The sequence below is a fragment of the Falsiroseomonas oleicola genome, from assembly GCF_019029495.1.
GTDB lineage: Bacteria > Pseudomonadota > Alphaproteobacteria > Acetobacterales > Acetobacteraceae > Falsiroseomonas > Falsiroseomonas oleicola.
The window spans coordinates 757,957-812,296 of record NZ_JAERQM010000002.1 but is presented as its reverse complement, the minus strand read 5'-3'; the positions used below and the strand labels follow the sequence as shown (position 1 = coordinate 812,296).

Below are 54,340 nucleotides of genomic sequence, written 5' to 3'. Positions count from 1 at the left end.
ACGCTGGCCTTCGCCAAATCCCTCGCCGATGCGCCGGCGGCGGACAAGCCGAACCTGATCGGCCAGTTCGGCGTCGGCTTCTATTCGGCCTTCATGGTGGCGGAGCGGGTGGAGGTCACCTCCCGCCGCGTCGGCACGGAGGAAGCCTGGCTCTGGGCCAGCGAGGGCCGCGGCGACTACACCCTGGCGCCCGCCGAGCGCGCCGAGGCCGGCACCGACATCGTGCTGCACATGAAGGCGGATGCGGAGGAGTTCCTGGAGCCGATGCGGCTGCAGACCATCATCCGCAAATGGGCCGACCACATCACCATCCCCATCACCGTCACCCAGGATGGGGTGGAGCATCCGGCGAATGAGGGTACGGCGCTGTGGCGCAAATCCAAGTCCGAGGTGACAGAGGAAGCCAGCCTCGAATTCTACCGCCACCTCGGCAATATCTTCGACAAGCCCTGGTCCACCCTGCATTGGCGGGCGGAGGGCGCGCTGGAATTCAGCGCCCTGCTGTTCATCCCGGGCGCCAAGCCCTTCCAGGCGGTGGAGGGAGACCGGGAGAGCAAGGTGCGGCTGCATGTCCGCCGCATGTTCATCACCGAGGAGGCCGCGCTGCTGCCGCCCTGGCTGCGCTTCGTGCAGGGCGTGGTGGACACCGAGGACCTGCCGCTCAACGTCTCCCGCGAAATGCTCCAGGCAACGCCGGTGCTGGCGCGCATTCGCCGCGCGGTGACCGGCAAGGTGATGTCGGAGTTGAAGTTCCGCGCCAAGGATGCCGAGGACTACACCAAGTTCTGGTCGGTCTTCGGCCCGGTGCTGAAGGAAGGCGTCTGGGAGGATGCCGAGCACCGGCAGGAACTGGCCGGGCTGCTGCGCTTCCGGTCCTCCGCCGTGGAGGGCTGGACCTCGCTCGCCGAATACGTGGCGCGGATGAAGCCGGGCCAGGAGGCGATCCATATCCTGCTCGGCGACAATGCCGCCACCCTGGCGACGTCGCCGCAAATGGAGGGTTTTCGCGCCAAGGGCGTGGAGGTGCTGCTGCTGACCGACCAGATCGACGCCTTCTGGCCGGAACAGCTTGAACGGTTTGACGACAAGCCGATCCGCAGCATCACCCAGGGCAGCGTGGACCTCTCCGCGGTGGAAGGCACGGCGCCGGAGGGCGAGGCCGCCGACCTCGCCCGGCTGCTGCCGCTGCTGAAGGAGGCCCTGGCGAAGGAGGTGTCGGAGGTGCGCGCCACCGACCGTCTGGTGGACAGCGCCGTGGTGCTGGCCGCGACGGAAAGCGGCCCGGACCTTCAGATGCAGCGCCTGATGCGCCGCGCCGGCCGTGGCTTTGGCGGCGGGCTGCCGGTGCTGGAGGTGAATCCGCGCCATGCCCTGATCCGCCGCCTGGCGGAGAAGGCGGCGGCGGAAGGCGCGGAGCTGGCCGAGGATGCCGGCCTGCTGCTGGACCTGGCGCGGCTGCAGGATGGCGACACGCCGCGTGATCCGGTGGCCTTCGCGCGGAAGGTGGCAGAGGCGCTGGCGATCGGCGGGGCGTGAAGGGCTGCGAGGCCCCCCTCACCCGCTCCGGCTAGGCGCTACGCGCCAAGCCTGCGCAGCGTTGGACGCATGCGTCCAACCCCCCCGACGGGGGGAGAGGGTTTGGGTGAGGGGGGCTTCGCAAGTCAGGCACCGCCGCCCCGCCCTCACACCCCCACCAGAAGCGCCAATATCCGCGGTAGCGCCGCCGGATGCAGCGGCACGCCCGGCCGATCATACAGCGCGAGATTCCCCGCCCGATCTGCCGGCGAGTCCCGCAGCACATGGTTCATCCCCGGCACCAGGGCCAGCGCCACCCCCTCCCGCGCCGCCGCCAGCCGCCGCGCATCCTCGGCCGAGACCTGGAGGTCCGCCTCCCCCTGCATGACCAGCGTCGGCAACGGCAGCCGCCGCAGCAACGCGGCCGGGTCCAGCGCGAACCAGGCGCGCAGATAGGGCTGCACGCTGGGCCGGAACAGCGGCATCAGCGGCGGCGGGACATCCGCCACCGCCTCCCCGGCTTCCAGCCGTGCCAGGATGCCCAGCGCGGCAGCGCGCAGATCCTCCGGCATCGGCGCCGCGCCCAGTTGCCGGCGCAGCAGATCGGCGGCGGGAAAGCCGGGCGTGGCCAGCAGCACCAGCGCCGCCACGGGCCGCAGCCGCGCGGCCAGCAGGGCCACCACCCCGCCCTCGCTATGGCCGAGCAGCGCCAGCCGATCGGTGCCCGGCTGGGCCGCCAGATGGTCCAGCGCCCGCGCCGCATCCTCGGCATGGCTGTGCAGTGTCAGATCCTCCTCCCGGCCGATCGCGGCGCGGCTGGCGGCGACGCCGCGCTTGTCCATGCGCAGGGTGAGGATGCCGGCATCGGCCAGCCCCTCGGCCAGCAGGCGCAGCGCGTCGTTGCGCAGGCCGGGCTGGTTGCCGTCCCGGTCGGTGGGGCCGGAGCCCGGCAGCAGCAGGCAGCCGAGGCCACGACCGGGGCCTGATGGCCGCAACAGCGTGCCGCGCAGCCGGCCGGGCAGCACCACCGCCTCGGCGGCCTGGGCCGCGCCTGGCAGGGCCAGGGCGGAATGGGCGATCAGCGTGCGGCGGGTCGGTCGGGCCATCATGGCTTCTCTGTGCCTCCCCCTTGCCCATCCCGCCAGCCTCGCCATTCTGGCGCGCCATTCAGGACGGACCACAGCATGACCAGCAGCGCGATCCAGCAGGTGCCCGGCGTATTCCACCGGCGAGTCGGCGACATCCTCGTCACCGCGCTGAGCGACGGCCACCAGGACGCGCCGCTGTCGACCCTCGGCGATATCGCGCAGGAGGACGCCGCCGCGCTGCTGCACAGCGCCTTCCGCCCGGTGCCGCGCCGCACGGCGGTGAACGGCTTTCTGGTCCGCCATGGCGACCGCGTGGCGCTGATCGACACCGGCTGCGGCCCCTCCAAGCCCACGGTCGGGCGGCTGGCGGGCAATCTGGCGGCGGCAGGCGTCGCGGCGGAGTCGGTGGACACGCTGCTGATGACGCATCTGCATCCCGACCATTTCGGCGGGCTGACCGGACCGGATGGCGCGCCGCTCTATCCGCGGGCCGAGTTCCGCCTGCATGTCGCCGAACACGCCTATTGGCGGGATGACGCCGCCATGGCCGCCTGCGATGCCGCCCGCCGCGCCGCCTTCTTCGGCGGCGCCCGTGCCCGGCTGGACGCCTATGCCGACTGCACCAGCCTGTTCAGCGCCGGTGAGGTCTTTCCCGGCGTCACCGCCATCCCGCTGCCCGGCCACACCCCCGGCCATACCGGCTTCCTCATCGCCTCCGGCAGCAAATCCCTGCTGATCTGGGGCGATATCGTGCATGTGCCGGAGGTGCAGGTGCCGCGGCCGGAGGCGACGATGGCGGTGGATGTGGACCCCGCCCAGGCCGCCGCTACGCGCCGCCACATTTTTGACCGCGTGGCGACGGACCGGCAGGCGATCGCCGGCATGCATCTGCATTTCCCGGCCCTGGCGCATCTGGCCCGGGAGGGTGACGGCTATAGGCTGGTGGCCGATGCCTGGACCCTCGACCTCGACGGAGACATCTGATCCGGAACCCGGCGAAGTGCTGACGCACTTCACCCTCAGGCGCCGGCGCTTCGCTTGGCTCGCCACATCCGTGGCGGGCCGCATTCGCGGCCTCAGCCTGCTTCGCAGGCTGCAGGTCAGGACTGGAGGACATATCTGATGCCCTGGATCGACACCGCCGGCATCGCCCTGCGCTACGAGGTCACCGGCACCAGCCCCGAAACCCTGCTGCTGCTGCTGCATGAAATGGGCGGCAGCCTGGAAAGCTGGGACCCGCTGCTGCCGCTGCTGGCGCCGCGCTTCCGCATCATCCGCCACGACCAGCGCAATGCGGGCCTTTCGGAAAAGCCGCTCGGCCCGATGACCATCGACCAGTCGGGGCGGGACGCGATAGCGCTGCTGGATGCGCTGGGCGTCACCGAGCCCGTGGTGGTGATCGGCACCGCCGTCGGCGGCGCGCTGGCGCTGCACCTGGCCGCGACCTTTCCGGACCGGGTGCGGGCGGCCATCGTCACCTCCCCCGCCACCGGCGTCCCGGCCTCCGCCCGCCAGGGCGTGCTCGACCGCGCCGCGCGGCTGGAGCGGGATGGGCTGCGCGCCGTGGTGGATGACGGCCTGGCGCTGAGCTACCCGCCTGTGCTGCGCGGCGATGCGGCGCGATTCGCGGCGGTGCGGGCGCATCGCATGGGCATCGACCCCGCCGGCTTCGCCGCCACCCTGCGCATGCTGGCCGACCTGGACATGACGGCGGAACTGCCGCGCATCGCCTGCCCCGTGCTGGTCATCGCCGGCCAGCACGACCTGACCCGCCCGCCGGAACGCGTGGCCCCGGTGGCGGAGGCGATTCCCGGCGCGGTGTTCCGGGTGCTGGAGAGCGGCCATTTCATGGCGCTCCAGACCCCCGAATTGCTGGCGGAGGCGATCCTGACCTTCCTCGAAGGTCAATAAGCCGGCGAGGATTCCGTCACCGAGACATGGGCGGCAACGACCTTCCAGCCCACATCCGGAAACCTCACAAAAGTCTGGCTCTGCCGCCCCGGCATGTCGCGCCCGCGCATGTCGAATTCCAGGTTCACGGTCGCGAAATCGCGCCCCAGCGTGGTGATGACCAGCCGGCGGTGGTGCAGCTTGATGCCCGGCCCCGGCGGCCGGCGCACGCGATGCGCGTGGATCTCGTCAAAACCATAGCCATTCTCATGGATGGCGTAGCGGATGGTATGCGGCGAATTCCAGAAGGTGGCATCCAGCACATCCACATCCTTGTCGATCAGCGCCTGTTCGTAGCGTTCGAACAGCGCGCGGATTTCCGCCACCACCTCCGGGATATTCACCTCCATCAAGCCATCTCCTCCATCGCCAGCGCCATGCGCAGCAGCAGGGTGTCCGCACCGCGCGCCGCGAGCAAGGACAGGCCCACGGGCCGGCCCTGCGCCATGGCGCCCGGCAGGCTGATCTGCGGATGCCCGGCCAGCCCGCCCTGGGCGCAGAGGCACAGGATCTGGTCGCGGATCGGCGTCAGCGCCGACAGCGGCAGCCCGGCCTTGGGCGCCGGGAAGGGCGTGGTGGGCATGGCGAGCACCGTGCCCGGCGGCAGCAGATGGCGCAGCCGGCCCCGCGCCTCCTGCCGCATCAGCGCCGCCCAGCCCCGCTCCGCCTCCGCCGTCGCCGCGCCCAGCACCAGGCCGCGGGCGACGGAGAAGGCGAAGCGCGGATTGTCGCGCTCGATCCATTCCCGGAATGTCTCCCAGGCCTCGATGGGCTGCAAGGTCCGCTGGGCACGGCCCCAGGCGGTCAGGCCAGGCGGCGCCATCACCTCCTCCCGCCAATCCGGGACGATCTTTTTCAGCCGGTCGAGCATGGGGGCCAGGGCGGCGGCCGTCTCGGCCTCGGCGAAGCCGAAGGCTTCGGTGGCGATGATGAGCTTCGCGGGCAGCGCCTCGGCCACCTTTTCCCCCAGCAGCACTTCGGAGACGTGGGCAAAGGTCGCGGCGTCGCGGGCGAACCAGCCGGTGGTGTCGGAACTCGGCGCCTGCGGCAGCATGCCGGTCAGGTCCAGCCGCCCATGCGTCGGGCGGATGCCATGAAGCCCGCAGAAGCTGGCCGGCACGCGGACAGAACCGCCCGTATCCGTCCCCAGTGCCGTCTCACACAGCCCTTGCGCCACGGCGCTGGCGGAGCCGGAGGAGGATCCGCCCGGCACGTATCCCGGCGCGGCGGGGTTCAACGGCGTGCCCTCGAAGGCGTTCTCCCCCAGGATTCCCAGCGAGACCTCGTCGGTGATGGTTTTCCCCACAAGCGTCGCGCCGGCGTCGAGCAGGGTCTGCACCGCCCAGGCATGGCGCACCGGCACCGGATTCTGCCGCGCCCAGTCGGGATTGCCGCCGCCGGTCGGGTGGCCGGCGATGTCGAACAGGTCCTTGGCGGCAAAGCGCAGGCCGGAGAGCGGGCCGCCGGGGCGGCCCTCGATGCAAATCGCGGTTCCGGGCACGAAGGGGGACATCGACGGCTCCTGCGACGTTTCAACGGAGTATGGCGCAGCCCCCCGCGACCGTGGAATGCTACGGTCAAAATGGGGGGATGGCCATGTCACAGGACCCGGCACGGGTCGCGCTCATCACCGGCGCCGGGCGCGGCATCGGCCTCGCCACCGCGCGGCGTTTTCGGGCTGAAGGCTGGCGGGTGGCGCTGCTGGATATCGAGGCGGCGGCGCTGGCGGATGCGATGGCGAAACTGGCGCAGCCAGACGTCACCCTGGCATTGCAATGCGACGTGGCCGATGCCGTCGCCATCACGGCTGCGATACGCGCGGTCCATGCGCATTTCGGCCGGCTGGACGCGCTGGTGAACAATGCCGGCACCGCCGTCTTCAAGCCGATGCTGGAGACGACGCCGGAGGAATGGGCGCGGGTGCTGGCGGTGAACCTCACCGGGCCGTTCCTGACGGTGCAGGCGGCGGCGCCGCTGATGGCGGAAGGCGGCGGTGGGGCGGTGGTGAACATCACCTCCATCTCCGGCCTGCGTGCCTCCACCCTGCGGGTGGCCTATGGCACCAGCAAGGCGGGCCTCGCGCATCTGACGAAGCAGCAGGCGGTGGAACTGGCATCCCTCGGCATTCGCGTGAATGCGGTGGCGCCGGGGCCGGTGGACACCGCCATGGCCAAGGCAGTGCACACGCCGGAAATCCGCCGCGACTACCACGACACCATCCCGCTCGACCGCTACGGGCTGGAGAGTGAGTTGGCCGAGGCGATCTTCTTCCTGTGCAGCGACCGCGCCAGCTACATCACCGGCCAGGTCATCGCCGTGGATGGCGGGTTCGAGGCGACGGGTATCGGATTGCCGACGCTGCGGGCGGCGCGGCGGAACATGTAGCCATCAGTCCACCACCGCCTGATAGCTCAGCACGCGCAATTCGCGCCGCAGCGGCCAGGTGGAGGAGGGCATGAGCTGGGTCAGCAGGATCACCGCCATGTCCTCCGCCGGGTCGACCCAGAAGGCAGTGCTGGCGGCGCCACCCCAGGCGCATTCGCCGGGCGTGCCGAGGATCTGCGCCCGCGCCGGGTCCAGCGTGACGGAGAAGCCGAGGCCGAAGCCGATGCCCTCCGCCGTGCTTTCCGACCAGCGCGGCTGGCCCATCGCCGCCATGTCGCCGCGCAGATGGTTCGACATCATCAGCTCGACGGACTTGCGGCCGAGATAGCGGATGCCGTCGAGCTCCCCCTTGTTCAGCAGCATGCGGCAGAAGCGCAGATAATCCGCCGCGGTGGAGACCAGCCCGCCGCCCCCCGAATGCACTTTTCGGGAGGACAGATAGCGGCTGGTGGCGGGGTCATCGATCAGCTTCAGGCTGCGGTCGCTGGCCAGCGCGTAATTCGCGGCGAAGCGCGCGCCCTGCCCCTCCCGCACATGGAAATCCGTGTCCACCATGCCGAGCGGATCGATCAGCCTTTCCTTGAGGAGGGTCGCGAAAGGCCGGCCGGAGATCACCTCCACCAGATAGCCGAGCACATCGGTGGAGACCGAGTAGTTCCACGCCGTCCCCGGCTCCGCGATCAGCGGCAGTTTTGCGAGTGCTTCCGTCACCTCGCCCAGCGAGGTTTCCGCGCTGCCATAGTCGATGCCTTGATCGCGATACATTGCATCCACGGCGGTCGCCTGCATGAAGCCGTAGGTCAGGCCCGATGTATGCGTCAGCAAATCCCGGAAGGTGATGCCGCGCATCGCCGGCACGGTATCCACCTTGCCGCGCGCACCGCCCGTGCAGACGCGCTGGTTGGCGAAGTATGGCAGGAAGCGGCTGATCGGATCGTCGAGCTGGAAGCGCCCCTCCTCATACAGCATCATGATGGCCACGCTGGTCAGCGGCTTGGTCATGGAATAGATGCGGTGGATCGTCTCCGGAGTCATCGCCTGGCCGCGCGCGAGATCGGCGAGGCCACTGCTGCCGCAATGCGCCACGTCGCCACGGCGCATCACCAGCGTGGTGGCGCCGGCGATCTTGCCATCGGCGACCAGCGCATCCCGCCAGGCATCGATACGCGCCAGCCTTGCGGTGGAAAGTCCGACCGATTCCGGATTTCCGATGCTGATGCCACCCATGGCGCGCTCTCCTGCCGTTCCGCTCACAGATAGCCCATCCGGCGATCGCGTGACGAGGCCTCCGCGTCGCGCGCCTCCAGGGGGCCGAAGCCGCCGCCGCCGCTGGTCTCCAGCCGCACCACATCGCCCTGGCGCAGCGACAGGTTGTCGGTCTTGGGCGGGATCGGCGATTCCACGCCGTCGCGGCGCAGCACCAGCGCGCCCTTCGCGGCTTCTCCGCCGCCGGCCAGGCCATAGGGCGCGTGGTCGAAGCGGTCCATATTGGCGGTGAAGAAGCAGCCGGCGCTGTCGATGCGCCATTCGCGCACCAGCCCCAGCCCGCCGCGGAACTGCCCCGGCCCGCCGCTGCCGCGCCGCAACCCGTAGCGCAGCACCGTAAGCGGCATCTGCGCCTCGATCATCTCTACGGGGATATTGGCGTTGTTGTGCATGCCGGAGGCATAGGCGTTCACGCCATCCTTCACCGGATGCGCACCTGATCCGCCGATCTCGATCTCCACCAGCACTTCCCGTGCCCCGCTTTCCTGCACTGTCTGGAAGGTGGTGACGTAGCTGTTGCCGTAATAGGCGGCGGGGATGAGGTCCGGCACCGCCTGGTGCAGAGCGCCATTCATGGCGTTCAGCAGGCGGTGCGTGACGGCAATGCGATGCGCGACCGGCGCGGGATGGCGCGCATTCACCACCAGCCCCTCGGGCGCCACCACGGTGATCGGGCGGTAGCAGCCGGCGCTCATATGCAGGGATGAATCGGCGCAGCACATCAGCGCGAACATCACCGCCGCATTGGTGCTGGCCAGCGTCGCATTGGTCGGCCCCGCCACCTGCGCGCCACAGCCCGAGAGATCGACCAGCGCCGTCTCCCCGGTGATGGTCAGCGTCACATGCAGGCGGATGCGCTCGCCGATGGCGATGCCGTCGTCGTCGAGGAAATCCTCGAATTCATAGACGCCATCGGGCATGCGGCCGATGGCGGCGCGCATGCCGGCCTCGCTCATATCCAGGATGCGCGCGCCCGCCTCCACCACCGCTTCCGCACCGAAGCGCGTGGCCAGCCGCGACAGGGCGGCGGCGCCGACTTCCAGGCTGGCGAGCTGGGAGGAGAGGTCGCCGAGCAGCAGATCCGGCTTGCGGACATTCTGGCGGATCATCGCCCAGATGCCCTCGTTGCGACGGCCCGCTTCAATGATCTTCACGGGCGGAATGCGCAGACCTTCCTGGAAGATTTCGGTCGCCTTCGCCGCATAGCTCCCCGCGACCAGCCCGCCCACATCGATGTGGTGGCACAGCGTGCCGACGAAGGCGATGCGGGCGCCGTCCTGGAAGACGGGCCGGAAGGCCAGAATGTCCGGCAGGTGCTGGCCGCCGCAATAGGGATCGTTGAAGATGACGACGTCACCCTCATGCCAATCCTCCGCCGGCACATGGTCCGCCAGCAGCGTGCGCAGCGCATGGGTCATCGAATTGAGATGGCCAGGGATGCGCGCGCTCTGCGCCAGGTTGCGCCCCTCCGCATCGAAGACGGCGGTGGAGTAGTCCAGCAGCTCGCGCACGATGGTGCTGCGGCTGGTGCGCCAGATGGTGATGTCCATCTCCGCCGCCGCCGCATTCAGCGCGTTGCGGATCACCTCGATCTCGATGGGTCCGAGCATCACACCATCCTCCGCGCGACGATGGCGCCTTCGGGGTCGAGGGAGGCCTGCCAGTGGCGGGCGATGACATGGGTGGCGAAGGCTTCCTCGATGATGGCGGGGCCTACCAGCGCCTCGCCCAGCCGCAACGCCTCCCGCCGCCAGACCGGCCAGTCGCTGGCCGTGCCACCCTGCCAGATGCGGCGCGTGCCAGGCATGGTGGCGGCATCCGCCGCCTCCGGCGCTGCCTCCGCCGGCTTGTCGAGGCGGCCGATGGCGGTGGCGCGCAGGGTGACGATCTCCACCGGATCGCCTTCCGCCGCGTAGGAGAATCGCGCACGATGCGCGCTGTGGAAGCGCGCCACCAGCGGCGCCAAAGCCGGCGCCTCCGGCCAGGGCACCAGCAGCTCAAAAGCCTGGCCGCGATAGCGCAGATCGGCGGCGATCTCGACCGCACGCCGATCCTCCGGCACCTCATCCGCCGCCAGCCGCGCCATGCCTTCGGCCCGCAGCGAGGCGACGGCCTCGGCCAGCAGCAAGGCCTGCGATTCATCGGCCGCATAGAGCCGCGACCGCGCGATGTCCTGCGCCAGGTCGGAGAACAGGATGCCATAGGCCGAGAGCGTGCCCGGCTCCCGCGGGAAGATCACCTCGGTGATGCCGAGTTCATCGGCCACTTCCGTCGCATGCAGCCCGCCCGCGCCACCGAAGGACAACAGCGAAAATTCGCGCGGATCGAGCCCCTTCTCGAACAGCGAAAGCCGCACGGCGGCGGCGAGCTGCGCATTGGTGACGCGCAGCACGCCCTCCGCCGCTTCCTCCGTCCCCAGTCCGAGCGGCGTGCCGACGCGCGCCGCCATCGCGTCCCGCGCCGCCGCCAGGTCCAGCGTCATCGCACCGCCGAGAAAGAAATCCGGATCGAAGCGGCCGAGCACCGCATTGGCGTCCGTTACCGTGGGTTCCACCCCGCCGCGCCCGTAGCAGACCGGCCCGGGCCTGGCGCCGGCGCTGCGCGGCCCGGCGGTCAGCCGTCCCGCCGCATCCACGGCGGAGATGGAGCCACCGCCGGCGCCGATGGTGCGCATTTCGACCATCGGCAGCCGCACCGGCAACCCGCCGACCTCGCCCTGCGTCACCAGCCCGATGCGATGGTCCTGCACCACGCTGACATCGAAGCTGGTGCCGCCCATGTCGACCGCAACGAGATTGGGCCGCGACAGCCGGCGCGAAAGCCGCTCCGCCGCGAGCGCGCCGCCGGAGGGGCCGGAGAGCAGCAGCCGCGCCGGCTGTTCGGCCGCGTGGCGCAGGCTGCACATGCCGCCATTCGACTGCACCAGGAAGATGCGCGGCGCAAAACCGCCCTCCCCCAGCCGCGATTCCAGCCTTTCGAGGTAGCGCCGCACCACCGGCATCAGCAGCGCGTTCAGCACCGTGGTGGACAGGCGTTCGTATTCGCGGATTTCCGGGCTGACCTCGGAGGAGAGGCTCACCGGCACGCCGGGCAGCGCCTGCGCCACGGCATCCCGCAGCGCCTGTTCATGGGCGGGATTGGCATAAGCATGCAGCAGGCCGATGGCGACCGCTTCGGGTGCCGCCGCGCGCAGCCGCGCCATCACCGCGCCGAGGCCATCCAGCTTCTGTTCCACGCTGCCATCGGCGCGCAGCCGTTCGACCACGCCGAAGCGCATGTCGCGCGCGATCAGGCAGGGGAAGGGGTCGGGCGCCAGGCCGTAGATGTCGCGGCGGACGTGCCGCGTGATCTCCAGCACATCCTCGAAGCCCGCGGTGGTCAGCAGCACGCCGCGCGCCAGCTTGCGTTCCAGCACGGCATTGGTGGCGATGGTCGTGCCATGCAGCAGCAGCCCCACCTCGGCCAGCGAGAAGCCGAAGCGCGCCGCCGCCTCCCGCACCCCGGTCAGCAGGCCCTCGGAGGGATCGGCGGGGGTGGTGGGCGTCTTCCAGGCCTGGATGCGGCCCTGGCGGGCATCGAGGATCTGCAGGTCGGTGAAGGTGCCGCCGATATCGACGGCGATGCGCACGGGCTTCGCGGCGCTCATCCGCGGGGCGATTCCATCGGCGGCGTGGTGGATTTCGGCATTCGCATTCTCCGGCTGCATCGCGATGGAACACGAGGATGGCACCCGGATGGAAGCCCCCCTGCCCGTGCTTGCCGCAGGAGGCCGGCGGCACCTATGCTTTTCCCCAGAGGGGAAACGGAATGAACGGCATGACCACGGTGCGCCAGGCGGTGCTCGACCTGTTGCGGTCGCTTGGCGTCACCACGGTCTTCGGCAATCCCGGCTCCACCGAGATGCCCTTCCTCGACCGCTTCCCGGGTGATTTCCGCTATATCCTCGGCCTGCAGGAATCCTGCGTCGTCGGCATGGCGGATGGCTATGCGCGCGCCAGCGGCCAGGCGGCCTTCGTCAACCTGCATTCGGCGGCCGGCGTCGGCCATGCGCTGGGCAATGTCTTCACCGCCCATCGCAACCAGGCGCCGCTGGTCATCACCGCCGGCCAGCAGGTGCGGGCATTGCTGCCGAACCAGCCCTTTTTGGGCGCGACGGATGCCGCGCAATTCCCGAAGCCGTACGTCAAATTCAGCATCGAGCCGGCGCGGGCGGAGGATGTGCCGGCCGCCATCGCCCAGGCGCATCGGATCGCGCTGCGCAAACCCTGCGGCCCGACCTTCGTCTCCATCCCCGCCGATGACTGGGCCCGGCCCTGCGCGCCGCTGGTGCCGCGCATCCTGTCACCCGACAGCGCCCCCGATCCGGCGCTGATCGCGGAAGCCGCGCGCGCACTCGCGGCATCGCGCCGGCCGGTGCTGGTGGCGGGGCCGGAGGTGGATCAGGAAGGCATCGGCCCAGCTTTCGTCGCCCTGGCGGAGGCGATCGGAGCCCCGGTGCTGACCAGCCCCTTCGCCAGCCGCATCGCCTTCCCCGAGGATCATCCGCTCTTCGCCGGCTTCCTGGCCGCCGCGCCGCAGGCGGTTTCCGACGCGCTGGCGCCGTTCGACTGCGTGCTGGTGGTGGGTGCGCCGGTCTTCACCTTCCACGTGGCGGGGGAGGCCACGGTCTTCGGCCGCGGCGTGCCCATCTTTCACCTGACTGCGGATGATGCCACCGCGGCCAGCGCGCCCGCCGGCACCAGTATTCTGGGGAGCCTGCGCTTTTCCGTCCCGGCCCTGACGGCGGCCTTGCCTGAGATGCAGCGCACGCCGCCGCCGCCCCGCATGGCCGCGACACCGCCTTTGCCGGCAGACCCCATCCCCGCCGCGTGGCTGCTGCACCGCCTGCATCTGGCGATTCCCAAAAATACGATCCTGGTGGAGGAGGCGCCGTCGCATCGGCCGGCGATGCAGGCGCAGATGCCGCGCAGCCGTTGGGGCAGCTTCTTCACCATGGCCAGTGGTGGGCTCGGCTACAGCCTGCCGGCGGCGGTGGGCGTGGCGCTGGCCAAGCCGGACCAGCGCGTGGTCTGCCTGATCGGCGACGGCTCCATGATGTATTCGCCGCAGGCGCTGTGGACCGCCGTGCAGCACAGGCTGCGCCTGACCACCGTCGTCATCAACAATGGCGGCTACGGCGCCATGCGCTCCATCGGCCAGGCCATGCAGGTGCGCGACATCCCCGGTATCGACCTGCCGGGCCTCGACTTCGTCCGCATCGCGGAAGGCATGGGCTGCCCCGGCCTGCGCGTCACCGACCCCGCCCGGCTCGACGCCGCCCTGCGCGAGGCCTGCCAGGCGGAGGGACCGATGCTGGTGGAGGTCGTCGTCGATGCGGCGGTCCCCACGCTCTATCACAAGGCCTGAGAAACGGGCCGGGACACCCAGGGAGAGACAACGCCCATGCCCATCCTCACCCGCCGCCTCACGCTCGCCGCCGGCGCCTGGCTCGCCACGCCGGCCCTCGCCCAGGCCTGGCCCGCGCGCCCGGTGCGCATCGTCGTGCCCTTCCCGCCCGGCGGGCTGGTGGACATGCTGGCCCGCGCCCTGGCGCCGCGCCTGTCGGAACGCTTCGGCCAGCCCTTCGTGGTGGAAAACCGGGCCGGCGCCGGTGGCAATATCGGCGCGGATGCCGTGGCCAAATCCGCGCCGGATGGGCACACGCTGCTGGCCAGCTCGCTCGGGCCGGTGGCGGTGAACCAGTACATCTACCGCGCCATGCCCTTCGACACGCAGACCGCCTTCGCGCCCATCGTGCTGCTCATCAGCACGCCCAAGGTGCTCTGCGTCGGCCCCGCGCGGCCGTGGCGGGATGTGACGGCCGTGGTCGCCGCGGCGAAGGCCGCGCCCGGCACGCTGACCGGTGGCTCCGCCGGCCCGGGCACCAGCCTGCATCTGGCGCTGGAGTTGTTCAAGCAGACCACCGGCACCGATATCCAGCACATCCCCTATCGTGGCGCGGCGCAGGCCATCACGGATCTGGTGGGCGGGCAGATCGACCTCATCATCGACAACCTGCCCAATATCCTGGGCCAGATCACCGGCAGGCAGGTGCGCGCCTTGGCGGCCGCCACGCCGCAGCGCCTGCCGCAATTGCCACAGGTGCCGACCATGGCGGAGGCCGGCATCGACTTCGTCTTCGGCACCGCCTTCGGCCTGGTCGCGCCCGCGGGCACCGATGCCGCCATCGTCCAGCGCCTGTCGGCCGCGGTGACGGAGGCGCTGCGCGATCCGGCCATCGGCGGCCGGCTGGCGCAGCAGGGGGCCATCCTCGGCGGTGGCACGCCGGCCGATTTCGCCGCGCTGATCGCGCGGGAGAAGGCGACGCTGGAACCGGTGATCCGCGCCGCCGGCATCCGTGCGGAATAGTCGCCAAGAGCTTCGAAAGAGCAGGAACAAAGTACCGATGAATCGAGCCCGCCCATGGCGACCCCTCCTCGGCCTGATGCTGGCCTTCGGCTTCGTCGTCACCGGCGCCTCGGCCGCGCAGCTCGTCATCCATGACGGCGCGCGACGGACGGAAATCGACACCGCCGCGCTGCTGGCGCGGCCGGACCGGGCGGAGGTCGCGATCGAGCGCGACCAGGCCTATGGCGGGGCCACGCGCTACCAGGCGGTGCCGCTCGCCGCGCTGCTGGAGAGCTTCCCGACGGAAGACCCCGGCGGCACCCTGGAAGCCGCAGCAACCGATGGTTTCGCCGCGCAGATCCCGCTCTCCGTGGTGCGCAGCGCGGGGCCGGATGCCGCGCGCGGCTGGCTGGCGATCGAGACGCCGGAAGCCGCCTGGCCGTCCCTGCCGGGCAAGCCTGTCAGCGCCGGGCCGTTCTATATCGTCTGGGAAAGGCCGGCGGCATCCGGCGTCTCCCCGGAATTCTGGGCCTATCAGGTGGCGGCGTTGCGCTATGTCGCCTCCCCGGCGCGGCGCTGGCCGCAGATGACGGTGGAAGCCGGCCTGCCGGCGGACCATCCGGCGCGGGTCGGGCAGGCCGCCTATACCGCGATCTGCCTGTCCTGCCATCGGATCAATGGCGCCGGTTCGGCCGATATGGGTCCCGACCTGAACCGGCCGATGAGCCCGGTGGAGTATTTCCGAATTCCGGCCCTGCGCCGCTACATCCGCGACCCGTCCAGTGTCCGCACCTGGCCTGACCAGAAGATGCCCGGCTTCACGGTGGAACAGCTCAGCGATCCGCAGCTCGACGGGCTGATCGCCTATTTCGAGCATATGGCGGCCCGCCGCCCGGCGCGTTGAACCCCAATGGGCCGGACCCGGTGGGTCCGGCCAACTGGCGAAAAGTCACTCGGCGCGGATGTTGTTGGCGCGGATGACCTCGCCCCACTTCTCCAGCTCACGCCGCATGAAGGCGCCGAATTCCGCGCGGCTGTTGCCACCCGGGATCGCGCCCTGCCCGTCCAGCTGGCGGCGCACCTGCGGGTCGTTCAGCGCGCCGGCCAGGGCCGCGTGCAGCGCCACCAGGATCGGCTCCGGCGTGCGGGCCGGCGCCACGAAGCCGTGCCAGTTGCTGGCATCGACGGCCGGCAGCCCGACCTCCCGCATCGTCGGCACATCCGGGATCCAGGACAGGCGCTCCGCCGTGCCCACCGCCAGCGCCCGCATGGTGCCGCCACGGATATGGCCGAGCAGCACGGGCAGGTCGGCGAAGCCCATCTGCACCTCATTGGTCAGGATCGCGGTGGAGAGCGCGCCGCCGGAGCGGTACGAGATATGGACGATGTCGATCCCCGCCGCCGCGCGAAGCTGTTCCGCCGCCAGATGCGGCATGCTGCCCGATCCGGTGGAGCCGAAGTTCAGCGCGCCGGGCCGTGCCTTCGCCGCCGCGATCAGCTCCTGGATCGTCTGGAAGCCGGTCGCCACCGGCACCACCAGCGGCTCGGGCACCAGCACGCCGAGGGTGAGCGGCGCCAGGTCGGTCAGGGGGTTATAGGGCGTGCCGCGATCGAGGCCCGGCGAGATGGCCAGGGCCCCGGCGCTGCCCATGCCGAAGACATAGCCATCGGGGTTCGAGCGCGCGATCACGTCCACGCCCGTCACGCCGCCGGCGCCGGCGCGGTTGTCCACGATCACCGGCTGGCCCAGCGTCGCCGAGAGCTTCGGCACCAGGATGCGCGCCACGATGTCGCTGGGGCCGCCGGCGCCGAAGGGCACGACCAGCCGGATCGGCCGGTCCGGCCAGGCGGGCTGGGCCACGGCCGGCAGAACGGTAAGTGCGCCGAGCAGGGCGCCGAGGGCGAGGCGTCGGATCATTTGGAATTTGCTCCTGGGTGGGATGAAGATCAGTCGAAATCGGGCAGGCGGTAGAAACGGGCAGCGCTGCGCCAGAACAGGTCGGCCTTGGCCTCGGCCGAGGCGCCCTGCGCCAGGCGCTTGAAGGCGTTCCAGCCGGCGGCGTAGCCGAAACCGCCCTTGTCGACGGGGAAGTTGCTCTCGAACATGCAGCGGTCGGTGCCGAAGTTTTGGATGCAGGCTTCCATCCAGGGGCGCCAGGCATCCGCAAGCTGTTCCGAGGAGGGCGCGATCTCGCCCCCCTCGAAGCCGAAGCCCGGCAGCCGCATGCCGAGCCCGCCGAGCTTGACCATCACATTCGGGCAGGTGGCGAGGTCCCGCATGTGCCGCGACCATTCGGCAAACACTTCGTCCCGCTTCCCGGCATAGCGGCCAATTCCCAGGATGCCGCCGCAATGGTCGAGGACGATCGGTGCTTCGGGAAAGGCCCTCGCCAGCGCCGTCAGCCGCGGAATCTGCGGGAAATACAGCCAGGCGTCGTAGCTGAGGCCCAGCGGCGCCAACTGCGCGAAGCCGGCGCGGAATTCGGCTGAATCCAGCATGTCCTCCGCCGGCTGATAGGCCGGGTTCAGCATCGCCGGGTCCGGGTCCCAGGTGGCGATATGGCGGATACCGCGGAAGCGGTCGCCGCCGGCGCGGATATGCGCCTCCAGCACCGGCCGCACCGCCGCGCCGGCCCGCAGGTCGGCGAAGCCGACGATGCCGGCGCAGACCCGCACATCGCCATAGCCGCCGCTGGCGCACATGGCGGCGATGCCATTGGCGAATTCCGTCTCCCCCACCGGCTGCATCTCCACCGGGCCTTCGGCGCGGTGCATGGCGCGGGCCTGGATGAAGACGGTGGCGCGCACGTCATGGCCGCTGCGGATATCGGCCAGCATGTCGTCCAGCAGATAGCGCCAGCCGGGCCGGTCCCACAGATGGTGGTGCGGATCGATGATGAGCTGGCCGGGGTCGAGGATCTCTTCCTGCCGGGCCGCCAGCCAGTCTTCCCGAACCGAAAGATAGTGCGTGCTCATGGCCAGACCGCCGCTTCGGGCTCATCGCCCAGTTCCGGCGCATGCGCCTCCGGCAGGCCGATCTCGAAGGCGTTCAGCGTCAGCGCGACCATGGAGTAGTAGCCGACCAGCGCCACCAACTCGACCATGCCGCGCTCGCCCAGCACCTGCGTGCCGTGGTCGTGCAGCGCCTGCGGCAGGCGCGCGGTTCCGACCAGGATGCGGGCCACGTCATAGACCGCGCGTTCGCGGTCATCGGCCAGCGCCGGTTCGCGGCGCGCGGCGATGGCGGCGATCACCTCCGGATCCATGCCGGCCTTCAGGCCTTCGCGCCTATGCGCCATCCATTCGTAGTGGGAGGTCCAGTGCCGCGCGGTGACCAGGATGGCGAGCTCGCTCAGCTTCGGCTCCAGCGTCGTCTGGTAGCGCAGCAGCTCGCCCAGCTTCTGGCCGCGGCGCGCCAGTTCCGGGTTGCGGATCCAGGCGAACATCGGCGCCGGTACGCGGCCGCGAACACCGGAGACGACCTCGGCGCAGACCTCCGCCTGTTCGGGCGTTCGGTCGGCTTCCGCCGGAAGTGTCAGTCGGGCCATGGTGTTTCCTCCTCAGGCCAGTTCGCGGATCGGCGTCGGATCGCCACCCAGCGCCGCCGTCACCGCCAGCGCCTCCCGCACCACCAGCGATGTGCAGAGCGCTTCCGCCGTGGCGTCGAAGCGATAGAGCGGCATGGTGATGCCGATGGAGCCGGCGAGCAGCCCGCCCGCCCCCAGCACCGGCGCGGCGATGGCGGCGACATCCTGCAACCGCTCCCCCCGGCTGATGATCGGCAGGCGCGGGCGCTGTTCCGGTGGCACGTCCAGCGCCAGCAGCGCGCGGCCATGCCCGCCGATGCCCAGCGGCTGCGCCTCCCCCACCCGCGCGAAATCGCGCACCGGATGCGGGCTTTCCAGGCGGAACAGGCAGCGGCGCCGGTCGCCGTCGCGGACGAAGAAGGTGGCGCTTTCGCCGCTTTCGGCGCGCAGCCGTTCCAGCGCCGGACGCACATGGTCGTCCAGCCGCAGGTTGCGCCGGAAGCGCTCCCCCAGCAGCAGCAGCGTGGCGCCCAGCACATAGCCGCCGGTCGGCAGCCGCTTGACGAAGCCGTGGCTTTCCAGCGTGCCGAGCAGGCGCAGCGCGGTGGTCAAATGCAGCCCGCTGCGCCGCGCGAGATCCGCCAGCGACAGCGCCCCCTCCTCCTCCCGGAACGCATCCAGCAGGGCCAAAGCGCGGTCCACCGCGCGCACATTGCCCTCCAGCCCCGCCACTTCGGAGGGGGTTTCGACAGGGCTCGCACGGCGTGGCCGGGGCGTGGCGGTGTCCTTGGGTTTCCTCATTGCCGGAAAGCCTAGCTGATGCATCCGCAGGATGGAAGTGTGTTGCACTCCGTGGAGAAGGCGGCTATCGCCGCCGCAAGATCAAAAGCCGGAGGACGCCCTGCGGACCGATCGGCCCGGCCATGCCGCCGCGAAGGCACAGGCCCCGGCGGGTGCGGTGATTCCACTGGCATGACACCTGACCTGACCACCCACGGAGGCTCTCGCATGTCCGCTCGCTTCGCCGGCAAGATCGTTCTCGTCACCGGCGCCGGTTCCGTCGGCACCGGCTGGGGCAATGGCCGCGGCATCGCCGTCGGCTTCGCGCGGGAGGGTGCGACGGTGATCGGCCTCGACCGCGACCAGGAATCGATGGTGGAAACGGCCGCCCGCGTCGCGGAGGTGGATGGCCGCTTCCAGCCGCGGCAATGCGACGTGACGAACAGCGCCGACATCGCCCGCATCGTTGCTGAGATCGTCGCCGAGCATGGCCGCATCGACATCTTGGTGAACAATGTCGGCGGTTCCGCCGCCGGCGGCCCGGTGGAGATGGCGGAGGAGGTCTGGGACGCGCAGATCGACCACAACCTGAAAAGCGTGTTCCTGACCTGCAAGCATGTGATCCCGGTGATGGAAGCCGGCGGCGGCGGCGCCATCGTCAACCTCGCCTCCACCTCCGGCATCCGCTGGACCGGCGCGGCGCAGGTGGCCTATGCGGCGTCCAAGGCCGGCGTCATCCAGTTCTCCCGCGTCGTCGCCATCCAGTATGCGACCAGGGGAATCCGCGCCAACACCGTGGTGCCGGGGCAGATGCACACGCCGATGGTGGAGGTGCGCCTGGCCGGCCAGCGCGCCGGCGGCGATGTGGATGCGATCATCAAGCAGCGCCTCGCCCGAATTCCGCTGGGCTTCGCCGGCGATGGCCGCGACACCGCCAATGCCGTGCTGTTCCTGGCCTCGGAGGAGGCGCGCTTCATCACCGGGACGGAGCTGGTGGTGGATGGCGGCATGTCCGTGCGCTGCGGCTGAAAGCCGCGAGCCACTTCACGCGCCGGACTGGATCCGCTTGAGCGGCAGCCAGGCCTGCCAGACCAGCCCCTCCGCCGGCCATTCCGCCAGCAGCCGGCCGCCGAGCTGGCGTGCCACCGTCGCCTCGACCAGGCTGCTGCCGAAGCCGCGGCGGCTGGGCGGGGTCGGCGCCGCCGGCCCGCCAAGTTCCCGCCAGCACAGGTGAAGCGCCGGACCGGCAGGCTCCTCCACCACCTCCCAGACCACCTCCACCACCCCCCCGGGCTGCGACAGTGCGCCATACTTCGCGGCGTTGGTCGCCAGCTCATGGAAGGCCATGGACAGCGCCTGCACCGCCGCCGGGGTCAGGGACAGGCGCGGGCCGTTGCAGCGCGCCCATGGCCCGCTCGCACCCTGGAACGGCGTCAGCTCGCCCTCCAGCACCGATTGCAGCTCCGCCCCGGCCCAATGCCCCTGGGCCAGCAGCGTATGCGCCCGCGCCAGCGCCATGACACGGCCCTCGATCGCCTCGACGAAGCGGGCCGGGTCGTCGCGCGGGGTCAGCCGCAGGGCGGCCTGCACCACGGCCAGCGCGTTCTTGGCACGGTGGTCCACCTCCCGCGCCAGCAGCGCCTGGCGATCCTCCGCCTCTCGCCGCGCCGTCACATCCTGCGCCGTGCCGATCAGGCGCAGCGCCTCGCCGGTGGCGGGCTGGCGCTCCGCGGCGCGGGCGTAGCATTCCACCCAGCGCCACTGCCCGTCCGGCCGGTGGAAGCGGTAGGTCATCTTGGAGCGTTCGCTCTTGCCTCGGCGCACACCCTCCAACGCCTCTGCCAAGCCTGCCCGATCGTCCGGATGCACATGGTCCTGCCAGGCGGGATAGGGGCCGAAGGCGCCCTCCTTCTCGATGCCGAAGATCTCCAGCATGCGCGCATCGCGGATGGCGATGCCGTAGCGCAGATCCACCTCCCAGGTCCCCAGCTCCGCCGCCTCCAGCGCCAGGCGCTGGCGCTGCGCGCCATCCCGCAGCGCGCGCTCCGCCGCCGTCACGGATTGCCGCAGCCGTTCGAATTCCCGCACGGGTGCCGGCGGAACTTCGCCAGCACTCATCTGGCCTGCCCCGGTTGCCACCGCTTCCGCCCGCGCCACCAGCGCCTCCACCGGCGCCAGCAGGCGGCGCGACAGCGCCGTGGCCAGCAACAGGCCGATGGTCAGTGCCAGCGCGCCGCCCCCGGCCAGCGCCAGCAGCGTGGCGCGGCGGGCGGACTCGAAGGCCGTCTCCGGCTCGTTCACCCAGACCATCCAGCCCGGCGCCAGCATCAGGCGGTGGAATGCGGTGCGGATGGGCGTGCCATCGGCCAGGCTGCGGCCGCGCAGGATGCCGCCCTGGCCAAGCTCCCCATCGTCCGCCCGAGGCGGGCGCCGCTGGCCGACCAGGCGCGCCGGGTCGCGCGAATGGGCAAGGATGGTCCCGCCGGCATCGGTCAGCGCGGCAGCGCTGGGCCCGCCCTCCATCGGCCCCGCCAGCAGCGCCGAGAGCCGCGCCGGCACCAGCGGCATGCCGGCGACGCGCCAGACCTCCCCGCCGCGCAGGATGGGAACCAGGACCAGCGCCACGGCCTGCCCGGAGACCCGCCCGACCGCCAGGTCGGTGACCTGTGGCTGACCGGTGGCGAAGACCCGCTGCACCCAGGGCCCGCCACCGGAACCCAGGCCCTGGCCCGGGCCGGGCAGCGGCGTGCCGGCGGCGACCGAGGTGTTGAGCACCGGACGCCCGTCACGCTCGAACACCACCACCCAGCCGTCGAAGGCCTCGCCGGTCTTGCGGGCGAGATCCTCGAAGCCGGGCGCGCCCGCATCCTCCAGCCCTGGCGAGGCCGCCAGCACGGTCAGGGCGGCCAGGCGGCCCGCGATATGGCTGTTGATGGTGGCGGCCAGGGCCTGGGCGGTATCGATCAGCCGGGACTGGTTGGCCGCGTCGCGCCCGCGCAGGGCTTCCCAGGACACCACCGCCCCGAAGGCGAGCGCCGGCAGCAGCACCGCCAGGACCAGCGCGACCAGATGCAGGCGCAGGCCCGGCAATCGCCGCGGCCGAATCCCCCGCATGTCCTTTGGCAAAGGTTGGTCCTCGACCTTCTGGGGCTCGATCTGCATCGAAACCCTATATCAGGGGTTGCGCCGCGCCGCGCCCATGCACGTTTCGGAATGTTCACCATGCAGGGGCCGATGAGGGAATTTGCCCAGGCCGGGGGTCGGCGACAGTGACATCCGCGTGAGGCCTGGCGCCTCACCCCCGTCATGGCCCGATGCGGCACCCCTTCGGATCGAAATACGGCGCGGCGAGGTCCCGCAGCGCCAGCGCATCCTCCGCCAGGCAGATGTCCTGCGCGGCATTGCCGAGCGACTTGAACACCGTGACCTCCCCGGCATCGCGGCGACCCCGCAGCCGCCCTTCCAGCGCCGCGCCGATCTCGCCCAGCACCCGCGCGCGGTCCAGCGCCCCGCTGGCCAATGGCTGCACCAGGTCGCCGGCACGCGCGAGGCAGGCGGCCTCGCTGTCGCACCAGAACAGGCCGCACCGGGCGAGGTCGTCATCCGCCTCCCGCGTCTCCGGCCGGAAGGCGCCACCGAGATTGACATGGGTGCCGGGCCGCAGCGCCGCGCCGGGGAAGACCGGGATATCCGAGCTGGTCACGGTGGTGACGATATCGGCCTGCGCCACCATCGCCGGATCGGCCACGGCCTCCGCCTCCAGCCCCTCGGCCCGCAACGCGGCGGCCAGCGCCGCCGCCCGCGTCGGCGTGCGGCCGATGATGAGGGTGCGGATGATGGGCCGCACCCGCGCCACCAGCCGCGCGCAGGGTCCCGCCAGGCGGCCGGCGCCGAACACCACATGGGTGGCGGCCTCCGGCCGCGCCAGCAGCCGGGTCGCCGCGGCGATACCGCCCGCGGTGCGCCAGTCGGTGAGGAAATCCGCCGAGAGCAGGCCGAGCGGCGCCAGGCTTTCGCTGTCGAACAGCAGGATCATGGCGGTGCTGGCGGCGCCCCGCGTGGCGATCACCTTCAGGCCGAAGACGCGGCCGGGCAGGTAGCCCGGCATGGCGAAGACCACGCCCGCGCCGTCCGGCCGCGCGATCTCCGACCGCACCGGCACCAGGATCTCGCCGCGCGACAGGGCGATGAAGGCGCGGCTGCTGCTCTCCACCGCCAGTTCCGGCGTCAGGACGCGCTTCAGCTCGGCTTCCGACAGCAGGCGCATCAATGCGCCGCCAGCAGGCGGCCGAGGCCTGGCAGGCGCGTCGCATTGCCGGCGAGCCGCAGCGCCTGCCAGAGCAGCACGCTGTTGGAGGTGAGCACCGGGATACCCAGCTCCGCCTCCAGCGCCGCGATGCTGGCGAAGCTGGGCAGGTCGGTGGCCAGCAGCACCACCGCCTCCGCCCCCTCCCGCGCCAGGCCGTGCACGAAGTCCCGCAGCCGGTCGGGCTGCACCTCCGGCACCTCCCGCATCGCCAGGATATCCAGCGTGGCGTGGCCGGTCAGGCCAAGGCCCTGGGCCTCGAAGAAGGGCGGCGCCAAGGCGTGGATCGCCGCCGGATAGGGCGTGCCGAGGGCGATGCGCCGCGCGCCCAGCGCCGTCAGCGCCGCCTCCATCGCGGTCCAGGCGGAGGCGCAGGGGGTGCCGGTGATGGCGCGCACCGCGGTGGTGCGATGCATGTTCCAGCCCGGTTCCATGATGAAGGTGGTGACCATGTCGGCCAGCAGGATCACATCCACGCCGGTCGCGGCGAGTTCCGCCACGGCGCGGTCCATGTCGCCTTCCATGCGCCGCACGGCCTCCGCCGTCAGGTCGCCGCGCGCCAGGATTCGCGTGGCGTAGAGGGCGGTGCCGGGCGGCAGGACGGACCAGAACTCCGGCTCGATGACCGAGTTGTTCGCCGGCACGACCAGTCCGATGCGCCCTGCGGGGCCGAATTGCGGGGGGGTGGGCATCGGGCGCGGCGGGCCTCATACTGGATCCAGAAATCCACTAGAGGCGGTCACCCGCGGAGCGTCAAGCTGGGCGCACCGCATGCCGGAAGGACGCAGCATGCCGAGTGAATCCGCCCAGGAGCTGTGCCTGGGCTATCTGCGGGAGGAGATCCTCTCCGGCCGCCTGCCCCCCGGCAGCCGCATCCGCCCCGAACAGGTCGCCACCCATCTCGGCCTCAGCCGCATGCCGGTGCGGGAGGCGCTGCATCAGTTGGATGCGGAAGGGCTGGTGACGCTGCGCCCCAATCGCGGCGCCCTGGTGACGGAGCTGAATCGCCGCGACCTGATGGAGATCTTCGAGATGCGCGCTTTGCTGGAGGGCCTCTGCGCCCGCCACGCCGCGCGCCTGGCGACGCCCGCGGATATCGAGGAGCTGGATGCGGAGGCCCAGGCCATGCGCCGCGTGGCGCGCGACCCGGCCCGTTGGGTGGAGCGGCATGAGGCCTTCCACGACCGGCTCTGCCTGCTCGGCGACCGCCCCCGCGCGGCCGCGGAGGCGCGGCGGCTGCGGCTGCTGGTGCGGCCCCTGCTGCGCGGCTTTGCGGCGGTGGAGCGCGACCCCGAGACCCTCGGTCATGAGCATGAGGTGATCGTCGACGCACTGCGGGACGGCGATGCGCGGCGGGCGGAGAAGCTGGCGGTGCTGCATGTGAACGCCAATGCCCATGCCCTGCTCGGCCTGATCCCCGCCCCCGTCCGCTGATGTTCGACAGGCTGATCCTGGGCGGCCGCATCGCCACCGTCACCGGGCTGGTCGAGGCCGGGCTGGCGCTGCGCGATGGGAGGGTCGCGGCCTGGCTGGCGCCCGGGGAGGCGGCGGATGCGGCGGAAGTGATCCGGGCCGAGGGGCTGGTGCTGCTGCCCGGGCTGGTCGACGCCCATGTGCATTTCCGCGACCCCGGCCTGACCCATAAGGAGGATTTTTCCAGTGGCAGCGCCGCGGCCGCGCTGGGGGGTGTGACCACGGCGCTGGTGATGCCGACCGACGTGCCGGCGACGCTGACCGGCGATGAGCTGCGCGCCAAGGCAGCGCTGGTGCCGGGGCGGTCCTGGATCGATATCGGCCTGCAGGGCGCGGCGGTGGCGCCGGGCGAGGTCGCCGGCCTCGCCGCGGCCGGCGCCGTTTCCATCGAGGTGTTTCTCGGCGACATCGCGCCGCATCTGAAGCTGCGCGACGATGCGGCGCTGGCCGGCATCCTGGCCGAGACGGCCGCCGCTGGCCTGACCCTCGGCGTCAGCCCGGCGGATGACGCGGTGATCGGCCCGGCCGAGGCGGCGGCCCGGCGATCGGGCGGCGACCCCCTCGCCTTCTACCGGTCCCGCCCGCCGGAGAGCGAGGCGCGCGGCACCGCGCGGGCGGTGGCCATGGATGGCGGCGCGCTGCATCTGCGCCAGATCTCCTGCCGCGATTCGCTGGCCCTGCTGCGCGCCGCCCGCCTCGCCGGCCGTGACGTCACCGCCGAGACCACACCGCACTACCTGCTGCTGGAGGAGGAGGAAATCCGCCGCCAGGGGCCCTTCGCAAAAATCCTGCCGCCGCTGCGGCAGGCGGCGGATCGCGTGGCGCTGTGGCAGGCCGTGCGGGAGGGCAGCCTGGACATGGTGGCGACCGACCATGCGCCGCATACCGAGGCCGAGAAGATGGCGGATATCTGGACGGCGCCGGGCGGCTTCCCCGGCGTGCAGACCCTGCTGCCGCTGATGCTGCAGGCGGTGACGGAAGGCGCGATCGGCTGGGGCGACCTGGTGCGGCTGTGCTGCGCGGCGCCGGCCCGGCGCTTCGGCCTGGCGCCGCGCAAGGGGTCCCTCTCGGTCGGCGCCGATGCCGATCTCGTGCTGGTGGACCCGGCGCGGGCCGGCGAGATCCGCGACGCCGACCAGGCCAGCCGCGCCGGCCGCACCCCCTTCGCGGGCCGCGCCATCACCGGCTGGCCCGTCGCCACCTTCCTGCGCGGCGCCTGCATCATGCGCGACGGCCATCTTCAGGGCAGGCCGCTCGGCCAGGTGCTGGCGCCGGGTTGAACAGGGCGGCGCAGACAGGGCTTGCCGCCCTACGCAGCGATCCCAAGATGACCGGCGGTTCATGAGGGAGGATGCGATGCGCCGCCGCGACCTGCTGACCCTGGCCGGAGCCACCCTGGCCGCCCCCGCCTTGCTACAGACCCGCCCCGCCGAGGCCAGCACGCCCGTGCCACCTGGCTATCGCGTGACCTGGTTCGACGCCAAGGCCCCCGGCGTGACGGAGCGCGTCGGCTCCCGCGACATCACCGCCGTGGGGGATGGCAGCTTCTGGTTCTGCGGCCAGCGCAACGGCACGCTGAACCGGCTGGACCCGCGCAGCGGCGCGATCCGGGAGGTGAAGCTGGGCCCCGGCGCGCGGCCGCATGGCGTCATCACCGGCCCGGATGGCGCCGCCTGGGTGACGGAGGGTGGGCAGAATGCCATCGCCCGCGTCGATCCGGCGGATCATCGCGTCCAGCTCTGGAAGCTTCCGGAGCGTTTCGCCAATGGCAACCTGAACACCGGCGTCTTCGACAGCCACGGCACCTATTGGTTCACCGGCCAGAACGGCATCTATGGCCGCTTCCAGCCCGCCAGCGAGAAGCTTGATGTGTGGGAGGCGCCGCGCGGCCGCGGCCCCTATGGCATCACCCGCACGCCGCAGGGCACCATCTGGTACGTCTCGCTCGCCGGCAACCACCTGGCGCAGATCGAGGATCTGGAGACCGCGCGGGTCCGAATCGTCGAGCCGCCGACCCCCAACCAGGGCGCCCGCCGGGTCTGGACCGACAGCCAGGGGCGGCTGTGGATCAGCGAATGGAACAGCGGCAATGTCTCCATGCACGATCCGCGCGACGGGTCCTGGCGCGCCTGGCGCCTGCCGGGGGAAAGGCCGCGCGCCTATTCGGTCTATGTCGACCCCTCCGACAAGGTCTGGCTGACCGACTTCCCGGCCAATGCCATCGTCCGCTTCGATCCGGCGACCGAGACCTTCCTGTCCTTCCCCTCCGACCGGCCCGGCGCCAATGTCCGCCAGATGGACGGCGTGGCGGGCGCGGCCTGGGGCGGCGAAAGCGGCACGGACCGAATCGTCCGGATCGAATACGGGCTTTGATGAGGGTGATGGCGCTGGCGCTGGCGCTCACAGGGCCGGCACTGGCGCAGGATGGGCGCGTGGTGTTCGAGAACCACTGCGCCTCCTGCCACGCCGTGGAACGCGGGGCGGAGGCCGGGCCAGGGCCGAACCTCGCCGGCGTGGTGGGGCGGCGCATCGGCGGCGACCGCGCCTTCGGCTACTCGCCGGCGCTGGAACAGGCGGGGCGGAACTGGGACCGCGCCCTGCTGCTGCGCTTCCTGGCCGATCCGGAGGAGGTCTTCCCCGGCACCTGGATGGGCGCCAACAACCTGCCCGAGGCGGCGGATCGCGCCGCGGTGGCGGATTTCCTTCAGTCGGTCAGGTAGCGCGCCGTCAGATGCGCGGTGAAGTCCGCCGGGTCCAGCGGCTTGCCGGTGGCGGCGCGCAGAAGGTCCTGGAAGCCGAGCCGGGCGCCCTGGCTGTGCACCTTCTCCCCCAGCCAGCGCATCATCGGCGCCATGTCGCCACGGGCGAGCTGCGCGTCCAGATCCGGCTCGGCCCGCCGTAGCGCCGCCATCAACTGGGCGGCGGCCATGGCGCCGAGTGTATAGCTGGGGAAGTAGCCGAAGGCGCCGTCATGCCAGTGGATGTCCTGCAGGCAACCCAGCGCGTCGTTCGGCGGGGTGATGCCGAGCGCCCGGGACAGGCCGGAATTCCAGGCCTCCGGCAGGTCGGCGACCTGAAGGCTGCCCTCGATCAGCGCCCGTTCCAGCTTGAAGCGCAGGATGACATGGGCGGGATAGGTCATTTCATCGGCGTCGACGCGAATGAACCCCCGCTCCACCCGCCGCCAGAGTTTTCCGAGATTCGCGGCCGCATAGGGCGCCGGGTCGCCGCCGGCCAGGGCGTGCAAGCGGGTGCCCAGGAACCCCAAAAAGGCGTCGGAGCGGCAGGCCTGCATCTCGACGATCAGGGATTGCGATTCATGCGCCGCCATCCCCGCCGCCTCGCCCACCGGCTGGCGGGCGAAGGCCTCCGGCAGGCCGCGCTCATACATCGCGTGGCCGGTCTCATGCAGCACGCCGAGCAGCGCCTTGGCGACGTTGGATTCGTCATAGAAGGTGGTGATGCGGACATCGGTGGGCGTGCCGCCGCAGAAGGGATGCAGGCTTTCATCCAGCCGCGCATGGGCGAAATCGAGCCCCACCACCTGCGCCATCGCGCGGCACAGCTCCCGCTGCGCCGCCACCGGGAAGGGTCCCGGCAGGGGCAGCGCCGGGCCGCGTCGGGCCTGGATCGCCTCCGCCTTCGGCAGCGCCCCGGCCAGCCAGGATTCATAGGCGGCAAAGACCGGCTCGACATCGGCGGCGGTGACGCCGCGCTGGTAGCCATCCATCAGCGCGTCATAGGGGGTCATGCCCAGCGCCTCGCCCAGCGCCTGGGCGACCTCCCGCTGCAGCTTCACCACCTCGGTCAAGGCGGGACGGACCAGGGCGAAATCGGCGGCGGCCTTGGCCTGGCGCCAGAGCTTCTCGCAGGCCGAATTCGCCCGCTCCACCGCCTCCACCAGATCGGTGGGCAGCGCGGTGGCGCGGCGGTGGTCGTGGCGCATCAGCTCCAGATTGGCCTGGTCCCAGGGGCCCTCGGCCACCGCCTCGGCCAGGTCGAGCGACACATCCTGTGCCACCAGCAGGTCATGCCGCAGCCCGGCCAGGGCCGCCAGTTGTTCGCCCCTCGCCGCGCCGCCCCCCGGCGGCATCATGGCGCTGGCATCCCAATGCAGCATCCCGGCGGCCTCCCCCAGGGCGCCGATGCGGGCGAAGCGGGCGGTCAGCCGGCGATAGGCGGTCATGCGGGATCCTTCAGGCGGCGACGGGCCCAGACGGCGAAGACGCCGAGCAGGGACAGCGCCAGCCCATACCAGGTGATGGCGTAGCCAAGATGGCTGTTGGTCGGACGCGGCAGGGTCCGCGCCGGGTCCGGCAGGCCATTGGCGGCGCCCAGCACCACCAGCCCGAAGGGCGCCACCTGTTCCAGCCCGAGCGCCGCGCCGATGTCCACCGGCACGAAGCTGTAGAAGCGGCGGCCGGCGGTGTCGTTCTGCGCCGCGAAGGGGCCGACCGTCTCGCCGGGGCGGATATACCCTTCCAGCGTCACCATGCCTTCGGGGCGGTGGACCGGCAGGGCGCTTTCCAGCGGCACCCAGCCGCGATCCACCAGCAGGGCCGGCGCGCCGTCGCGCAGCAGCGGCACCAACAGATGCGAACCGAGCACCGGCCCGCGCACCTCCAGCCCCAGCAGCGCTTCCCGCCCATGGTCGAGGCGGCCGGTGACGGCGACCTTGCTGTAGGGCGGCGGATCGGCGGTCAGGGGGATGGCGGGGCCGGCCTCGGCGGCGGCGATATCGGCCAGAAGCTGCGTCTTCCAGTGCAGCCGCTGCCACTGCCATGTGCCGAGCGACAGCAGGATGGCCAGCACCGGCAGCACCAGCAGCAGCGGCAGGACAAGGCGCCGCATGCTCAGCCCCGGCGCTGCCGCCAGGTCAGCGCGATCAGCGCCGCCTTGGCAAATCGCATGGTCAGGATGGAGGCGGGGATCAGCAAGGCGGGCCAGAGCAGGGCATGCACCCAAAGTGGGGGCTCAAGCCGGAATTCCACCAGGAAGGCGCCGATCATGGTCAGCGCGCCGAGCACGAAGATGCCGAGCACCGCCGGCCCATCACCCGAATCCTGGGCCGAGAGGTCCAGCCCGCATTCGCCGCAGGCCGGCACGACATTCAGAAGACCGGCGAAAAGCCGGCCCTGACCGCAGCGCGGGCAACGCCCGAGTCCCGCAGCCCGCCAGAACGGCGCGACCCCGCCCGCAGCCGCGGACGGGGTCGGTTCCAATGACATCAGGCGAGCGATCAGTGCGGCATGATCTCGCCGGCGCCCCACCAATAGACGGTCACGAACAGGAACAGCCAGACCACGTCGACGAAGTGCCAGTACCAGGCCGCCGCCTCGAAGCCGAAATGCTTCTCCGGCGTGAACTGGCCGCGCAGGGCGCGGATCAGGCAGACCGCCAGGAAGATGGTGCCGACGATCACGTGGAAGCCGTGGAAGCCCGTGGCGAGGAAGAAGACGGAGGGATAGACGCCGCCGGTGAAGGCGAAGGGCGCCTCCATGTATTCGACGACCTGGAAGAAGGTGAAGAACAGGCCGAGGAACACCGTCAGCGCCAGGCCGGTGATCAGGCTCTTCCGGTCATTCACCAGCAGCGCGTGATGCGCCCAGGTCACCGTGCAGCCGGACAGCAGCAGGATCATGGTGTTGAGCAGCGGCAGGCCGAAGGGGTCGAAGGTCAGCGTGCCGGCGGGCGGCCAGACCGCGGTGGCGGCGACGCTGCCGGAGACATGGTCCGGAAACAGGGCGAAGTGGAAGAAGGCCCAGAAGAAGGCGACGAAGAACATCACCTCCGAGGCGATGAACAGGATCATGCCATAGCGCAGGCCGAGGCGGACCACCGACGAATGCAGGCCGGCGGTGTTGCTCTCCTTCAGGATGTCGCGCCACCAGAAGAACATGGTGGCCAGCACGCCCAACAGGCCGATGCCCAGCGCCCAGTAGCTGTTGTAATGCGCCACCATGACGATGCCGAGCATCATCACGCCGGCGGCCAGCGCGCCGGCCAGCGGCCAGGGGGACGGGTCCACCAGGTGGTAGGGGTGCTTGTAGGTCGGGTGGCCGGAGTCGCTTGCCATGGTCGTCCTGGTATCCGTTCGGTCTGCCCGCATCCTGGCGGCTGCGTGCCAATCAATCCTCAAACCCCTCGGCTTTTCAAGCCGGGAGGATCAAGGGGTGGAGGTGTTCCTGCGTCCCACATGCGCGCCGGCATTGGCCAGCGCACCGCTGCGCTCCGCGTCGGCCAGGCTGCGGAAGAAGGTGTAGCTGACGGTGATGGTCCGGATGTCGCGCGTATTCGGGTCCTGCGCGATGGCCGGGTCGATCCAGAAGGCCAGCGGCATGTCCACGCGCTGGCCCGCCGTCAACGTCTGCTCCTCGAAGCAGAAGCAGGCGGTCTTGTGGAAATACTTGCCGACCACTTCCGGCGTCACATTGTAGGTCGAGATGCCGGTGGAGGGGCCCTCGCCAGTGCTGACGGCGTTGTAGAAGGCCACCCCCTCCTCCCCCACCCGCAGGCGGAGCGAGGGTGCCGCCGGCTCGAACCGCCAGGGCAGGTTGGGCTGGGTATTGGCGTTGAAGCGGATGGTCATCACCTGCTCCCCGGCGCCGGGCGCCGCGGCGCCACCGATCATCGGCGTGCCGTTGAAGCCGGTGACGCGGCAGAACAGGTCATAGAGCGGCACCGCCGCGAAGCTGACGCCGACCATGCCGGCCACGCCCGAGAAGGCGGCGATGGCGGTGCGGCGGTTGCGGCGGGCCAGGATGGCCTTGCGGTCCTCAACCATCTCAGCCCCCCATCAGCCGGACGGTGGCGATGAAGTAGAACAGCACGACAAGCCCGATCAGCGCCGCCAGCAGCGCCCAGTTGCGGCCACGGCGCCGCTTCTCGAAGGCGAGCTTCTCCGCGGGCGTCATCCGAGCACCAGACGGTCGATGGCGAGCGCGCCGAACAGGATGAACAGATACATCAGGGAGAAGGCGAAGGTGCGCCGCGCCGCCACATCCTGCACCAGGCTGCGGCCGGTTTCGTCCTGCGCTTCCCGCCAGGTGCGGATGGCGTGGTACAGGAAGCCACCGCCCAGCGCCGCGGCCACCGCCGCATAGGCCGGGCCGGCAAAGCCGACGAACCAGGGCGAGAGGCTCGCGATGGCGAGCACCACCGTGTAGATCAGGATCTGCTTGCGCGTCTCCCGCGCGCCTTCCACCACCGGCAGCATGGGCACGCCGGCGCGGGCATAGTCGCCATGCGCCCAGAGCGACAGCGCCCAGAAATGCGGCGGCGTCCAGGCGAAGACGATGGTGAACATCAGCCAGGGCACCAGCGTGACATCGCCGGTCACGGCGGCCCAGCCGATGATCGGCGGGAAGGCGCCGGCGGCACCGCCGATGACGATGTTCTGGCTGGTCCGGCGCTTCAGCCAGGCGGTGTAGACGACGACGTAGAACAGGATGGAAAAGGCCAGCCAGCCCGCCGCCACCCAGTTGGTCGCCAGCCCCATGATGGCGACGGAGGCCACGGCCAGCACCACGCCGAAGCCCAGCGCGCCATTCGGCGCGATGCGCCCGGCCGGGATCGGCCGGCGCTGGGTGCGGCGCATCAGCGCATCGATATCGCGGTCGTACCACATGTTCAGCGCACCGGCGGCCCCGGCGCCGATGGTGATGCAGAGCACCGCCGTCAGCCCCAGCACCGGGTGGATATGACCCGGCGCCACCAGCAGCCCGATCAGCCCGGTGAAGACCACAAGGGTCAGCACCCGCGGCTTGAGCAGCGCCACCCAGTCCCGGACCTCCGACAGATCACTGTCATCGGAGGCGACGTTGGTGGCGGCAGGGGCGATCGTGCTGCTCATTTAATCTTACCGGACCCTCGGAAGTTCGTCGAAGGAGTGGAAGGGCGGCGGGCTGCTGACCTGCCATTCCAGCGTCGTCGCACCCTCACCCCACGGGTTCGCCGCCACCTTCGCGCCGCGCGTGAAGGTCACGAACAGCACGTAGAAGAACATCAGGAAGGCGGCGACCGAGATGTAGGAGCCGATGGAGACCACCAGGTTCCAGCCCGCAAAAGCGTCCGGATAGTCCGGGTAGCGGCGCGGCATGCCCTGGTTGCCCAGGAAGTGCATCGGGAAGAAGGTCAGGTTCACGCCGACGAAGGTGAGCCAGAAATGGATCTTGCCCAGCATCTCCGGATACTGGCGGCCGGACATCTTGCCGAGCCAGTAGTAGATTCCGCAGTAGATGCCGAACACTGCGCCGAGCGACAGCACGTAGTGGAAGTGCGCCACCACATAATAAGTGTTGTGCAGGATCTGCGTCAGGCCGGCATTGGCCAGCACCACGCCGGTCACGCCACCCATGGTGAACAGGAAGATGAAGCCGATGGCGAACAGCATCGGCGTGTCGAACTTCAGCGACCCGCCCCACATGGTGGCGATCCATGAGAAGATCTTGATGCCGGTCGGCACGGCGATGACCATCGTCGCCGCCATGAAGTAGGCGCGCGTGTCGACGTCGATGCCCGACTGGAACATGTGGTGCGCCCAGACGATGAAGCCCACCACGCCGATCGCGACCATGGCATAGGCCATGCCGAGATAACCGAAGATCGGCTTGCGGCTGAAGGTGGACACGACGTGGGAGACGATGCCGAAGGCCGGCAGGATCATGATGTAGACTTCGGGGTGGCCGAAGAACCAGAACAGGTGCTGGAACAGCACCGGGTCGCCGCCGCCGGCCGGGTCGAAGAAGGCCGTGCCGAAGTTGCGGTCGGTGATGAGCATGGTGATCGCGCCCGCCAGCACCGGCACCGCCAGCAGCAGCAGGAAGGCGGTGACCAGCATCGACCACACGAACAGCGGCATCTTGTGCAGGGTCATGCCCGGCGCGCGCATGTTGAAGATGGTGGTGATGAAGTTCGCCGCGCCGAGGATGGAGGAGGCGCCGGCCAGATGCAGGCCGAACAGCGCCAGGTCCATCGCCGGGCCGGTCTGGTAGGTGTCATCCGACAGCGGCGGATAGATGGTCCAGCCCGCGCCCGCGCCGCCGCCGATGAACAGCGAGGCGCCGAGCAGCAGGAAGGCCGGCACCAGCAGCCAGAAGCTGATGTTGTTCATGCGCGGGAAGGCCATGTCCGGCGCACCGATCATCAGCGGCACGAACCAGTTGCCGAAGCCACCGATCAGCGCCGGCATGATGACGAAGAACACCATGATGAGGCCATGGGCCGAGACATAGGCATTCCACATCTGGCCATCGGCGAAGATCTGCATCCCCGGCTCTTGCAGCTCTATGCGCATGAGCAGGGACAGGCCGATGCCGACAATCGCCGCGATCAGCGAGAAGCCGATGTAGAGGGTGCCGATGTCCTTGTGATTGGTGGAGAACAGCCACCGGTTCACGAAGTTCGGCTTGTGGTCGTGATGGTCGTGGCCATCGTCGTGGGGCGCGTGGGTCGCGGTCGCCATCGGGGTGTATCCGCTTCTGGTGTTGGCTTCAGACCCGCCTTAGCGGCGGGCCTGGGCGACGATCATCTGGGTCTGCGCCGCATCGGCGCCAGGGGCGGCGGTGGCATCAGGCGCGGCGGCCAAAGCGCGCGGCGCGCCCGGCGGCAGGCCCTGGGCGAAGCGCGTGCGCGCCTCGGCGGCCCAGGCGTCGAATTCCGCCTGCGGCACGGCGCGCACCACGATCGGCATGAACCAGTGGTTCACACCGCAGATCTGGTTGCACTGGCCGTAGAAGGTGCCCGGGCGGTCGGCCCGCATCCAGGTCTCCAGCGTCCGGCCGGGAATGGAATAACGCTGCACGCCCAGCGACGGGATGAAGAAGGAATGGATCACATCCTGACCGGTGCTGAGGATGCGGATATTGGCGCCCACCGGAATCACCAGGGGATTGTCAACTTCAAGGTTGCGCATCTGGCCGGCCGCCAGATCGGCGTCCTGCACCGGGTAGCTGTCGAAGGTGAAGTTGCCGTTGTCCGGGTAGCCGTAGTGCCAGTACCACTGGCGGCCCTGCACATTGATGGTCAGGTCCGCATCCACCGTCCGGTCCTGGTAGTAGATCAGGCGGAAGGACGGGATGGCGATGACCACCAGGATCAGCACGGGCACCACCGTCCAGGCGATTTCCAGCACGGTGTTGTGGCTGGTGCGGGACGGGTTCGGATTGGCATCGGCGCGGAACTTCCAGACCACATAGGCCAGCAGAAGCGCCACGAAGATCGTGATGACCACGATGATCCAGAAGACCAGCGTGTTGAAGGACGAGATCGCGTCCTTGATCGGCCCGCCGGATTGCTGAAGGCCCATGCCCCAGGCCACAGGTGCGCCGACCATGCCGGCATCCTGCGCCAAGGCCACACCCGGCGCGCCCAAAGCGGCTACCGCCGCCAGCAGCGCCCACATTGCCAGGCCGGAAAGCCGGCCCGTCATTTCCCGAAACGCACCGATCACGTGCCGCATCCTGTCATCCCGTCAGCGCACCGCGTCGCACGCCGAAACTGCAGCCGACCAGGGGGCGGCCCGCCCGCCCCAGGTCCCAATCGCGCCTCTTCCACCGCCGCCGCGGCAGGTCGCGTTGCGGGCGGACCATAGTGGTGCCTCCCGCGCCGCACAAGGGACGCGCTTGGCCTTCCACAATCGCGCCCGGCACCGAGGCCGGGCATCTGCACCATTGGGAAGGTTAAGAAATTTGCCCACAAGACGGGCGAAGCGGCCTCGCGCCGTACCCGCGGATGCGGCGCCCCGGCGCTCTATCCATACACCACCGCGGGGCGGCGACCCAAGCCCTGATGCCCAGCTCAGGCGGCGATGGCCAGGTCGGCCTTGGGCTGGTTGCGCACGCGCACCAGGGTGAACAGCCCGGCCGGCTGGCAGGGCTCGATTGCCTCCACCTGCACCATCGCCGGGTCCAGCAGGTCGCGCAGCGCGAAATCCGGATGCCAGCCGAGCAGGCGGGACAGCGGCGCCATGGCGCGTTCCACCCACCAGCGCGGCCCATCCTCCGCCGCGAAATGGTTCACGAAGAGCAGGTGCCCACCCGGCCGCACCACGCGCGACATCTCGGTGAACAGGCGCTTGGCGTCCGGCACCACGCTGGCGGTGAACATCGCCACCGCGATGTCGAAGGCGCCATCGGCGAAGGCCATGTGCTCGGCATCCATCTCGGCGAGGCCGATGACCTGGCCGAGTCGCTCCGCCTTCACCCGCTCCGCCGCCTTCTCCAGCATCTCCCGCGACAGGTCGATGCCGACCACGCGCTTGTCGCCACGGTAGCGCGGCAAAGCGAGGCCGGTGCCCACCCCCACCTCCAGCACCCTTGTGCCGGGCAGGCGATTCACCTCCGCCACCGCGCGTTTGCGGCCGAAGGCGGAGACGCCGCCGAAGACCGCGTCATAGACCCCGGCCCAGCGCCGGTAGGCGTCGCGAACGCCAGCGGCGTCGAGCGCCGCGCGGGGATGGTCGCGATCGGGAGCATCAGTGCGGATGGTCATGCCGGGCCGTTTGCAGGAATGCGCAAGGGGCTAGTCCCTCCGGGGCGGTTTAGGCAAGCCCGATGATGCAACGCTTTTGCAATCGTCATGTCACGCACCCTTCGCCGGCCGCCGCTCCGGCAAGGCGACGAGCACGCCGCCCACCGCGATGATGCCGGCGCCAAGCGCGGTCCAGCCATCCGGCCAGTCGCCGAAGACCAGAACCCCCGCCACCCCGGCCCAGAGCAGTTGCACATAGGACATGGGCGCGAGGACGGAGGCCGGCGCACGGGCGAAGGCGAGCACCAATATGCTGTGCCCCGCCGCCCCCAGCAGCCCGAGGGCCGCGAAAAGCGGCCAGTCCCAGGCCGCCGGCGCCTGCCAGACAAAGGGCTGGGCCAGGCCGGTCAGCACCAGGGCTGCGATCGAGGTATGGACGAAGGTGGTGTGCGGATCGTCCACCGCCGCCAGCCTGCGGGTCAGCAATTGATAGGCGGTATTGGCCACCGCGGTGACCAGCGGCAGCAACATCGCCCAGTGCAGCGCCTGCCCGGTCAGGAAGGGCGGCCGAAGCGCCACCATCACCCCGGCGAAGCCGATGCCGACGCCGATCCAGCGACGCAGGGAGACCTTCTCCCCCAGCCAGAGCGAGGCCAGCGCGACGGTCATCACCGGGGCGGCGAAGGCCACCGCGGTCGCATCCGCCAGCGGAACATGGATCAGCGCCACGGCGATGGCCGCATTGGCAGTGGCGAGGCACAGGCTGCGCAGAGTCTGCAGCCCCGGCGCCCGGCTGCGAAAGGGCACCCGCCCCGTCATCAGCTTCAGCGTGACCACCACCAGCAGGGTGTGGAAGCAGAAGCGCACGAACATCAGTTGCGGCACCGGGTGGCTGGCCACCAGCACCTTCAGAAGCGCGTCCATGGTGACGAACAGGGCGAGCGCCACAAGTTGCAGCAGCACACCCTGGAGGGATCGCGACATGTCCGATCCTATGCCACAGCCGGCACCGCGCCGGCACCCACGGCCGTGGCTGGACCACCCTGCCGAATCGGCAGGGCGGGATCACGCAGGTCCTGGCCTCAGGCCGCGTCCTCGCGCCGGTCGCGTGCCTTCACATAGGCCACGGCGGCATGCTGCGAGCAATAGGGCTTTCCGGACAGCGCCTCGGCCGTGCAGAAGCGGAAATCGGCGGTGCCGGGCTCGCCGATCGGCCAGCAGCAGCTTCGAGTCGAGCCGAGGCGCGGGAAGGCGCGCACCACCGAACTCGGCGCCGCCACGACCGCAGGCGGTGCGACAGATGCCAGGCTGACAGGCGCGTTGGAGGGCGATGGCGACAGGGTGCTGCGCGGCGCCACGCTGGCGGGGCGCGGCAGCCGTGGCGCGGTGGCCGCGGGACGTTCCGCCGGCGCCTCGCGCCGGATCGGGCTCGGCCGCGCCGACAGGTTCAGGCGGTGCGCCTTGCCGACGACGGCATTCTTCGAAACACCCATGCGGCGACCGATTTCCGCCGTCGAATGTCCTTCCGCCCAGAGCGCCCGAAGCCGCTCGATGGCCTCCGCAGTCCAATCCATGCGCTCTCTCCGAGCCCCCGCTGACACAACATACGGTAGGGCAACGCCCGGGAGGACTACAAGCTGTAGAATGGCCGGGAGCGCATGAATCCTGTGGACAGAGTCAGGAAAATCCCTTGGAACGATTAACGTTCCATCAGAACAGCAGCCCCTTCTTCAGCAGGCCGTGCACCCCCTTCTCCCCATTCACCGTCTGCGTCACCCGGAAATCGACGGCGAGCGAACAGAGCTGATAGGCGTCGGCGGCCGAGACGTTCATCCGCGCCACGATGAAGCCGATCATCTCCCGCAGCGCCTGCTTCATGGCAAGGTCCAGATCCTCGTTCAGCCCCATGGAGACGAAATGTGTTTTCGTCTCGGCGCGCGGGAAGCGGAGCGCCGGATCGGCCGTGCCGCCGCCCTTCTCCAGGGTCAGGCGGAAATGGCCGGTCAGGCACATCTCCAGCGCGTTGATGCAGACCTCGCCATCGCCCTGCACGCCATGGCCGTCACCGGCCGAGAAGTTGCCGCCCGGCACATGCACGGGCAGCCACAGCGTGGTGCCGGCGGTCAGTTCCTTGTTGTCCAGGTTGCCGCCATGGGCGCGCGGCTCCTTGGTGCTGATCGCGCCCCAGGCGGGCGGCGGGGCCAGGCCCATCACGCCGAAGAAGGGCGACAGCGGCAGGGTCACGCCGGGGCCGACCGGCACCCGCCCGGTCATCGCCGCCTTGTCCACCGGGATGTGCAGCATGCGGGCATAGGGGAAGTCTTCCGGCAGCGTGCCGCCCAGCGGGCGGAACCCGCAGAAACCCCAGTCGCAGCCGAGGTCGATCTGCTCGATGTCGATGCGCAGCGCGTCGCCGGGCTCGGCACCCGCCACCGCCACCGGGCCGGTCAGGATATGCGGGCCGAGTCGCGGCGGCTTCGATGCATGGATGGCGGCGAGCGCCGGCGGCGGCAGCAGCCCGGTCTCCGGCTTGGGCATCACCTCCGGCGCGCCGGAGACGCATTCCAGCACCACCAGGTCGCCGCTGGCGATGGTGGCCACCGGGGCGAAGCTGGCATCGAAGGCGCCCCAGCGGATGGTCTCGGGCGTGGCGGCGACGCGGTGGGTCTGGGGCATGGGGCGACCTTGGCTGGGGGTTTGGCGCTGTGGGGGCAGTGCAGCAAGGTGCGCGCGGCCGGTCAACGCATCCGCGCGGAATTCAATGCGCCCGCAGCCTCTGGCTCAGCCGTCGCTGGTCGGCCGGGCAGACTCGGCCGAGCCGGCGATACTCCTGCGGGGTGTCGATCGCGTCATGCCCCGCCTCCCGCGCCGCGCGCAGCCGGGCGAGCACCGGCTCCACCGCCTCGGTCAGCCCCTCCTGCAATTGCAGGGCGGCGGCACCGGCATTCGGCGCCTGGGCCTGGGCACGCGCGGCCCAGGCGCGCGCCGTGGCGCGCAGCCCTTCCGCCGCTTCCCGCAGGGTGCGACGGTTCACCTCGGCATGGCGACGCTCATGCGCCAGCACCTCCCGCGCCAGGCAGCCGCGGGGCGGAATCTCCCGCGCCAGGCGGATGCTGTGTTCGGCATGCAGCAGGCTGAGCCGGATTTCGGAGGGCACGCCGCAGACCGGGCCATTGCCCGCCCCCTGGCTGCGCACCGTGATCTCGCTGCGCCATTCCACCCGGGACAGGGTCAGGCCGAGATGGTGCAGCACCGTGCCCTGGCTGTAGGCCTCCTCCGGCAGGTCGGCCAGGCGGCGCAGCGCATCCGCGCTGACCGGATTGAGCACGCGCGGTTCGGGATCGGAGATGGTGACGCGCACCAGCGGCGTGCCGCGCGGTGGGCAGGCCACAGGCGCCGGGGTGGGCGGCGGCAAGGTCTGCGCCTGCCCCTGCCCCACGGCCAGCATCAACAGCAGCGCGAGGAGCAGGGCGGGCAGGATCAGAACCAGCCCTTCCGCTTGAAATAGACGATGGGCAGAAGGGCGGAGACCACCATCAGCCCCAGGGCGGCCGGGTAGCCCCAGCTCTGGCTCAGCTCCGGCATGTATTGAAAATTCATGCCGTAGATGCTGGCGATCAATGTCGGCGGCATCAGCGCGACAGAGGCCACGGTGAAGGTCTTGATGATGTTGCTCTGCTCGACATTGACGATGCCGAGCACCGCATCCAGCAGGAATTGCGCCTTGTCGTTCAACACCTTCGCATGATCCACAAGGCTCCGCACGTCCCGCACCAACGTCTTGATGAGGACCTGGTTCTCCTTGCGCACCGCATGCGATTTCTCGGCACCCACGAAGGTCAGGATGCGCGACAGGCCGAGCAGGGTCTCCGAAGCCCGGGTCGTCACCTCACCCACCAGGCCGAGGGTGATGAGCGTGTCCCGCAAATGATCGCCGCCCAGCGTGGCCTTGCTGCCGGCCTTGGCCCTGGCGCCGCGGAAGGTGGCGGAGGAAGCACGGTCCATGTCGGCGCCCAGCCGTTCCAGCACATCGGCCAGCCGGTCGACGATCTGCTCGAACAGATGCAGCATCACGCCATCCGGCGTCGCCACCAAAGTGGGGGTGCGCTGGCAGCGCAGGGCGAAGACGGAAAAGGCCTTGGGCGTGGCATAGCGCACCGTGACCAGCGCCTGGTTGCTGAGCACGAAGGTGATCGGCGTGGAGCCGTAATCGCCGCCTTCCACCCCATAGAGAAAATTGGCGGTGAGGAACAACGCCTCCTCCTCCCGATAGAGGCGGGAGGAGCTTTCGATCTCCTGCATCTCCTCACGGGTCGGGATTTCGAGTCGCAGAGCCTCCTGCACCGCCCGCTCCTCCTCCGGAGTCGGGTTCAGGAGGTCGATCCAGGCGGCCTCGGCGATCCGTTCCGGCGACAAGACACCGTCGCGCAAGGCGAGACGGCCGTCGAGGACGGCGTAGCTCGTCATCATGTTGGTGTCTCCCGCGCCCCGGGGGCTCCGGCATCTAGCCTGCCGGGGTGGGGGCTGTCACCGGGTCAGGGGCAGGCCGAAGCGCGTCGTGACCATGGGGAAATCGGCGGCCTCCGGATGTCTCCCGCAAGCCACAGTGTTGTCCCCCTGCCGCACCAATTGGCAGGTCAGAAGCCCTGCCGCCGCCGCCGCATCCAGCTCCTCCGCCACATCCGACAGGAACAGGATGGCGGCCGGCGGCTGGCCCGATTGCGCGGCGATCGCGGCATAGGAGGCGGCCTCCCGCTTCCCGCCCATCCGGGTGTCGTAGAAGCCGGAGAATAGCGGCAGCAGGTCGCCCGAATCGGAATGGCCGAAGAGCAGCTTCTGGGCAGAGACGGAGCCGGAGGAATAGACCGCGAGTGCGACCCCGCCCGCATGCCAGGCGCGCAGGCAGGGCGCCACATCGGGCCAGAGATGGCCGCGCAGCCGGCCGTCGCGGAAACCCGCTTCCCAGATCAGCCCCTGAAGGGATTTCAGCGGCGTGACCTTGGCATCCGCCGCCATCCAGCCGCGCAGCGTCGCCACGCGGTCCGGCCCCGGCACCTCCGCCAGGATCGCCGCCACCTCCGGCTCCGCGCCACGCGCGGCCAGGAAGGCGTCCAACTCGGCCTCGGCAAAGGGAAACAGCCTCTCCTTGACGAAGGCGATGGCGCTGGTGGTGCCCTCGATATCGGTCAGGACCAGCCTGGGCCGCGTGGTCATGCCGTGGCGGCAGGGAAGCGGGTCGCCATGTCGGTGCCGGTGTAGTGCGGCGTCCAGCCGGAGGTGTCGGTGAAGACGCGCAGCACGGCGAAATCCGGATTCTCGCCCGCATCGAACCAGTGCTTGCTGTTCGCCGGCACGGAGATCAGGTCGCCCGGCGTGCAATGCGCGTCGAAGACCTTCCCGTCCACATGCAGCACGAAGTTGCCGGAGCCGGCGTGGAAGAAGCGCACCTCATCCTCGGTGTGGATGTGTTCCGACAGGAACTTGGCGCGCATCGCATCCTTCTGCGGATGGTCCGGCGTCAGCTTGATGACATCGGCCGTGCCAGCGCCGGTCTCCCCCATGAAGGCGTCGAGTCGCGGGCGATAGGCCGCCAGCACCGCCTCGGCCGGGGCATCCGCCGGCAGGTCGGCCAGCGGCCAGCGCTCGAAGCGCACGCCGATGGCGGCGAGGGTGCCGGCGATCTCGGAAGGGTCCTCGGTGACCTGGACCTGCGCATCGGTCGCGGCATCCCAGACGGTCAGACGGCTCATCGCAGGCTCCTTTCTTCCAGCGCGCAACGCAGCATGAATTCCAGCCCCTCCATGCGGGCCAGGGCGGAAGGCATGTCGGGCGCCCATACATAGGAACCGTGGCCGCGGATCAAGTAGCCGGGCGGGATGGCTGCCATCCCCCCTGGCATGCCATCCCACAGCGCATCCAGCCCGCGCTGCATGCGTGCGATGTCCTGATCGTTCGGCACCACCGGCACCGCCACCTCCGCCTCATGGGTGGGCAGCCCCGGAAAGACCTTCAGCAGTTCATAACCTGCCAGCGTCAGGCTTTCGCCGGCGGCGCGGGACAGCACGGTATTGGCGATGGAATGGCCATGCAGCACCGCGCCCGCTTCCGGAAAGCGGCGGTAGATGCCGCAATGCAGAAGCGTTTCGGCCGAGGACCGCTGCCGGGAATCCTCCGCCACCCCATCCAGGTCCACCACCATCACGTCATCGGTCGTGAGGAAGCCCTTGTGGCGGCCGGAGACGGTGACGGCGAGCCGCCGCGCATCCAGCCGCACCGAAAAATTCCCCGCCGTCGCCGGCACCCAGCCCAGCGCATCCAGGCGTCGTCCCGCGGCGACGATCTGCGCCGCCGCCTCCTCAAGCCGCATCGCTCAGCGTCCCAGCGGTGCGCGCACCGCATCCTCATCCCCCACCTGCCGCCACTGCCAGGCGATCAGGCCGAGGCCGACGAGCAGGCCGGCGATATCGGTGAAGGCCTCCGGCACCATCAGGGCGATGGCGGCACAGCCCGAGACCACCCGCAGCGGCAGCGACAGGGCGGCGCGGAACATCCATCCCTCCGTGCAGCAGGCCAGCAGGAAGACGCCGAGCAGGGCGGAGCCCACGGCCTGCGCCACCTGCAGGGTATCGCCATGGCCGAGCAGGGCCGGCGACATCCAGAACATGTAGGGCACGATGAAGGTGGCGAGCCCCAGCTTCACCGCCTTCAGCGAGGTCTTCCACATATCGCCCCCCGCCATCCCCGCCGCGGCGAAGGAGGCAAGTGCGACCGGCGGTGTGATCGCCGAGAGCACGGCGAAGTAGAAGATGAACATATGCGCCGACAGCGCCGGCACGCCCATCTGGATCAAGCCAGGCGCCACCACCGCGGCGGCGATCGCATAGGCAGCCGTGGTCGGCACGCCCATGCCGAGGATGATGGCGACCACCATGGCGAAGATCATGGCGACCAGCGGCAGGCCGGAGGCGACCTCCAGCAGCAGCGAGGCGAAGCGCCCGCCAACGCCGGTCAGGCCGATGACGCCGGCGACGATGCCCGCCGTGGCGCAGACGGCGACAAGCTGCATCACCTCCCGCGCCGAGCCGGACAGGGCCTCCAGTATTCCACGGAACAGGTCGACCACGGTGCCGACCACCGCCTGCACCGGACCCGCGCGCTGCACCGTCAGATGATGCAGCAGGAAGGTGACGGTCATGATGATGAGGGCGGCGGCGATGCCCCAGGCGGCAGCCCGGAAGGGGGAGTAGCCGCTCAGCAGCACCGCGATCAGCACAACCAGCGGCGTCAGCATATAGACGCGCCGCGCCAGGTCGATGATCCGCGGCAGCTCGCTCCAGGGCAGGCCATACAGCCGCGCCTTGCGCGCATGCAGGTCGCAATGGGTATAGACCGCGAAGTAGAACAGCAGCGCCGGGATCACGCCGGCCAGGGCGATCTCGGTATAGGGCATGCCCAGCACCTCGGACATGATGAAGGCGCCCGCCCCCATCACCGGCGGCGCCAACTGGCCGCCTGTGGACGCCGTGGCCTCCACCGCGCCCGCCGTCTCACGGTCGTAGCCGCCGCGGCGCATCATCGGGATGGTGAAGGTGCCGGAGGCGACGACATTGGCGACCGAACTGCCGCTGACCGTGCCGAACATGAAGGAGGACACGACGGCCACCTTGGCCTGCCCGCCCCGCGCCCAGCCCACCAGCCCCATGGCCAGGTCGTTGAAATACTCCCCGGCGCGGGAGGCCTGGAGGAAGGCGGCGAAGGTGACGAACATGATGATGAAGGTGGAGGACACCTGCACGATGGTGCCCAGCACGCCGTTGTTGTTGAACAGCTCCACCAGCGCCTGATCCAGGTTGACGCCGCGGTGGTAGAGCATGCCGGGCATCCAGGGCCCGACGAAGCAATAGGCGATGAAGGTGCCGGCGATGATGGGCATGGCGAGGCCCGCGCTGCGGCGGGCGAATTCCATGACGATCAGGATCCCGACGCCGGCCACCAGCAGGTCCTGCATATTCGGACCCATGAAGCTGCGCATCTCGATGCCGTCGCCGTCGAGCACGTAATGCGCGACGATCAGCAGGCAGGGGATCATCACCAGCCAGTCGTACCAGGGCACCGTATTGCCGGCGCGGCTGGCGGAGGGGGCAAACAGCGCGAAGCCCAATATGGCGCCCAGAAACACATGCGCCGCCCGCGCCACGGTCGGGTCCACCGGCAGCACCAGCAGGATCCACATATGCCACAGCACATAGGCGGCCGCGGCGTATTTCCACAGCAGCGCCGGCCAACCGGTCAGGCTGCGGCGGGAGGAGGCGAATTCGGTGTCGTCCACCGGCTTGGTGACGGCAACGGTATCGGAAGCGCCCCCCGCGACCGGATGCCGCGTTTCCGGCGAGCCCGGCTGTCCCGGCTGTTGCATTCTTATTGCCCCCCTGAAGACACACGAAACGCCGGTCCCGCCTGACGGAACCGGCGCCTACCGCCATGCCGCACGGTGCGGAACGGCGCACATCACAGGGGCGTGAGCTTAGGGCCACAACCCCAGGCCGGCAACAGGGATGCCGGCCACGCCACCAACCCAGGCCACAACCCCAACAGGCCACGGCGCCTCATGGCGCCGGGCTCGGCCCGTATCAGGCCGCGGGGCGGGACGGGTTGGCCGCCTGCGCCGTGTTCTGCTGCGTGCCCGGCGCGGCGATGGTGCCGGCCGGCGGCGCCGGGGTCTGGGAAGCCGGATCGGCCGCCATCGAAGCGTCCTTGCCGTCCTCTTCCTTGATGTTGGCCTTGAAGGACTTGATGCCCTTCGCAACGTCCCCCATCAGCCCGCTGATCTTCCCGCTGCCGAACAGCAGCAGGATGACGAGCAGGACGACAAGCCAATGCCAGATGCTGAACGAACCCATAGCGACGCCTCGATCCCGTGAGCGGCCTACCTGTCGAAGGCGGCCGGATTGCCTCGTAGGCGGAGAGTAGTCCGCCCTCGCGTCTTCCGCAAACCGGACATGGCCTGCCGGGCCGCCCGAGACAACCGGGGGGCACGCCGATTTCGCGCCAGCCGGCCCGAATCAGCGCCGCGCCGGAAATGGCCAAATTATTTCCATCCATCCATCTCGGGGGCTTGAAGGCCTGGGGGGGGTCCCCCCACGTCGCTCCCTGATCCGGGCCCCTCTGGCGGCTCGGGCGGCGTCACGCCGCCCCCGCGATGTCGGATCGCCAGAGCCTGCCACGACCCCGGCCCGGATCGTGACACCCGTTGCCGGGGTGCCCTTGTGAATCCGTGCCCTGAAAAGGGGTGCCGGTTCCGCATGACCCGGAGCGAAAAATTCATGGACTTCCTGCTGCTGGAATGGGTCGGCAAGCCGATCTGGATGTGGCTTGGCTTCCTCGCCATCGTCTTCGGCCTGCTGGCCTTCGATCTCGGCGTCCTGAACAAGAAGGACAAGGAGATGGGCATCGGCGAGAGCCTGTGGCTCTCCGCCTTCTACATCAGCTTCGCCACACTTTATGGCGGCGCCATCTGGTGGGCCTATGAAGCCGGGCACATCACGACCGAGGACGGCACCCATGCCGGGGTGACCTATTTCACCGGCTTCTTCATCGAGAAGGCGCTGTCGATCGACAATGTCTTCGTCATCAGCCTGATCTTCGGCTTCTTCGCCATCCCCCGTAAGTACCAGTACCGCGCGCTCGTCTGGGGCATCATCGCGGTGATCGTGCTGCGCGGCCTGATGATCGGCATCGGCGCGGCGCTGGTGCAGGAATATGACTGGCTGCTGTTCATCTTCGGCGCCTTCCTGATCGGCACCGGCATCAAGATGATGGTGGTGCAGGAAGGTGACACGGATATCTCGAAGAACCCGGTGGTGCGCTTCCTGAAGCGCCACATGCGGGTGACGGACGAGCTGCACGACCAGAAGTTCTTCATCCGCCAGCCGGACCCGAAGACCGGCAAGATGGTCGCCTGGGCCACGCCGCTGTTCCTGGCGCTGGTCGTCATCAACCTGGCCGACCTGGTCTTCGCGGTGGACAGCGTGCCGGCGATCTTCGCCATCACGACGGACACCTTCATCGTCTACACCGCCAATATCATGGCGATCCTGGGCCTGCGCGCGCTGTACTTCGCGCTGTCCGCCATGGTGCACCGCTTCCACTACCTGAAATACGCGCTGGCAATGGTGCTGGTCTTCATCGGCGCGAAGATCTTCTGGAACCAGATCTTCGGGAAGGTCGACCCGATCATCTCGCTCGGCGTCACCGCGGCGCTGATCGCGGGCGGCGTGTTCTACTCGCTCTGGCGCACCCGCAACGAGAAGGCGGAGATCGAGAAGATCGTGTGACAAGACGAGGGGGGCATCAGCCCCCCTCCCACCCTACACCTTGGCGGTCAGCTTCTTCGCGATCTCGAACATCTCCTCCGGCGCGTAGTCGGGCGTGAAGGCGGAGGGCACGCCGGTGAGCTGGTGGATCTTGCCACCCTCCGGCATGCCGGCGATCACCTCCAGCTCGCCCGGCGGATCGCCCGGCAGGGCCGTCTCGCCATTGCCCCAGATCCCGGCGATCTCCTCATAGTCGTTCGGGCTGAAGCGGTAGAGCCGGCGATGCGACCCCTCCGCCAGGTATTTCTGGCATTCCGGGATATTGCCCAGCGGGATGTTCGGCGTCGGCAGCATCTTGTGGATGTCGACGCCGGTGATGTTCTTCAGCGCCAGCGCATAGGCATGCGCATGCACCGAGCCGCGCACCAGAAGATAGCCACACACCTCCCGCGCCGTCGGGTCCTTCACCGTCTCATAGACCCGCAGCTTGTGCAGCCGCGCGCCGCATTCCAGGTGGAAGTTGTGCAGCAGGTCCACCACCACATTGCCGGTGGTGGTCACCATGTCGTTGTTCCAGGACAGGCCGTTGCTGTTCACCGGCACCGCGCCGCCACCATGCGAGAAGAAGCCCGCGGCGAGGCGGATGTCCTTCATGTCCGCGAAGGGCGCGCCGGAGATGTCGCCGCCATCCCCAGCGTCGTCGGCCTCGCTGTCCGGGCCGTTGTTCAGCATGGCGACGCCGTTGCTCACCAGTTCCAGATGGCCGAGCTCCTCCGCCGTGATGCTGGCGACCAGGCTGTAGAAGGGGCGCAGCTTCGACTTGCTTCGGAAGTTGAAACTCTGGAACAGATAGTTGCTGAGCGTGGACATCTCGCCGTACTTGCCGCCGAGCAACTCCTGAAGCGCGGCGGCCTCGTTCGGATCCTGCCGCTTCGGCGGTGGCAATTCGGTCTGCAATTTGTCGATGCGAAGAAACATGCGCCCTCTCCCTCTCTCACGGGGAGCCGAACGGCCATCGCGGCACGGCGGTTCTTTCCGGATGCCGCCGGACCCTGGCGGCGGGGCTCACCTCTGCGTGGTTCCGGCACCGGTCAGCGATGCCGTCCTGGATCGGTTGCGGACAAAAAAAGGCGGAGCCTCCGGGGGAAGGAGGCTCCGCCGAGTTGGGGATGCCGGCGAGATCGGGGGGAAGAGGGCCGGCATCCAGAGGGAGAGACGGGGTGCGGAAGCTCGGCAACCCCAGGGACGTTATGCGCCCATAATGGTTTCGCATTGGTTTCCATATGTCGCGCGGCGCTGTCTTTTCACGTCGGCACGCCTGCCCCGGACGGCGCCGTCACAGGGGGCACCGGAGGCGCCGCCGCGCCGGGCGTGAAGCGGCCCGGGACCCGGGCCGGGCTGGCGCGGGACGGCCTGATCGTTCAGCGGCTTTCGCCATCCGGCAGTTCCTCAAGATGCGCGACGACGGCTTCGGGGGAAACCAGCACCACACCGTATCCTGGTGCCTCGAAGCTCACCGGCGCGACATCCTGCGTCACGAAGTCGAGCGCGATCTGGTGGTTCGTTCCCCTGACGCCGGAGAACGGCACGCCGTGCCAGGACCCGGCCAAGGCGCGGTGCAGGTGCCCCACGAACATGTGCCGTACCCGGCCGAGGTGTGGTCGCAGGACGCCCAGCAGCGATTCGCCGTCGCGCAGGCGGATACGGTCCATCCGGCCCAGCCCGACCCTGAACGGGGGATGATGAAGTCCCAGGAAGACCGGTCCCGAACTGGTCCGCAAAGCGCGCTCCAGCCAGGCAAGGCGCTGCGCGCAGAGCCTGCCCTCCGCCTGCTGCGGTTCGTGGGTGTCGAGCAGGATGAAACGCCCCTCCGGCGTGTCGAAGGCGTCCTGAACGAATCCGCACTCGCTCACGGGCACATGGGGGAAGGCGGCGCGGAAGGCAGCGCGGCTGTCGTGATTGCCGATCGTGACGTGCAGCGGCATCGGCATTTCCGCCAGGATCGCGCGCGCCGCCGCATAGCCGCCCGGCTCGCCGCCATGGGTGAGGTCGCCCGTCAGCACCACGAAGGCGGCGTCCGCGTGGAAGCGCCGGATATGCGCGACGCAGCGCCGGAGGCGGTCCCGCGGGTCGAGGCCGTGCAGGGTCGCGCCGGAGCCGACGAGGTGCAGGTCCGAGAGGTGGATGAACTTCACGCCGCCGCCCGGCCGGAGCGCACCGGCTTGCTCATGATGACGCTGCGATAGTTGGTGTGGGACCACTGGGTGTGCTCGATGAAGCGGTAGCCCCGGCGCCGGTACAGGGCGACGAGGTGTTCCGCCGGCTCCGCGGTGTCGAGCGCGATCTCCTTCGCCCCCGTCTCGGCCGCACGCCGCTCCGCGAGGTCCAGCAGGCGGGCGCCCAGGCCCGTGCCCTGCCATTCCGGCGCGACGGCGAACTGGCCGAGGCTCGCGACCTCGGGCCGGTCGAGCCAGGGGGAGCCGGCGGTGCGGTCCGCGGGTTTGAACAGGATCGTGCCGACGATGCCCCCATCCGCGCGGGCGACCCAGCACTCGCCCGAGGCGGCGCGCTCGCGCGTCACCGCATCGGACTGGTGCGTCGCCATGTAGCGCGGCCCCATGGCGGCCAGCGGCGCATAGGCGCGGTGCAGCAGGCTCGTCAGCTCGGAGACGGGGGCCGCCGGATCGAGGATTCGAAACGCGGCGCGGCCGGCTAGGGCACTGGCGGGAGAGAGGGCGGTCATCTGCGGAAACCCTTTGGGAGCGTTGCGGGATGCTGCCCAGCGGCCGCGGCAATTGAAAGAAAGTCTTTTCGATACGCCGCATTAGAATAAGCTGCGGTTATGCCCGAGCCATCGCTCCGCCAGCTCCGCACCTTCCTCGCCGTGGTCGAGGCCGGAAGCGTTTCCTCCGCCGCGCGGCTGCTGCACCTGACCCAGCCGGCGGTCAGCCAGCAGCTCCGCGAGTTGGAGCGCGGCCTCGGCGTCCGCCTCCTGGACCGCGCCGCCGGCCGGATGATCCCGAACGCGGCCGGAGCCGCGCTGCTGGAGCCGGCCCGGCGGGCGACCTCGGCGGCCGCGGACGCCATGGCGGCCGCCGCGGAGCACGGGCGGGGCGAGACCGGGCGGCTGCGGCTGGGCACCGGGGCGACCGCCTGCATCCACCTGCTGCCGCCCGTGCTGCAGCGGGTGAAGGCGGCGATGCCCGGCCTCGTGCTCAGCGTCGCCATCGGCAATACGGGGGAGCTGCTGCCGCGGCTGGAGGCCGGCGACCTCGATGTCGTCCTGGCGACCCTGCCCGTGCCGGCGGGCCGGGCGCTGAGCACCACCCGGCTGATGTCCGACCCGCTGCTCGCTTTGCTGCCCGCCGCAGGGGGCGAGGGGCCGATCACCGCCAAGGCGCTCGGGGCCTGGCCGCTGATCCTCTACGAGCAAGGCGGCAATACGCGGGCGGTCACCGATGCCTGGTTCCGGCGCGCCGGCGTCAAGCCGGAGCCGGTGATGGCGCTGGGCAGCGTCGAGGCGATCAAGACGCTGGTGGGCTCGGGCCTGGGTGCCGCCGTGCTGCCGGCGCTGGCCTTGCGCGAGCCCCCTCCCGGCACGGTCACGCGCCCGCTTCGGCCGGCCGCCGCGCGAAGCCTCGGCTGCGTGCTGCGGAAGGAGAAGGTGCTGGACCGGGGATTGCGGCTTTTCCTGGCCGAGTTGAACCGCGAGGTGAGGACGGATGACCCTGCGGCGGCGGCCGAATTCCCCGCCTCCCGGTGATACCCGAGCGGGCTTTTTTGCCCTAAGCCCCTTCGGCACGGTTCGGGAGAAGAGGCATGGCGGGGAATGGATCGGCGGGGCTTCCCTTGGCGGGGCTCAAGGTGATCGAGCTGGGCCACTACATCGCCGGCCCCTTCGCCACGCGGCTGCTGGCCGATCTCGGCGCCGAGGTCATCAAGATCGAGCCGCCGGAGGGTGACCCGATCCGTGGCTGGGGCAGCCGGCACAACGGCCACCCCGTCTGGTTCAGCATCCATGGCCGCAACAAGCTGTCGGTGGTGATCGACCTGAAGTCGGCCAAGGGGCGGGAGCGCATCCTGAAGCTGGTGGCCCGCGCCGATGCGCTGGTGGAGAATTTCCGGCCCGGCTTCCTGGAGCGCATCGGTCTGGGGCCGGAGGTGCTGCATGAGGCCAATCCGCGCCTCGTCATCGCCCGCGTCTCCGGCTTCGGCCAGGACGGACCCTATCGCGACAAGCCCGCCTTCGGCTCGATCGGGGAGGCGATGGGCGGGTTGCGCCACCTGACGGCGACGCCGGGCGTCACGGACCATCCGCCGCCGCGCTGCGGGGTTTCGATCAGCGACGACCTGGCGGGAATGTATGCGGCGCTGGCCGTCACCTCCGCCTGCTGGGGCATCAAGGGCGATCCGCAGGCCAAGGGCCGCATCATCGATGTGGATCTGGTCGGCGCGGTGTTCAGCCTGATGGAGGGGATGCTGCCGGAATACGGGCTGACCGGGGCGATCCGCCAGCCGGCGGGCTCCGCCATCCTGACCGCGGCACCGACCAACACCTATCTCTGCGCCGATGGGAAGTGGCTTTGCATCGGCGGCAATTCGGACCCGATTTTCAAGCGGCTGTGCGATGCCATCGGCAACCCGGCGATGGGTGCCGATCCCCGCTTCGCCGACAATCGCGGCCGCTGCGCCAATATGGCGGAAATCGACGCCGAGATCGGCCGCTGGACCCGCACTTTGCCCGCCGCCGAGGCGGAGGCGGCGCTGGAGGCGGCCGACATCCCCTGCTCCCGCCTCTACGACATCCGCGACTGCGCCGAGGACCCGCATTTCCGCGCCCGGCAGACGGTGATGGAGGTGGAGGACCCGCTGATCGGCACCACCCTGCTCCACCCCGCCGCCCCCTTCCGCTTCGACGGCGTGACCCCGCGCGAGATGGTGCGCTGGACGGCGCCGGCCGTGGGCGCGCACAACGACCATGTCTTTGGTGAACTGCTGGGGGAAGCCCGCGATGCATAGCGCCGTGATCTCGGAAGTCGCCCCGCGCGACGGGCTGCAGTCCATCGGCCCCTTAGTGCCGACCGAAACCAAGATCGCGCTGGTGCGGAAGCTCCACGCCGCCGGGCTGCGGCGGATGGAAATCGGCTCCTTCGTCAGCCCGAAGGCCATCCCGCAGATGGCCGATACCGGCGCGGTGCTGGAAGCGGCACTCGCTCTGCCAGGGCTGGAGGCCACCGTGCTGGCGCCAAACCGCCGGGGGTTCGAGATGGCGAAGGCGGCCGGCGCGCATCGCGTCGGCGTCTTCATGTCCGTCACCGAAAGCCACAACAAGGCCAATGTGAACCGCAGCCGGATGGACAGTTTTGTCGACCTGTCCGGCATCGTCGCCGATGCGCGCGCGGCCGGGATGAAGCTGCGCTTCAACCTCTCCTGCGCCTTCCACTGCCCCTTCGAGGGTGTGGTGCCGGAGGAGGAGGCACTGGATTGGGTGGAGCGGGTGCAGGCGCTGGACCAGGACATCGAGATCAGCATCTGCGACACCACCGGCAATGCCGCGCCGGACCAGGTGCGCCGCGTCTTCGCCCATGCGATCCGAAGCTGGCCAGGCCCCGATGGCCAGCCGCGCTTCGCCTTCCACGGCCATGACACCTACGGCCTGGGCGTGGCCAATTGCGCCGCGGCCTGGGAGGCTGGCTGCCGCGTCTTCGACAGCGCGGCCGGCGGCCTCGGCGGCTGCCCCTTCGCGCCGGGGGCGACCGGCAATGTGGCGACGGAGGATGTCGCCTGGCTGTTTTCCCGCATGGGCGTGGCGACGGGCATCGGTTGGCCGGCGCTGCTCGAGGCTGCCGATTTCGCGGCCGCCATTCCTGGCGCGCTGCCGGGCGGGCGGATGCGGGCGGTGCCGGCGGCGCGGCGCGCGGCGTAGCGCCTGCCTTGCGCGCGCTCTCCGTCGTCCGGCCCGGCGGCAGCCTGATCGCCGCCGGGCAAAAGACGTTGGAGGTGCGGCGCTGGGCGCCGGAGCTGAGCCCCACCGACGACCTGCTGATCGTCGAGAATGGCCGCTTCCTGCGACAGGATGGGGATGAGGACCCGAACGGCATGGCCGTGGCGGTGGTCCGCGTGAAGGCCATCCGCCCCTTCATCGCTGCCGACATGACGGCCGCCTGCGCCAGCTTCTTCGAGGAGGGCTGGCTGGCCTGGGAACTGTCCAACCTGCGGCCCCTGCCTCCGGGCCGGCGATTGCGGGCGGCGCGGCGGATCTATGAGGTGGATTTCACGCCCTGATCCGCCATTCGACCCTCGGCTTCGGCGGGGTTCTGCTGCTAGTTTCAACGCCATGCGCCGCGTCCTTCCCATCCTGCTGCTGCTCGCCGTCGCCGCCTGTGGCGGCGGGCGGGGCACCGCCCCCGCGGTGGTCGCGCCGCTGCGGCCGCATCTCGGGGAGCCCATCTCCTGCGTCCCCTATGCCCGCGCCCGTTCCGGCATCGGGCTATCGGGCGATGCCTGGCAGTGGTGGGACGCCGCGGCGGGGCGTTACGACCGTGGGGCGGCGCCACGGCCGGGCAGCGTGCTGGTGCTCGGGCGCAGCGGCCGCATGCGGGCTGGGCATGTCGCCGTCGTCGCCCGCGTGCTCGGACCGCGCGAAATCATGGTGGACCACGCCAATTGGGCCAGCGGCGCGGCGCGGGGGCGGATCGCCACCGACCAGCGCGTGGTGGATGTCTCCCCGGGCAATGACTGGTCGCGGGTGCGGGTCTGGTACCCGCCGATCAACGCCCTCGGCATCACCGCCTATCCCGCCAACGGCTTCATCCACGCCACGACCCGCTTCGCCGGCGGCTGAGCCTTTTCGCGCGACGCCGCAACGGGCATTCTGTTCCGCAAGATTCCGGAGGAAACCATGAACACGACCCGTCGCGGCCTGATGGCCGCCGCCCTTGCCACTGCCCCTTTGCTCTCAGCCCGCGCCCAGTCCGCCTGGCCGGACCGGCCGCTGCGCTTCATCGTGCCCTTCCCGGCGGGATCGAGCCCGGACCTGACCGGCCGCGTGACCTCCGCGCATCTGGCGACGGCGCTCGGCCAGCCGGTGGTGGTGGAGAACCGGGCCGGCGCCGGCGGCAATATCGGCACCGATGCGATGGCCAAGGCGACCGATGGCCACACCATCGGCCTGTCGATCAACGGCCCGCTCTCCACCGCCCCGGCGCTGTTCCCGAACCTGCCCTATGACCCGGTGCGGGACCTGAAGGCGATTTCGCTGCTGGTGCGCGGGCCGCAATTCCTGGTGGTGAACAAGGACCTGCCGGTGACGGACCTGGCCGGTTTCATCGCCCATGTCCGCGCCAATCCCGGCAAGCTCGCCTATGGCACGGTCGGCCCGGGCTCGGGCGGGCATCTCGGCATGGTCGACCTGGCGGCCAAGGCCGGGGGGCTGGAGATGCTGCACGTGCCCTATCGCGGCTTCCCCGATGCGACGCTGGATCTCGTCGCCGGGCGCATCCAGGCGATGGTGGTCACCACCGCGGCGGTGATGGGCCAGGTGCGGGATGGCAGCATCCGTGCCTTGGCCGTCACCTCCGCCAACCGCTTCCACCTGACGCCGAATGTGCCGACGCTCGCCGAGCAGGGGATCCGCAATGCCGAATCCTATGGCTGGCAGATCATGGTCGCCCCGGCCAATACGCCGCCGGACCGCATCGCCCGGCTGGCGGCGGAGGTGCAGAAGGGCCTGCGCGAGCCCGCCGCCCGCCAGCGCCTGGAAGGCGCGGGCTTCGAGGTGATGGCCACCACGCCGGAGGAGGCCGCCGCCTTCCTGGCGGAGGAAACCGACCGCTGGGGCGGCATGATCCGCCGCCTCGGCATCCGCATGGATGCCTGATT

55 protein-coding genes (1 of these 55 cut by a window edge) are annotated in these 54,340 nt (G+C 70.2%); 19 read left to right on the top strand and 36 right to left on the bottom strand.

Going from position 1 to position 54,340, the window contains the following annotated elements; translation table 11 throughout:
- Positions 1 to 1,536 carry the 3' portion of a molecular chaperone HtpG gene (htpG, locus tag JJQ90_RS10715; RefSeq protein WP_216875093.1) on the top strand. The gene continues 303 nt to the left of window position 1, outside the view, so the window shows 1,536 of its 1,839 coding nt (coding positions 304–1,839); its start codon lies beyond the left edge, outside the window; it ends in the stop codon at positions 1,534 to 1,536.
- A 146-nt stretch (positions 1,537 to 1,682) separates the two neighbouring features.
- On the opposite strand, the gene JJQ90_RS10710 is transcribed toward htpG, so the two are convergent.
- Positions 1,683 to 2,621, bottom strand: coding sequence for an alpha/beta hydrolase family protein (locus tag JJQ90_RS10710; protein ID WP_216875092.1), 939 nt, complete (start codon positions 2,619 to 2,621; stop codon positions 1,683 to 1,685).
- A gap of 78 nt (positions 2,622 to 2,699) precedes the next feature.
- On the opposite strand from JJQ90_RS10710, the gene JJQ90_RS10705 reads away from it, so the two are divergent.
- Positions 2,700 to 3,587: an MBL fold metallo-hydrolase gene (locus tag JJQ90_RS10705; RefSeq protein WP_216875091.1), complete on the top strand. Its 888-nt coding sequence runs from the start codon at positions 2,700 to 2,702 to the stop codon at positions 3,585 to 3,587.
- Between the two features lie 138 nt (positions 3,588 to 3,725).
- Positions 3,726 to 4,514, top strand: a complete 789-nt coding sequence (locus JJQ90_RS10700) for an alpha/beta fold hydrolase (protein ID WP_216875090.1) — start codon at positions 3,726 to 3,728, stop codon at positions 4,512 to 4,514.
- Here JJQ90_RS10700 and hpxZ read toward each other — a convergent pair.
- Positions 4,508 to 4,903 carry an oxalurate catabolism protein HpxZ gene (hpxZ, locus tag JJQ90_RS10695; protein ID WP_216875088.1) on the bottom strand — a complete coding sequence of 132 codons (396 nt, stop codon included), beginning with the start codon at positions 4,901 to 4,903 and terminating at the stop codon, positions 4,508 to 4,510. The two genes, JJQ90_RS10700 and hpxZ, sit on opposite strands and share 7 nt — an antisense overlap.
- On the bottom strand, positions 4,903 to 6,066 hold the full coding sequence (locus JJQ90_RS10690) for an amidase (protein ID WP_216875086.1): 1,164 nt from the start codon (positions 6,064 to 6,066) through the stop codon (positions 4,903 to 4,905). Before JJQ90_RS10690 ends, hpxZ begins: the two co-directional genes overlap by 1 nt.
- An 83-nt stretch (positions 6,067 to 6,149) precedes the next feature.
- On the opposite strand from JJQ90_RS10690, the gene JJQ90_RS10685 reads away from it, so the two are divergent.
- On the top strand, positions 6,150 to 6,938 hold the full coding sequence (locus JJQ90_RS10685) for an SDR family NAD(P)-dependent oxidoreductase (RefSeq protein ID WP_216875084.1): 789 nt from the start codon (positions 6,150 to 6,152) through the stop codon (positions 6,936 to 6,938).
- A gap of 3 nt (positions 6,939 to 6,941) precedes the next feature.
- Here JJQ90_RS10685 and JJQ90_RS10680 read toward each other — a convergent pair whose 3' ends face one another.
- From JJQ90_RS10680 to JJQ90_RS10670, 3 genes are read right to left on the bottom strand one after another with little or no spacing between them, the layout of a single operon-like run.
- The gene (locus JJQ90_RS10680) at positions 6,942 to 8,165 is read right to left on the bottom strand and encodes a serine hydrolase domain-containing protein (RefSeq protein WP_216875082.1); all 1,224 of its coding nucleotides are present in this window, start codon (positions 8,163 to 8,165) and stop codon (positions 6,942 to 6,944) included.
- Between the two features lie 23 nt (positions 8,166 to 8,188).
- Entirely contained in the window at positions 8,189 to 9,814 is a 1,626-nt protein-coding gene (locus tag JJQ90_RS10675; RefSeq protein ID WP_216875080.1) for a hydantoinase B/oxoprolinase family protein, read from the bottom strand.
- A complete protein-coding gene (locus tag JJQ90_RS10670; protein ID WP_216875078.1) occupies positions 9,814 to 11,850 on the bottom strand; it encodes a hydantoinase/oxoprolinase family protein in 2,037 nt (678 codons plus the stop codon). Before JJQ90_RS10670 ends, JJQ90_RS10675 begins: the two co-directional genes overlap by 1 nt.
- A 161-nt stretch (positions 11,851 to 12,011) precedes the next feature.
- On the opposite strand from JJQ90_RS10670, the gene mdlC reads away from it, so the two are divergent.
- From mdlC to JJQ90_RS10655, 3 genes are read left to right on the top strand one after another with little or no spacing between them, the layout of a single operon-like run.
- Positions 12,012 to 13,610 (top strand): benzoylformate decarboxylase, encoded by a 1,599-nt coding sequence (gene mdlC, locus JJQ90_RS10665; RefSeq protein WP_216875075.1) that lies wholly within the window; start codon positions 12,012 to 12,014, stop codon positions 13,608 to 13,610.
- A gap of 36 nt (positions 13,611 to 13,646) precedes the next feature.
- Positions 13,647 to 14,612, top strand: a complete 966-nt coding sequence (locus JJQ90_RS10660; protein WP_216875073.1) for a Bug family tripartite tricarboxylate transporter substrate binding protein — start codon at positions 13,647 to 13,649, stop codon at positions 14,610 to 14,612.
- 37 nt (positions 14,613 to 14,649) lie between these two features.
- Positions 14,650 to 15,495, top strand: coding sequence for a cytochrome c (locus JJQ90_RS10655; RefSeq protein WP_216875071.1), 846 nt, complete (start codon positions 14,650 to 14,652; stop codon positions 15,493 to 15,495).
- A gap of 45 nt (positions 15,496 to 15,540) precedes the next feature.
- Here JJQ90_RS10655 and JJQ90_RS10650 read toward each other — a convergent pair whose 3' ends face one another.
- From JJQ90_RS10650 to JJQ90_RS10635, 4 genes are read right to left on the bottom strand one after another with little or no spacing between them, the layout of a single operon-like run.
- On the bottom strand, positions 15,541 to 16,509 hold the full coding sequence (locus tag JJQ90_RS10650; protein ID WP_216875069.1) for a Bug family tripartite tricarboxylate transporter substrate binding protein: 969 nt from the start codon (positions 16,507 to 16,509) through the stop codon (positions 15,541 to 15,543).
- 29 nt (positions 16,510 to 16,538) lie between these two features.
- Positions 16,539 to 17,567: an amidohydrolase family protein gene (locus JJQ90_RS10645; protein ID WP_230410523.1), complete on the bottom strand. Its 1,029-nt coding sequence runs from the start codon at positions 17,565 to 17,567 to the stop codon at positions 16,539 to 16,541.
- Positions 17,564 to 18,139, bottom strand: coding sequence for a carboxymuconolactone decarboxylase family protein (locus tag JJQ90_RS10640; RefSeq protein ID WP_216875067.1), 576 nt, complete (start codon positions 18,137 to 18,139; stop codon positions 17,564 to 17,566). Before JJQ90_RS10640 ends, JJQ90_RS10645 begins: the two co-directional genes overlap by 4 nt.
- A gap of 12 nt (positions 18,140 to 18,151) precedes the next feature.
- Complete coding sequence (locus JJQ90_RS10635; RefSeq protein WP_216875065.1) at positions 18,152 to 18,919, bottom strand: IclR family transcriptional regulator; 768 nt, start codon at positions 18,917 to 18,919, stop codon at positions 18,152 to 18,154.
- A 207-nt stretch (positions 18,920 to 19,126) separates the two neighbouring features.
- On the opposite strand from JJQ90_RS10635, the gene JJQ90_RS10630 reads away from it, so the two are divergent.
- A complete protein-coding gene (locus tag JJQ90_RS10630) occupies positions 19,127 to 19,927 on the top strand; it encodes an SDR family NAD(P)-dependent oxidoreductase (RefSeq protein WP_216875063.1) in 801 nt (266 codons plus the stop codon).
- Between the two features lie 15 nt (positions 19,928 to 19,942).
- Here the strand turns inward: JJQ90_RS10630 and JJQ90_RS10625 are convergent, their stop codons facing one another.
- From JJQ90_RS10625 to JJQ90_RS10615, 3 genes are all read right to left on the bottom strand, one after another.
- Positions 19,943 to 21,988, bottom strand: coding sequence for an HWE histidine kinase domain-containing protein (locus JJQ90_RS10625; protein WP_216875061.1), 2,046 nt, complete (start codon positions 21,986 to 21,988; stop codon positions 19,943 to 19,945).
- Positions 21,989 to 22,202: 214 nt separating this feature from the next.
- A complete protein-coding gene (locus JJQ90_RS10620; protein ID WP_216875059.1) occupies positions 22,203 to 23,165 on the bottom strand; it encodes an ornithine cyclodeaminase family protein in 963 nt (320 codons plus the stop codon).
- Positions 23,165 to 23,896: a maleate cis-trans isomerase family protein gene (locus JJQ90_RS10615; RefSeq protein ID WP_216875057.1), complete on the bottom strand. Its 732-nt coding sequence runs from the start codon at positions 23,894 to 23,896 to the stop codon at positions 23,165 to 23,167. Before JJQ90_RS10615 ends, JJQ90_RS10620 begins: the two co-directional genes overlap by 1 nt.
- 97 nt (positions 23,897 to 23,993) lie before the next feature.
- On the opposite strand from JJQ90_RS10615, the gene JJQ90_RS10610 reads away from it, so the two are divergent.
- From JJQ90_RS10610 to JJQ90_RS10595, 4 genes are all read left to right on the top strand, one after another.
- Positions 23,994 to 24,638, top strand: a complete 645-nt coding sequence (locus tag JJQ90_RS10610; RefSeq protein WP_216875055.1) for a GntR family transcriptional regulator — start codon at positions 23,994 to 23,996, stop codon at positions 24,636 to 24,638.
- Positions 24,638 to 25,957: a dihydroorotase gene (locus JJQ90_RS10605; protein ID WP_216875053.1), complete on the top strand. Its 1,320-nt coding sequence runs from the start codon at positions 24,638 to 24,640 to the stop codon at positions 25,955 to 25,957. The genes JJQ90_RS10610 and JJQ90_RS10605 overlap by 1 nt, the downstream gene beginning before the upstream one ends.
- Before the next feature lie 61 nt (positions 25,958 to 26,018).
- Positions 26,019 to 27,050, top strand: coding sequence for a Vgb family protein (locus tag JJQ90_RS10600; RefSeq protein WP_216875052.1), 1,032 nt, complete (start codon positions 26,019 to 26,021; stop codon positions 27,048 to 27,050).
- Positions 27,050 to 27,397: a c-type cytochrome gene (locus JJQ90_RS10595; RefSeq protein WP_216875051.1), complete on the top strand. Its 348-nt coding sequence runs from the start codon at positions 27,050 to 27,052 to the stop codon at positions 27,395 to 27,397. Before JJQ90_RS10600 ends, JJQ90_RS10595 begins: the two co-directional genes overlap by 1 nt.
- Here JJQ90_RS10595 and JJQ90_RS10590 read toward each other — a convergent pair.
- The 20 genes from JJQ90_RS10590 to JJQ90_RS10500 all read right to left on the bottom strand — a co-directional run bounded on the left by JJQ90_RS10590 (position 27,382) and on the right by JJQ90_RS10500 (position 45,046).
- A complete protein-coding gene (locus tag JJQ90_RS10590; protein ID WP_216875050.1) occupies positions 27,382 to 28,863 on the bottom strand; it encodes a carboxypeptidase M32 in 1,482 nt (493 codons plus the stop codon). The two genes, JJQ90_RS10595 and JJQ90_RS10590, sit on opposite strands and share 16 nt — an antisense overlap.
- The gene (locus tag JJQ90_RS10585; protein WP_216875049.1) at positions 28,860 to 29,528 is read right to left on the bottom strand and encodes an SURF1 family protein; all 669 of its coding nucleotides are present in this window, start codon (positions 29,526 to 29,528) and stop codon (positions 28,860 to 28,862) included. Before JJQ90_RS10585 ends, JJQ90_RS10590 begins: the two co-directional genes overlap by 4 nt.
- 2 nt (positions 29,529 to 29,530) lie before the next feature.
- Positions 29,531 to 29,905 carry a DUF983 domain-containing protein gene (locus JJQ90_RS10580; RefSeq protein WP_216875048.1) on the bottom strand — a complete coding sequence of 125 codons (375 nt, stop codon included), beginning with the start codon at positions 29,903 to 29,905 and terminating at the stop codon, positions 29,531 to 29,533.
- A gap of 11 nt (positions 29,906 to 29,916) precedes the next feature.
- Positions 29,917 to 30,753, bottom strand: a complete 837-nt coding sequence (locus JJQ90_RS10575; RefSeq protein ID WP_216875047.1) for a cytochrome c oxidase subunit 3 — start codon at positions 30,751 to 30,753, stop codon at positions 29,917 to 29,919.
- A 90-nt stretch (positions 30,754 to 30,843) separates the two neighbouring features.
- Complete coding sequence (locus tag JJQ90_RS10570) at positions 30,844 to 31,461, bottom strand: cytochrome c oxidase assembly protein (RefSeq protein ID WP_216875045.1); 618 nt, start codon at positions 31,459 to 31,461, stop codon at positions 30,844 to 30,846.
- A 1-nt stretch (position 31,462) separates the two neighbouring features.
- A complete protein-coding gene (locus JJQ90_RS27280; protein WP_268958612.1) occupies positions 31,463 to 31,591 on the bottom strand; it encodes a hypothetical protein in 129 nt (42 codons plus the stop codon).
- Positions 31,588 to 32,529: a heme o synthase gene (locus JJQ90_RS10565; protein ID WP_216875043.1), complete on the bottom strand. Its 942-nt coding sequence runs from the start codon at positions 32,527 to 32,529 to the stop codon at positions 31,588 to 31,590. The genes JJQ90_RS27280 and JJQ90_RS10565 overlap by 4 nt, the downstream gene beginning before the upstream one ends.
- A 6-nt stretch (positions 32,530 to 32,535) precedes the next feature.
- Positions 32,536 to 34,140, bottom strand: coding sequence for a cytochrome c oxidase subunit I (ctaD, locus tag JJQ90_RS10560; RefSeq protein WP_216875041.1), 1,605 nt, complete (start codon positions 34,138 to 34,140; stop codon positions 32,536 to 32,538).
- A gap of 39 nt (positions 34,141 to 34,179) precedes the next feature.
- Complete coding sequence (coxB, locus tag JJQ90_RS10555) at positions 34,180 to 35,127, bottom strand: cytochrome c oxidase subunit II (protein ID WP_329959422.1); 948 nt, start codon at positions 35,125 to 35,127, stop codon at positions 34,180 to 34,182.
- 347 nt (positions 35,128 to 35,474) lie between these two features.
- Positions 35,475 to 36,167: a class I SAM-dependent methyltransferase gene (locus JJQ90_RS10550; protein ID WP_216875039.1), complete on the bottom strand. Its 693-nt coding sequence runs from the start codon at positions 36,165 to 36,167 to the stop codon at positions 35,475 to 35,477.
- Positions 36,168 to 36,257: 90 nt separating this feature from the next.
- Positions 36,258 to 37,130, bottom strand: coding sequence for a DMT family transporter (locus tag JJQ90_RS10545; RefSeq protein WP_216875037.1), 873 nt, complete (start codon positions 37,128 to 37,130; stop codon positions 36,258 to 36,260).
- Positions 37,131 to 37,228: 98 nt separating this feature from the next.
- Entirely contained in the window at positions 37,229 to 37,720 is a 492-nt protein-coding gene (locus JJQ90_RS10540) for a GcrA family cell cycle regulator (protein ID WP_216875035.1), read from the bottom strand.
- Between the two features lie 136 nt (positions 37,721 to 37,856).
- Positions 37,857 to 38,822 carry an acetamidase/formamidase family protein gene (locus JJQ90_RS10535; RefSeq protein ID WP_216875032.1) on the bottom strand — a complete coding sequence of 322 codons (966 nt, stop codon included), beginning with the start codon at positions 38,820 to 38,822 and terminating at the stop codon, positions 37,857 to 37,859.
- Between the two features lie 82 nt (positions 38,823 to 38,904).
- Positions 38,905 to 39,561, bottom strand: coding sequence for a hypothetical protein (locus JJQ90_RS10530; protein WP_216875030.1), 657 nt, complete (start codon positions 39,559 to 39,561; stop codon positions 38,905 to 38,907).
- A gap of 65 nt (positions 39,562 to 39,626) precedes the next feature.
- The gene (gene corA, locus JJQ90_RS10525) at positions 39,627 to 40,616 is read right to left on the bottom strand and encodes a magnesium/cobalt transporter CorA (RefSeq protein WP_216875028.1); all 990 of its coding nucleotides are present in this window, start codon (positions 40,614 to 40,616) and stop codon (positions 39,627 to 39,629) included.
- A 57-nt stretch (positions 40,617 to 40,673) separates the two neighbouring features.
- Complete coding sequence (gene mtnC, locus JJQ90_RS10520) at positions 40,674 to 41,360, bottom strand: acireductone synthase (RefSeq protein ID WP_216875026.1); 687 nt, start codon at positions 41,358 to 41,360, stop codon at positions 40,674 to 40,676.
- The gene (locus JJQ90_RS10515) at positions 41,357 to 41,896 is read right to left on the bottom strand and encodes a 1,2-dihydroxy-3-keto-5-methylthiopentene dioxygenase (RefSeq protein ID WP_216875024.1); all 540 of its coding nucleotides are present in this window, start codon (positions 41,894 to 41,896) and stop codon (positions 41,357 to 41,359) included. The genes mtnC and JJQ90_RS10515 overlap by 4 nt, the downstream gene beginning before the upstream one ends.
- Positions 41,893 to 42,513: a methylthioribulose 1-phosphate dehydratase gene (locus JJQ90_RS10510; protein ID WP_216875022.1), complete on the bottom strand. Its 621-nt coding sequence runs from the start codon at positions 42,511 to 42,513 to the stop codon at positions 41,893 to 41,895. The genes JJQ90_RS10515 and JJQ90_RS10510 overlap by 4 nt, the downstream gene beginning before the upstream one ends.
- A 3-nt stretch (positions 42,514 to 42,516) precedes the next feature.
- Entirely contained in the window at positions 42,517 to 44,562 is a 2,046-nt protein-coding gene (locus tag JJQ90_RS10505; protein ID WP_216875019.1) for a TRAP transporter permease, read from the bottom strand.
- Between the two features lie 214 nt (positions 44,563 to 44,776).
- Complete coding sequence (locus JJQ90_RS10500; RefSeq protein ID WP_216875017.1) at positions 44,777 to 45,046, bottom strand: twin-arginine translocase TatA/TatE family subunit; 270 nt, start codon at positions 45,044 to 45,046, stop codon at positions 44,777 to 44,779.
- A 402-nt stretch (positions 45,047 to 45,448) separates the two neighbouring features.
- Here JJQ90_RS10500 and JJQ90_RS10495 point away from each other — a divergent pair, with 402 nt between their 5' ends.
- Positions 45,449 to 46,480: a TerC family protein gene (locus JJQ90_RS10495; protein WP_230410522.1), complete on the top strand. Its 1,032-nt coding sequence runs from the start codon at positions 45,449 to 45,451 to the stop codon at positions 46,478 to 46,480.
- Positions 46,481 to 46,513: 33 nt separating this feature from the next.
- Here the strand turns inward: JJQ90_RS10495 and JJQ90_RS10490 are convergent, their stop codons facing one another.
- The 3 genes from JJQ90_RS10490 to JJQ90_RS10480 all read right to left on the bottom strand — a co-directional run bounded on the left by JJQ90_RS10490 (position 46,514) and on the right by JJQ90_RS10480 (position 49,202).
- Complete coding sequence (locus JJQ90_RS10490) at positions 46,514 to 47,437, bottom strand: manganese catalase family protein (RefSeq protein ID WP_216875015.1); 924 nt, start codon at positions 47,435 to 47,437, stop codon at positions 46,514 to 46,516.
- Positions 47,438 to 47,880: 443 nt separating this feature from the next.
- A complete protein-coding gene (locus JJQ90_RS10485) occupies positions 47,881 to 48,654 on the bottom strand; it encodes a phosphodiesterase (RefSeq protein WP_216875013.1) in 774 nt (257 codons plus the stop codon).
- Positions 48,651 to 49,202: a GNAT family N-acetyltransferase gene (locus JJQ90_RS10480; RefSeq protein WP_216875011.1), complete on the bottom strand. Its 552-nt coding sequence runs from the start codon at positions 49,200 to 49,202 to the stop codon at positions 48,651 to 48,653. Before JJQ90_RS10480 ends, JJQ90_RS10485 begins: the two co-directional genes overlap by 4 nt.
- 99 nt (positions 49,203 to 49,301) lie before the next feature.
- Between JJQ90_RS10480 and JJQ90_RS10475 the strand changes: the two genes are divergently transcribed.
- From JJQ90_RS10475 to JJQ90_RS10450, 6 genes are read left to right on the top strand one after another with little or no spacing between them, the layout of a single operon-like run.
- Complete coding sequence (locus JJQ90_RS10475; protein WP_216875009.1) at positions 49,302 to 50,222, top strand: LysR family transcriptional regulator; 921 nt, start codon at positions 49,302 to 49,304, stop codon at positions 50,220 to 50,222.
- 56 nt (positions 50,223 to 50,278) lie between these two features.
- Positions 50,279 to 51,478, top strand: a complete 1,200-nt coding sequence (locus JJQ90_RS10470) for a CaiB/BaiF CoA transferase family protein (RefSeq protein ID WP_216875008.1) — start codon at positions 50,279 to 50,281, stop codon at positions 51,476 to 51,478.
- Positions 51,471 to 52,385: a hydroxymethylglutaryl-CoA lyase gene (locus tag JJQ90_RS10465; RefSeq protein WP_216875007.1), complete on the top strand. Its 915-nt coding sequence runs from the start codon at positions 51,471 to 51,473 to the stop codon at positions 52,383 to 52,385. Before JJQ90_RS10470 ends, JJQ90_RS10465 begins: the two co-directional genes overlap by 8 nt.
- A gap of 8 nt (positions 52,386 to 52,393) precedes the next feature.
- On the top strand, positions 52,394 to 52,744 hold the full coding sequence (locus tag JJQ90_RS10460; RefSeq protein ID WP_216875006.1) for an ASCH domain-containing protein: 351 nt from the start codon (positions 52,394 to 52,396) through the stop codon (positions 52,742 to 52,744).
- Positions 52,745 to 52,796: 52 nt separating this feature from the next.
- Entirely contained in the window at positions 52,797 to 53,303 is a 507-nt protein-coding gene (locus tag JJQ90_RS10455) for a CHAP domain-containing protein (protein WP_216875005.1), read from the top strand.
- Positions 53,304 to 53,360: 57 nt separating this feature from the next.
- The gene (locus tag JJQ90_RS10450; protein WP_216875004.1) at positions 53,361 to 54,338 is read left to right on the top strand and encodes a Bug family tripartite tricarboxylate transporter substrate binding protein; all 978 of its coding nucleotides are present in this window, start codon (positions 53,361 to 53,363) and stop codon (positions 54,336 to 54,338) included.
- Positions 54,339 to 54,340: the final 2 nt, after the last annotated feature.

Coding starts and splice junctions, on each gene's coding strand:
- JJQ90_RS10710 (WP_216875092.1), bottom strand. CDS start 2,621: ATGGCCCGACCGACCCGCCGCACGCTGATCGCCCATTCCGCCCTGGCC.
- JJQ90_RS10705 (WP_216875091.1), top strand. CDS start 2,700: ATGACCAGCAGCGCGATCCAGCAGGTGCCCGGCGTATTCCACCGGCGA.
- JJQ90_RS10700 (WP_216875090.1), top strand. CDS start 3,726: ATGCCCTGGATCGACACCGCCGGCATCGCCCTGCGCTACGAGGTCACC.
- hpxZ (WP_216875088.1), bottom strand. CDS start 4,903: ATGGAGGTGAATATCCCGGAGGTGGTGGCGGAAATCCGCGCGCTGTTC.
- JJQ90_RS10690 (WP_216875086.1), bottom strand. CDS start 6,066: ATGTCCCCCTTCGTGCCCGGAACCGCGATTTGCATCGAGGGCCGCCCC.
- JJQ90_RS10685 (WP_216875084.1), top strand. CDS start 6,150: ATGTCACAGGACCCGGCACGGGTCGCGCTCATCACCGGCGCCGGGCGC.
- JJQ90_RS10680 (WP_216875082.1), bottom strand. CDS start 8,165: ATGGGTGGCATCAGCATCGGAAATCCGGAATCGGTCGGACTTTCCACC.
- JJQ90_RS10675 (WP_216875080.1), bottom strand. CDS start 9,814: ATGCTCGGACCCATCGAGATCGAGGTGATCCGCAACGCGCTGAATGCG.
- JJQ90_RS10670 (WP_216875078.1), bottom strand. CDS start 11,850: ATGAGCGCCGCGAAGCCCGTGCGCATCGCCGTCGATATCGGCGGCACC.
- mdlC (WP_216875075.1), top strand. CDS start 12,012: ATGAACGGCATGACCACGGTGCGCCAGGCGGTGCTCGACCTGTTGCGG.
- JJQ90_RS10660 (WP_216875073.1), top strand. CDS start 13,647: ATGCCCATCCTCACCCGCCGCCTCACGCTCGCCGCCGGCGCCTGGCTC.
- JJQ90_RS10655 (WP_216875071.1), top strand. CDS start 14,650: ATGAATCGAGCCCGCCCATGGCGACCCCTCCTCGGCCTGATGCTGGCC.
- JJQ90_RS10650 (WP_216875069.1), bottom strand. CDS start 16,509: ATGATCCGACGCCTCGCCCTCGGCGCCCTGCTCGGCGCACTTACCGTT.
- JJQ90_RS10645 (WP_230410523.1), bottom strand. CDS start 17,567: ATGAGCACGCACTATCTTTCGGTTCGGGAAGACTGGCTGGCGGCCCGG.
- JJQ90_RS10640 (WP_216875067.1), bottom strand. CDS start 18,139: ATGGCCCGACTGACACTTCCGGCGGAAGCCGACCGAACGCCCGAACAG.
- JJQ90_RS10635 (WP_216875065.1), bottom strand. CDS start 18,919: ATGAGGAAACCCAAGGACACCGCCACGCCCCGGCCACGCCGTGCGAGC.
- JJQ90_RS10630 (WP_216875063.1), top strand. CDS start 19,127: ATGTCCGCTCGCTTCGCCGGCAAGATCGTTCTCGTCACCGGCGCCGGT.
- JJQ90_RS10620 (WP_216875059.1), bottom strand. CDS start 23,165: ATGCGCCTGCTGTCGGAAGCCGAGCTGAAGCGCGTCCTGACGCCGGAA.
- JJQ90_RS10615 (WP_216875057.1), bottom strand. CDS start 23,896: ATGCCCACCCCCCCGCAATTCGGCCCCGCAGGGCGCATCGGACTGGTC.
- JJQ90_RS10610 (WP_216875055.1), top strand. CDS start 23,994: ATGCCGAGTGAATCCGCCCAGGAGCTGTGCCTGGGCTATCTGCGGGAG.
- JJQ90_RS10605 (WP_216875053.1), top strand. CDS start 24,638: ATGTTCGACAGGCTGATCCTGGGCGGCCGCATCGCCACCGTCACCGGG.
- JJQ90_RS10600 (WP_216875052.1), top strand. CDS start 26,019: ATGAGGGAGGATGCGATGCGCCGCCGCGACCTGCTGACCCTGGCCGGA.
- JJQ90_RS10595 (WP_216875051.1), top strand. CDS start 27,050: ATGAGGGTGATGGCGCTGGCGCTGGCGCTCACAGGGCCGGCACTGGCG.
- JJQ90_RS10590 (WP_216875050.1), bottom strand. CDS start 28,863: ATGACCGCCTATCGCCGGCTGACCGCCCGCTTCGCCCGCATCGGCGCC.
- JJQ90_RS10585 (WP_216875049.1), bottom strand. CDS start 29,528: ATGCGGCGCCTTGTCCTGCCGCTGCTGCTGGTGCTGCCGGTGCTGGCC.
- JJQ90_RS10580 (WP_216875048.1), bottom strand. CDS start 29,905: ATGTCATTGGAACCGACCCCGTCCGCGGCTGCGGGCGGGGTCGCGCCG.
- JJQ90_RS10575 (WP_216875047.1), bottom strand. CDS start 30,753: ATGGCAAGCGACTCCGGCCACCCGACCTACAAGCACCCCTACCACCTG.
- JJQ90_RS10570 (WP_216875045.1), bottom strand. CDS start 31,461: ATGGTTGAGGACCGCAAGGCCATCCTGGCCCGCCGCAACCGCCGCACC.
- JJQ90_RS27280 (WP_268958612.1), bottom strand. CDS start 31,591: ATGACGCCCGCGGAGAAGCTCGCCTTCGAGAAGCGGCGCCGTGGCCGC.
- JJQ90_RS10565 (WP_216875043.1), bottom strand. CDS start 32,529: ATGAGCAGCACGATCGCCCCTGCCGCCACCAACGTCGCCTCCGATGAC.
- ctaD (WP_216875041.1), bottom strand. CDS start 34,140: ATGGCGACCGCGACCCACGCGCCCCACGACGATGGCCACGACCATCAC.
- JJQ90_RS10550 (WP_216875039.1), bottom strand. CDS start 36,167: ATGACCATCCGCACTGATGCTCCCGATCGCGACCATCCCCGCGCGGCG.
- JJQ90_RS10545 (WP_216875037.1), bottom strand. CDS start 37,130: ATGTCGCGATCCCTCCAGGGTGTGCTGCTGCAACTTGTGGCGCTCGCC.
- JJQ90_RS10540 (WP_216875035.1), bottom strand. CDS start 37,720: ATGGATTGGACTGCGGAGGCCATCGAGCGGCTTCGGGCGCTCTGGGCG.
- JJQ90_RS10535 (WP_216875032.1), bottom strand. CDS start 38,822: ATGCCCCAGACCCACCGCGTCGCCGCCACGCCCGAGACCATCCGCTGG.
- corA (WP_216875028.1), bottom strand. CDS start 40,616: ATGATGACGAGCTACGCCGTCCTCGACGGCCGTCTCGCCTTGCGCGAC.
- mtnC (WP_216875026.1), bottom strand. CDS start 41,360: ATGACCACGCGGCCCAGGCTGGTCCTGACCGATATCGAGGGCACCACC.
- JJQ90_RS10515 (WP_216875024.1), bottom strand. CDS start 41,896: ATGAGCCGTCTGACCGTCTGGGATGCCGCGACCGATGCGCAGGTCCAG.
- JJQ90_RS10510 (WP_216875022.1), bottom strand. CDS start 42,513: ATGCGGCTTGAGGAGGCGGCGGCGCAGATCGTCGCCGCGGGACGACGC.
- JJQ90_RS10505 (WP_216875019.1), bottom strand. CDS start 44,562: ATGCAACAGCCGGGACAGCCGGGCTCGCCGGAAACGCGGCATCCGGTC.
- JJQ90_RS10500 (WP_216875017.1), bottom strand. CDS start 45,046: ATGGGTTCGTTCAGCATCTGGCATTGGCTTGTCGTCCTGCTCGTCATC.
- JJQ90_RS10495 (WP_230410522.1), top strand. CDS start 45,449: ATGACCCGGAGCGAAAAATTCATGGACTTCCTGCTGCTGGAATGGGTC.
- JJQ90_RS10490 (WP_216875015.1), bottom strand. CDS start 47,437: ATGTTTCTTCGCATCGACAAATTGCAGACCGAATTGCCACCGCCGAAG.
- JJQ90_RS10480 (WP_216875011.1), bottom strand. CDS start 49,202: ATGACCGCCCTCTCTCCCGCCAGTGCCCTAGCCGGCCGCGCCGCGTTT.
- JJQ90_RS10475 (WP_216875009.1), top strand. CDS start 49,302: ATGCCCGAGCCATCGCTCCGCCAGCTCCGCACCTTCCTCGCCGTGGTC.
- JJQ90_RS10470 (WP_216875008.1), top strand. CDS start 50,279: ATGGCGGGGAATGGATCGGCGGGGCTTCCCTTGGCGGGGCTCAAGGTG.
- JJQ90_RS10465 (WP_216875007.1), top strand. CDS start 51,471: ATGCATAGCGCCGTGATCTCGGAAGTCGCCCCGCGCGACGGGCTGCAG.
- JJQ90_RS10455 (WP_216875005.1), top strand. CDS start 52,797: ATGCGCCGCGTCCTTCCCATCCTGCTGCTGCTCGCCGTCGCCGCCTGT.
- JJQ90_RS10450 (WP_216875004.1), top strand. CDS start 53,361: ATGAACACGACCCGTCGCGGCCTGATGGCCGCCGCCCTTGCCACTGCC.